The sequence below is a fragment of the Myxococcaceae bacterium JPH2 genome (assembly GCA_016458225.1).
In the GTDB taxonomy this organism is placed as follows: Bacteria; Myxococcota; Myxococcia; order Myxococcales; family Myxococcaceae; genus Citreicoccus.
On record JAEMGR010000038.1, the window covers coordinates 57,224 to 112,767 of the forward strand.

General features: G+C 69.0%; 55 protein-coding genes (2 of these 55 running past the window's edge). 22 read left to right on the top strand and 33 right to left on the bottom strand.

All coding sequences use genetic code 11. The features are described from left to right. The 13 genes from JGU66_32885 to JGU66_32945 form a co-directional block, all read right to left on the bottom strand. On the bottom strand, nt 1-1,785 hold the 5' portion of the coding sequence (locus JGU66_32885; protein ID MBJ6765574.1) for a PQQ-binding-like beta-propeller repeat protein. It extends 1,290 nt beyond the left edge of the window; 1,785 of the gene's 3,075 nt are visible here — the first part of the coding sequence; it begins with the start codon at nt 1,783-1,785; its stop codon lies off the left edge, out of view. 8 nt (nt 1,786-1,793) lie between these two features. Further along, nucleotides 1,794-2,327 (bottom strand): hypothetical protein, encoded by a 534-nt coding sequence (locus tag JGU66_32890; protein ID MBJ6765575.1) that lies wholly within the window; start codon nt 2,325-2,327, stop codon nt 1,794-1,796. Between the two features lie 2 nt (nt 2,328-2,329). After that, nucleotides 2,330-2,656, bottom strand: a complete 327-nt coding sequence (locus tag JGU66_32895; protein MBJ6765576.1) for a PqqD family protein — start codon at nt 2,654-2,656, stop codon at nt 2,330-2,332. Then, complete coding sequence (locus tag JGU66_32900) at nt 2,653-2,988, bottom strand: S24/S26 family peptidase (protein ID MBJ6765577.1); 336 nt, start codon at nt 2,986-2,988, stop codon at nt 2,653-2,655. The genes JGU66_32895 and JGU66_32900 overlap by 4 nt, the downstream gene beginning before the upstream one ends. Before the next feature lie 233 nt (nt 2,989-3,221). After that, a complete protein-coding gene (locus tag JGU66_32905) occupies nt 3,222-4,496 on the bottom strand; it encodes a histidine--tRNA ligase (GenBank protein MBJ6765578.1) in 1,275 nt (424 codons plus the stop codon). Continuing rightward, nucleotides 4,493-5,335: a phosphatidylserine decarboxylase gene (gene psd / locus JGU66_32910; protein MBJ6765579.1), complete on the bottom strand. Its 843-nt coding sequence runs from the start codon at nt 5,333-5,335 to the stop codon at nt 4,493-4,495. Before psd ends, JGU66_32905 begins: the two co-directional genes overlap by 4 nt. A 52-nt stretch (nt 5,336-5,387) precedes the next feature. After that, nucleotides 5,388-6,110, bottom strand: a complete 723-nt coding sequence (locus JGU66_32915; GenBank protein MBJ6765580.1) for a hypothetical protein — start codon at nt 6,108-6,110, stop codon at nt 5,388-5,390. 56 nt (nt 6,111-6,166) lie between these two features. Further along, nucleotides 6,167-6,898: a metallophosphoesterase family protein gene (locus JGU66_32920; GenBank protein MBJ6765581.1), complete on the bottom strand. Its 732-nt coding sequence runs from the start codon at nt 6,896-6,898 to the stop codon at nt 6,167-6,169. Between the two features lie 42 nt (nt 6,899-6,940). After that, complete coding sequence (locus JGU66_32925) at nt 6,941-7,297, bottom strand: TIGR02266 family protein (GenBank protein MBJ6765582.1); 357 nt, start codon at nt 7,295-7,297, stop codon at nt 6,941-6,943. Between the two features lie 156 nt (nt 7,298-7,453). Continuing rightward, on the bottom strand, nt 7,454-8,380 hold the full coding sequence (locus JGU66_32930) for a sugar kinase (GenBank protein MBJ6765583.1): 927 nt from the start codon (nt 8,378-8,380) through the stop codon (nt 7,454-7,456). Between the two features lie 120 nt (nt 8,381-8,500). Then, entirely contained in the window at nt 8,501-10,033 is a 1,533-nt protein-coding gene (locus JGU66_32935; protein ID MBJ6765584.1) for an MCE family protein, read from the bottom strand. A gap of 83 nt (nt 10,034-10,116) precedes the next feature. After that, the gene (locus JGU66_32940) at nt 10,117-10,854 is read right to left on the bottom strand and encodes an ABC transporter ATP-binding protein (GenBank protein MBJ6765585.1); all 738 of its coding nucleotides are present in this window, start codon (nt 10,852-10,854) and stop codon (nt 10,117-10,119) included. A gap of 35 nt (nt 10,855-10,889) precedes the next feature. Further along, nucleotides 10,890-11,705: an ABC transporter permease gene (locus JGU66_32945; GenBank protein MBJ6765586.1), complete on the bottom strand. Its 816-nt coding sequence runs from the start codon at nt 11,703-11,705 to the stop codon at nt 10,890-10,892. A 238-nt stretch (nt 11,706-11,943) separates the two neighbouring features. Here JGU66_32945 and JGU66_32950 point away from each other — a divergent pair, with 238 nt between their 5' ends. From JGU66_32950 to JGU66_32960, 3 genes are read left to right on the top strand one after another with little or no spacing between them, the layout of a single operon-like run. After that, nucleotides 11,944-12,498, top strand: coding sequence for a hypothetical protein (locus tag JGU66_32950; GenBank protein ID MBJ6765587.1), 555 nt, complete (start codon nt 11,944-11,946; stop codon nt 12,496-12,498). Nucleotides 12,499-12,542: 44 nt separating this feature from the next. Further along, nucleotides 12,543-13,883 (top strand): hypothetical protein, encoded by a 1,341-nt coding sequence (locus tag JGU66_32955; protein MBJ6765588.1) that lies wholly within the window; start codon nt 12,543-12,545, stop codon nt 13,881-13,883. Then, nucleotides 13,880-14,665, top strand: coding sequence for a hypothetical protein (locus tag JGU66_32960; protein MBJ6765589.1), 786 nt, complete (start codon nt 13,880-13,882; stop codon nt 14,663-14,665). Before JGU66_32955 ends, JGU66_32960 begins: the two co-directional genes overlap by 4 nt. Nucleotides 14,666-14,672: 7 nt before the next feature. On the opposite strand, the gene JGU66_32965 is transcribed toward JGU66_32960, so the two are convergent. Genes JGU66_32965 through JGU66_32985 form a run of 5 tightly spaced genes read right to left on the bottom strand, consistent with a single transcriptional unit; the run spans nt 14,673 to nt 20,908 of the window. Next, complete coding sequence (locus JGU66_32965) at nt 14,673-15,368, bottom strand: RNA pseudouridine synthase (protein ID MBJ6765590.1); 696 nt, start codon at nt 15,366-15,368, stop codon at nt 14,673-14,675. Beyond that, nucleotides 15,365-16,846 (bottom strand): insulinase family protein, encoded by a 1,482-nt coding sequence (locus JGU66_32970; protein ID MBJ6765591.1) that lies wholly within the window; start codon nt 16,844-16,846, stop codon nt 15,365-15,367. The genes JGU66_32965 and JGU66_32970 overlap by 4 nt, the downstream gene beginning before the upstream one ends. A gap of 29 nt (nt 16,847-16,875) precedes the next feature. After that, nucleotides 16,876-18,192: an insulinase family protein gene (locus JGU66_32975; protein ID MBJ6765592.1), complete on the bottom strand. Its 1,317-nt coding sequence runs from the start codon at nt 18,190-18,192 to the stop codon at nt 16,876-16,878. A 26-nt stretch (nt 18,193-18,218) separates the two neighbouring features. Continuing rightward, nucleotides 18,219-18,878 carry a response regulator transcription factor gene (locus JGU66_32980; GenBank protein ID MBJ6765593.1) on the bottom strand — a complete coding sequence of 220 codons (660 nt, stop codon included), beginning with the start codon at nt 18,876-18,878 and terminating at the stop codon, nt 18,219-18,221. Nucleotides 18,879-18,880: 2 nt separating this feature from the next. Next, entirely contained in the window at nt 18,881-20,908 is a 2,028-nt protein-coding gene (locus JGU66_32985; protein MBJ6765594.1) for a serine/threonine protein kinase, read from the bottom strand. Between the two features lie 389 nt (nt 20,909-21,297). On the opposite strand from JGU66_32985, the gene JGU66_32990 reads away from it, so the two are divergent. Further along, a complete protein-coding gene (locus JGU66_32990; GenBank protein ID MBJ6765595.1) occupies nt 21,298-23,007 on the top strand; it encodes an HAD-IG family 5'-nucleotidase in 1,710 nt (569 codons plus the stop codon). A 10-nt stretch (nt 23,008-23,017) separates the two neighbouring features. Here JGU66_32990 and JGU66_32995 read toward each other — a convergent pair whose 3' ends face one another. The 5 genes from JGU66_32995 to JGU66_33015 form a co-directional block, all read right to left on the bottom strand. Then, nucleotides 23,018-23,884 (bottom strand): class I SAM-dependent methyltransferase, encoded by an 867-nt coding sequence (locus JGU66_32995; GenBank protein MBJ6765596.1) that lies wholly within the window; start codon nt 23,882-23,884, stop codon nt 23,018-23,020. Further along, nucleotides 23,814-25,979 carry a diguanylate cyclase gene (locus JGU66_33000; protein ID MBJ6765597.1) on the bottom strand — a complete coding sequence of 722 codons (2,166 nt, stop codon included), beginning with the start codon at nt 25,977-25,979 and terminating at the stop codon, nt 23,814-23,816. Before JGU66_33000 ends, JGU66_32995 begins: the two co-directional genes overlap by 71 nt. Next, nucleotides 25,976-26,257: a septum formation initiator family protein gene (locus JGU66_33005; protein ID MBJ6765598.1), complete on the bottom strand. Its 282-nt coding sequence runs from the start codon at nt 26,255-26,257 to the stop codon at nt 25,976-25,978. Before JGU66_33005 ends, JGU66_33000 begins: the two co-directional genes overlap by 4 nt. An 83-nt stretch (nt 26,258-26,340) precedes the next feature. Next, nucleotides 26,341-26,859 (bottom strand): TlpA family protein disulfide reductase, encoded by a 519-nt coding sequence (locus tag JGU66_33010; protein ID MBJ6765599.1) that lies wholly within the window; start codon nt 26,857-26,859, stop codon nt 26,341-26,343. Continuing rightward, the gene (locus tag JGU66_33015) at nt 26,856-27,335 is read right to left on the bottom strand and encodes a transcriptional repressor (GenBank protein MBJ6765600.1); all 480 of its coding nucleotides are present in this window, start codon (nt 27,333-27,335) and stop codon (nt 26,856-26,858) included. The genes JGU66_33010 and JGU66_33015 overlap by 4 nt, the downstream gene beginning before the upstream one ends. Nucleotides 27,336-27,717: 382 nt before the next feature. Between JGU66_33015 and JGU66_33020 the strand changes: the two genes are divergently transcribed. The 4 genes from JGU66_33020 (at nt 27,718) to JGU66_33035 (ending at nt 30,344) form a co-directional block, all read left to right on the top strand. Next, nucleotides 27,718-28,929 (top strand): hypothetical protein, encoded by a 1,212-nt coding sequence (locus JGU66_33020; protein ID MBJ6765601.1) that lies wholly within the window; start codon nt 27,718-27,720, stop codon nt 28,927-28,929. Between the two features lie 12 nt (nt 28,930-28,941). Next, nucleotides 28,942-29,283, top strand: coding sequence for a zinc ribbon domain-containing protein (locus JGU66_33025; GenBank protein ID MBJ6765602.1), 342 nt, complete (start codon nt 28,942-28,944; stop codon nt 29,281-29,283). 70 nt (nt 29,284-29,353) lie between these two features. After that, on the top strand, nt 29,354-29,551 hold the full coding sequence (locus JGU66_33030) for a hypothetical protein (GenBank protein MBJ6765603.1): 198 nt from the start codon (nt 29,354-29,356) through the stop codon (nt 29,549-29,551). 46 nt (nt 29,552-29,597) lie between these two features. Then, entirely contained in the window at nt 29,598-30,344 is a 747-nt protein-coding gene (locus tag JGU66_33035; protein ID MBJ6765604.1) for a hypothetical protein, read from the top strand. A 4-nt stretch (nt 30,345-30,348) separates the two neighbouring features. Here JGU66_33035 and JGU66_33040 read toward each other — a convergent pair whose 3' ends face one another. Both JGU66_33040 and JGU66_33045 read right to left on the bottom strand, forming a co-directional pair. Then, complete coding sequence (locus JGU66_33040) at nt 30,349-31,074, bottom strand: PHP domain-containing protein (protein ID MBJ6765605.1); 726 nt, start codon at nt 31,072-31,074, stop codon at nt 30,349-30,351. 66 nt (nt 31,075-31,140) lie between these two features. Further along, complete coding sequence (locus JGU66_33045) at nt 31,141-31,416, bottom strand: hypothetical protein (protein ID MBJ6765606.1); 276 nt, start codon at nt 31,414-31,416, stop codon at nt 31,141-31,143. Nucleotides 31,417-31,646: 230 nt separating this feature from the next. Here JGU66_33045 and JGU66_33050 point away from each other — a divergent pair, with 230 nt between their 5' ends. Beyond that, entirely contained in the window at nt 31,647-31,847 is a 201-nt protein-coding gene (locus JGU66_33050) for a hypothetical protein (protein MBJ6765607.1), read from the top strand. Between the two features lie 37 nt (nt 31,848-31,884). On the opposite strand, the gene JGU66_33055 is transcribed toward JGU66_33050, so the two are convergent. Beyond that, nucleotides 31,885-34,410 (bottom strand): protein kinase, encoded by a 2,526-nt coding sequence (locus JGU66_33055; GenBank protein ID MBJ6765608.1) that lies wholly within the window; start codon nt 34,408-34,410, stop codon nt 31,885-31,887. A gap of 247 nt (nt 34,411-34,657) precedes the next feature. Between JGU66_33055 and JGU66_33060 the strand changes: the two genes are divergently transcribed. After that, nucleotides 34,658-35,101, top strand: a complete 444-nt coding sequence (locus tag JGU66_33060) for a hypothetical protein (protein MBJ6765609.1) — start codon at nt 34,658-34,660, stop codon at nt 35,099-35,101. Here the strand turns inward: JGU66_33060 and JGU66_33065 are convergent. Further along, nucleotides 35,095-36,051: a hypothetical protein gene (locus tag JGU66_33065; protein ID MBJ6765610.1), complete on the bottom strand. Its 957-nt coding sequence runs from the start codon at nt 36,049-36,051 to the stop codon at nt 35,095-35,097. The genes JGU66_33060 and JGU66_33065 overlap by 7 nt on opposite strands. Before the next feature lie 24 nt (nt 36,052-36,075). Next, entirely contained in the window at nt 36,076-36,780 is a 705-nt protein-coding gene (locus JGU66_33070; protein MBJ6765611.1) for a hypothetical protein, read from the bottom strand. 339 nt (nt 36,781-37,119) lie between these two features. Here JGU66_33070 and JGU66_33075 point away from each other — a divergent pair, with 339 nt between their 5' ends. Then, nucleotides 37,120-37,467, top strand: a complete 348-nt coding sequence (locus tag JGU66_33075; protein MBJ6765612.1) for a hypothetical protein — start codon at nt 37,120-37,122, stop codon at nt 37,465-37,467. A 9-nt stretch (nt 37,468-37,476) separates the two neighbouring features. On the opposite strand, the gene JGU66_33080 is transcribed toward JGU66_33075, so the two are convergent. Beyond that, entirely contained in the window at nt 37,477-38,070 is a 594-nt protein-coding gene (locus JGU66_33080) for a sigma-70 family RNA polymerase sigma factor (GenBank protein ID MBJ6765613.1), read from the bottom strand. 214 nt (nt 38,071-38,284) lie between these two features. Between JGU66_33080 and JGU66_33085 the strand changes: the two genes are divergently transcribed. The 10 genes from JGU66_33085 (at nt 38,285) to JGU66_33130 (ending at nt 52,087) form a co-directional block, all read left to right on the top strand. Further along, nucleotides 38,285-40,282, top strand: a complete 1,998-nt coding sequence (locus JGU66_33085; protein MBJ6765614.1) for an alpha-1,4-glucan--maltose-1-phosphate maltosyltransferase — start codon at nt 38,285-38,287, stop codon at nt 40,280-40,282. 16 nt (nt 40,283-40,298) lie between these two features. Beyond that, nucleotides 40,299-41,954, top strand: a complete 1,656-nt coding sequence (treS, locus tag JGU66_33090; GenBank protein ID MBJ6765615.1) for a maltose alpha-D-glucosyltransferase — start codon at nt 40,299-40,301, stop codon at nt 41,952-41,954. Next, entirely contained in the window at nt 41,951-43,279 is a 1,329-nt protein-coding gene (locus tag JGU66_33095; GenBank protein ID MBJ6765616.1) for a phosphotransferase, read from the top strand. The genes treS and JGU66_33095 overlap by 4 nt, the downstream gene beginning before the upstream one ends. Next, nucleotides 43,276-45,483: a 1,4-alpha-glucan branching protein GlgB gene (gene glgB / locus JGU66_33100; protein ID MBJ6765617.1), complete on the top strand. Its 2,208-nt coding sequence runs from the start codon at nt 43,276-43,278 to the stop codon at nt 45,481-45,483. The genes JGU66_33095 and glgB overlap by 4 nt, the downstream gene beginning before the upstream one ends. Nucleotides 45,484-45,721: 238 nt before the next feature. Next, on the top strand, nt 45,722-46,414 hold the full coding sequence (locus tag JGU66_33105) for an STAS domain-containing protein (protein ID MBJ6765618.1): 693 nt from the start codon (nt 45,722-45,724) through the stop codon (nt 46,412-46,414). Between the two features lie 45 nt (nt 46,415-46,459). Further along, a complete protein-coding gene (locus JGU66_33110) occupies nt 46,460-47,056 on the top strand; it encodes a hypothetical protein (protein ID MBJ6765619.1) in 597 nt (198 codons plus the stop codon). Between the two features lie 56 nt (nt 47,057-47,112). After that, nucleotides 47,113-47,676 carry a dienelactone hydrolase family protein gene (locus tag JGU66_33115; GenBank protein MBJ6765620.1) on the top strand — a complete coding sequence of 188 codons (564 nt, stop codon included), beginning with the start codon at nt 47,113-47,115 and terminating at the stop codon, nt 47,674-47,676. 135 nt (nt 47,677-47,811) lie between these two features. Next, nucleotides 47,812-48,816, top strand: coding sequence for a hypothetical protein (locus JGU66_33120; protein ID MBJ6765621.1), 1,005 nt, complete (start codon nt 47,812-47,814; stop codon nt 48,814-48,816). A gap of 5 nt (nt 48,817-48,821) precedes the next feature. Next, entirely contained in the window at nt 48,822-49,856 is a 1,035-nt protein-coding gene (locus tag JGU66_33125; protein ID MBJ6765622.1) for an oxidoreductase, read from the top strand. 53 nt (nt 49,857-49,909) lie between these two features. Further along, nucleotides 49,910-52,087, top strand: a complete 2,178-nt coding sequence (locus tag JGU66_33130; GenBank protein MBJ6765623.1) for an FUSC family protein — start codon at nt 49,910-49,912, stop codon at nt 52,085-52,087. Between the two features lie 3 nt (nt 52,088-52,090). Here the strand turns inward: JGU66_33130 and JGU66_33135 are convergent, their stop codons facing one another. Beyond that, nucleotides 52,091-52,849 (bottom strand): class I SAM-dependent methyltransferase, encoded by a 759-nt coding sequence (locus JGU66_33135; GenBank protein ID MBJ6765624.1) that lies wholly within the window; start codon nt 52,847-52,849, stop codon nt 52,091-52,093. Nucleotides 52,850-53,000: 151 nt separating this feature from the next. On the opposite strand from JGU66_33135, the gene JGU66_33140 reads away from it, so the two are divergent. Next, complete coding sequence (locus JGU66_33140; GenBank protein ID MBJ6765625.1) at nt 53,001-53,297, top strand: hypothetical protein; 297 nt, start codon at nt 53,001-53,003, stop codon at nt 53,295-53,297. Between the two features lie 460 nt (nt 53,298-53,757). Here JGU66_33140 and JGU66_33145 read toward each other — a convergent pair whose 3' ends face one another. The 3 genes in view from JGU66_33145 to JGU66_33155 are tightly spaced (at most 10 nt apart) and all read right to left on the bottom strand, a layout consistent with a single transcriptional unit that may run on beyond the window. Beyond that, nucleotides 53,758-54,279: a gamma-glutamylcyclotransferase gene (locus JGU66_33145; GenBank protein MBJ6765626.1), complete on the bottom strand. Its 522-nt coding sequence runs from the start codon at nt 54,277-54,279 to the stop codon at nt 53,758-53,760. A gap of 10 nt (nt 54,280-54,289) precedes the next feature. Beyond that, on the bottom strand, nt 54,290-54,880 hold the full coding sequence (locus tag JGU66_33150) for a MarR family transcriptional regulator (GenBank protein ID MBJ6765627.1): 591 nt from the start codon (nt 54,878-54,880) through the stop codon (nt 54,290-54,292). Then, nucleotides 54,877-55,544 carry the 3' portion of a polyprenyl synthetase family protein gene (locus JGU66_33155; protein MBJ6765628.1) on the bottom strand. 331 nt of this gene lie beyond the right edge of the window, so only the last 668 of its 999 coding nucleotides appear in the window; its start codon lies off the right edge, out of view — the gene reads right to left on this strand; it ends in the stop codon at nt 54,877-54,879. The genes JGU66_33150 and JGU66_33155 overlap by 4 nt, the downstream gene beginning before the upstream one ends.

Genomic DNA, 55,544 nt, shown 5'->3' on the forward strand with positions numbered 1-55,544 from the left:
GGAGGCCACGCTGAACGCGTCTGAGTAGACGACGCGAGCATTGCCCACCGTGTCGCCCGCCGCGTAGCGCAGGCCCGGCGTCGGCGCGGTGCTGGGCGCGGTCCCTTGGGCGCGCAGGACGACCACGCCACCGTGCACCGGCGGATTGTCCCACGTCAGCGCCACGGAGCCATCTCGCGCGGTGGCCGTCAGTTGCTGCACGTCGGCCGCGGTCGCGGAGGTCAGCAACGTCACGGGCGCCTCGATGCGGATCCGCGGATCATTGTCCCCCTGATTGAGCTGGAGGCGATGGCGGAAGGCCGTGTCCGCCCCCACGGCACCGAAGCTCGAATACGTCACGGAGAAGGACGCCTCGCCACCCGCCGGAATGCCCTGGAAAGAGGCCCACGTGTAGCCCGAGGCGTCCATGTCCGAGAGGTACCAACCCGAGGGCGGCATGCCCAACGACAGGATGCCGAAGTAGTTGGTCGCGGGGCGCAGCAGCTTCACTTCGTAGATGGGCCCCAAGCCGCGGTTCTGCACCGTGTAGACGAGGGGCCGGTTGGTGCTGCTCGCCGACACCGCGTCTGGAGTGATGCGAACGCGCTGCGCGACGATGCGTCCTCGGGCCGCGGCCACCAGGTCCGTCGCCGCCGCCGAGCCATTGAGTGTCCCGTCGGCTTGGGCCTGGAACATGTAGCTCGTGCCCGGAGCGCCAGAGACCTGATAGCGCCAGACGAACTGCGCGGAGGCCCCGGGCGCCAGGCGAGGAATGCTCGCGGGAACAGGCCCCGAGACGAGCGTCGTCGAAGCAGTGCCTGTGCGAACGGGCGCGCGCGGGACCACGTTGAGGTAGGTGTTGGACGCGGAAGCGTTGCTCACGGTGAGCCGCACCTGGACCTCCTCGCCCGTGAAGGCCTGGAGCGTGTCGACGTCGGCCACCGCGCTGAAGTTGCCCACGTCCACCATGGGCGCCTCCGCCACCAGCGAGGAGTCCGCTGGGCTGCTCGGGAAGTCCACGGCGCGCACCTGCGCGACGGCGGTCCCCCCACCGGACGGCTGGACATTCGCCACCAGGATGCCGGCGCCGCGCAGGGGCAGGGTCACCTGGAACGGCGATGGCTGCGTCCCGACGACTTGGAGCGCGACGTTCCCCGAGGTCGTCGGGCCCGTCATGGTGATGTTCGGCTGCACTTGTGTGGTGCGGTTCTCCACGACGACGCGCGTGGCGGCGGTGTCGCTCAGCGCCATCGCGCGGGGGAGCACGGTGACGCCGGCCACCAGGCCCACGCGCGTCCAGCTCGCGTTGGTGGAGGGCGTGACGGCGGTGATGCTCTGGCAGTGGTCTCGCGCGACCGTGGAGCCCGCGGACGTCACGAATCGCTCGTTGGACTGATCCCGATTGGCCGCGGGCGCCACCACGCTCAGGATGAAGCGGGCCTTGCCCAAGCGAGGCAGGCCATAGGTGCTCCCCGAGCAGGAGATGGTCGACTGGAAGGCGATGCGCCGCGTGGTGTTGTCCAGGTCCGTGATGCGCCAATCCGGGTTGGAGGGATCCGGCGCCGCGCCGATGACCATGTAGTCCTTCGGCAGGACGAAGGACACCTCGGAGAGCCGCTGGTTCGCCTGGGCGGGCGTGGTGTTGGTGACCTCGATGAGCAGCTCGGAGACCTCGTCCATCACGACCCGCGGCGAACTCTCGTTCGGCGGAGTGATGGCGGTCGCGGTCCATGACAGCGCGAGCGCCGAGACTGGGAAGAGCACCAGCGCGAGCAACGCAGCGAAGCGAACAGTCAGGGCGTGCATGGCGGGCCTCAAGGCTCCAACGTGAAGGTCGTGGTGGTGAGTGGCGCGCCGTCCAAGAAGAAGCGCACGCCCCACGCGCCGCTCATTCCCGACGACGCGATGGCCGTCCCTGCCACGGGCAGCGTGAAGGAGACCGACACGGGCCCGCCCGCGGCAGCCTCCACCGCGCGAGCGCGCTTCTCATACGGCAGCCCACCGGGTGCGACGAACTCGACCTCCACCCTCCCCGCCCCCTGGAGGTTCAGGATGTCCAGTTGGATCCGGACCTCGTCGAGCGTCTCCATGCCGGGCTCGCCCGTGGGGAGCTGCACCGTCGCACGGCCCTCGACGGGCGCGAGCGAGGGAGGGGCCACCGGGACGACTTGCTCCTCGGGCGCGGGGGGACGCGGCGTCACCTCGGATCCGCCGCCGAGGACATCCGTGGGATCCACCGGCTTGGGCTCCGAGGTCGGAGGCTGGACCGCGGGAGGCTGTGGGGATTTCGCTTCGGTACACGCCGTGAGCCACAAGGCTCCAGACAGGGCCACGATGAGCGCTCGCATCTTCACTCCTCGCGCGCCGGCCCGGAGCCCGCGCGACAATCCTCGATCAACCCCAAGCGCACCAACTCCGAGAGAAACCCCAACGTGTCGCGCAGCACGGTCTCCAGCGAGAGCCCTGGCCCCCTCGGCGCATCGACCTCTTGCACGAGTTGCTCCGCGACTCCGCGCGCGCTGCGAGAGCCATCACACAGATCCCAGATGCGCGCCGCCGTCGCGTTGAGCCCGCGCAAGGTGCGCCCCTCCGCGTCCAGCAACAAGTAGTCGGCGCCGAATGGCTTCCCATCCGTTCCTGCGCGGCGACGGGGAATGCCGTCCTCGGGGAAGCTCATGCGCGCCTCCCCTTCCCCCACCACGCGGCCAGTCGTCGCTTCACGCGCACGCGAAGCCGGCCCAGCCGCTTCGGGCCTACGTCCCAGTGCTCCAGCACCGCACCGGCGCGACGCACGCGCCGGACCTTGCCGAGGATGCGAGACGCAGGCAGCAGTGGATCCACGCTGGCGACGTTGTCGCCCTGGAGCGTGCAGGTGCGCCCGTCAAACCCACACACGCGGTGCAGGACAAGTGCGTGGGGAAACCGCGCCAGCACCACGTCTCCGACGCGCGGCGGGCCGGACAGCGGCTCCACTTCGGCCGCGTCGCCTTCCCGCAACGAGGGCCACATGCTGTCCCCCTCAACAGGGAGCCAGCTCACCCCCGTGGGAGCAGAGAGGCTAGAAGACTCTCGCGGCATCAGAACGCGAGTCTAACCCAATCGCTGTCGCGCCGCGAACGAAGTGCGCGACAATCCTCAAGACTTCTCAGGACTTACGGGCCTGCCCGCATCTGTATGGCTTTGCGACGAAGGCAGGCCTTCCCAGAATAAGCCCCCACGAATGGGGGCCACCTGGGCAGCCGTCAGGAAGCAGGAGGCAGCGAGCGGAGCGCCTGGGCGACGGCGTCGAGCGCCACGGGGATGGGATCGCCCCCCGCCATGGGCTTGAGGTTCGCCTTGCCGCTCGTGCGCTCGGCCTCACCCAGCACAAGGGTGAAGCGGGCACCCGTCTTGTCCGCGCGCTTCATCTGGCTCTTGAGGCTGCCGCCGCGCGTGTCGAACGCGACGCGGAGCCCCTCTCGGCGCAGGCGGCTGGCGAGCGCGAGGCCCGCGTCGTGCGAGCCCTCATCGGCCACGGCGACGAAGAGGTCGACCGGCGCGCCGAACGCCTGCCCGGTCTCCTTGAGCAGGAGCACCAGGCGGTCCATGCCCATGGCGAAGCCCACGGCCGGCACATCCGGGCCGCCGAGCCCCTTCATCATCGTGTCGTAGCGCCCGCCGCCGCCCACCGTGCTGGCCGTGCCCAACGCGGGGTGGGCGGCGATGAACTCGAAGACCGTGCGCGTGTAGTAGTCCAGGCCCCGCACGAGCCGCGAGTTCACCACGAAGGGGATGCCCAGCGCGGTCAGCTTGCGCTGCAGCTCCCCGAAGTGCGCCCGGCACGGCTCACAGAGGAACTCGAGCACGTTGGGGCCCGCCGCGGCGATCGCCTGACACTTCTCGTTCTTGCAGTCGAGCACGCGCAGCGGGTTGCGATCCATGCGCGCCTGGCACTCCGCGCACACCTCGGCGCGGTGCGCCTGGAGGTACTCCACCAGCTTCGCGTGGTAGGCGGGCCGGCACGCCTCGTCCCCCAGCGAGTTGATGTTCAGCGTCACGTCCTTCAGACCGAGGGCGCCGAGGAACTGCACCACCATGTCCATGATCTCGGCGTCCTGCGCCGGCTCCTTCGCACCGTACGCCTCCGCGCCGATCTGGAAGAACTGGCGATAGCGCCCGGTCTTCATGCGCTCGTAGCGGAACATCGGCCCGATGTAGAACCAGCGCGTCACCGGCTCCTGGTTGAGGATGGAGTGCTCGATGTACGCGCGGGCGGAGGGCGCGGTGCCCTCGGGGCGCAGGGACAGGCTGCGGCCTCCCTTGTCCTCGAAGGTGTACATCTCCTTGCCGACGATGTCGGTCTCCTCGCCCACGCTGCGCACGAAGAGCGCGGTGTCCTCCACCATGGGCGTGCGGATCTCGCCGTAGCCAAAGCGGCCGAACATGTCGCGGGCCAGCTTCTCCACGTGCTGCCAGGTCTCGATGTCCCCGGGCAGCAGGTCGTTCATCCCTTTGACGCCGCTGATCTTCTGGCTCACGTCATCACTCCAATGCGCTGCCCGAGCCGCACCACGGCCTCGGGCTGCATCACGACGTCCCACTTCACCCGGCCCGGCTCGAACAGGAGGATGACCGTGGAGCCCATCTCGAACCGCCCCAGCTCCCCGCCCTTCTCGACGGGAATGGCCTGCGCGTACTGGTGCGCCTTGCCCGGCTGGCCCGTGTGAGTGAGCACGTCGTCATAGGCGGCCTTGATGCGCGACACACACGTGGCGCCCACCTTCACGACGGCACAGCGGCCCGCGGGCGTGTCCAGGTACGTCACCAGCCGCTCGTTCACGCAGAACAGCGCCTGCTTGTTCATCACCGACGCGGGGTTCACCGGCCAGAACTCACCGGGGATGTACGAGTAGTCCGTGATGGTGCCGCCGAGCGGCGAGTGGATGCGGTGGTAGTCGCGCGGGGACAGGTAGATGGTCGTCCAGGCGCCGCCGTGGAAGGGCTTGCCGGCCTCGGCGTCACCGAGCAGCTCGTCCACCGAGTACTCGATGCCCTTGGCCTGGAAGCAGCGGCCGCCCTCGGAGTAGCCCACCTGCGAGACGCGTCCGTCCACCGGAGACACGACGGCCTTCGCGTCCGAGTCGATGGGGCGCAGGCCGGGCTTGAGCGCGCGGGTGAAGAACTGCGCGAACGTCGGGTAGTGCTCGAAGGAGTGCTCGGCCTCCTCCATGTCGACGTTGTACGAGCGCGCGAAGGAGCGCATGGCCGCCTGATGCAGGGCGGCCGGTACGGGCAGGCGGGTGGCGAGGCCCACGGCGGAAGACAGGGCCGACTTGGGCAACACGCGCATCAACTTCATGAAGGTCTGGTCGTTCATTCGGCGGCGAGCGGCAGGGGTGACAAGAAAGTGAGTGGGACCGAGCGGGCCTCTAGCGGCCTGCGTCGCCCGGTGCTGGCACCGTGCCGCCATCGGCGAGCTTCTGCACGGTACGCAGGGCACTGCGAGGGAACACCGCGAGCACCTTTCCCTCTTCAACCACGAGCAGCGAGTTCACGTGGCCGGGGTACTCGAGCTGGCAGGACGCTCGGTCCGCCAGCTCCCAGCTCTCGCGATCGCCCCGCCCTTCCACCGTGATGGACGTGCCGCGGTGGAAGCAGCCCCGGTAGCCGGCCACCAGCTCGGACGCTGGAGAGCCCACCTGGGGGCCCGGCCCACCGGCGTCGGGCGGACCCGCCTCTGGGGCGCCCGCGTCCGGGGGCGCGGCCTTCGCGCGGGGGAAGTTCGTCCGGGAAGGGTCCTCGTTCGAGGGCGCGGTCGCGCTGGCCACCGCGCGGTCGCGGTCGGAGGCGGCCTGGCTCATGCGCGCGCGGCCCTCGGTCAGGCGGTTCTGCAGCTCCCGCGCGGAGGGCGCGTCCAGGCTGTCCGTGGGCACGCGCTGCAGGAGCGCTTCAATCTCTCCCACGCTCGGGTCGAGGTAGGCGTCATCCAGCTTCTGCGCGTACAGCTCGCGCCACCTCTGGCTGGCTTCCTCGTACTCCGCGGAGGGCGGGCCAGGAGAGCGGCGGCATGCGACAGGCGCGAGCGCCAGCGCGAGGACGGCGACAAGGCCCGCGAAGGGCCGAAGCGATGAGCGGAGGGCCAGGGAGCGCACGGCCCCGGTATATGACAACTTCCCCGCCGGAGCGCCGCCCTTTTGCGCGCGGCGCGTCAGACGCCGAGGAACAGGCGCTTGCCGAAGTTGAGCGCGAGATCCGCGTCGAAGATGCGCTGCGCCGACGTCTCGATGTCGTACTCGACGCGCAGGTACTCCACCGTGCGCGCGTCGGTGTCGCAGATGACGAAGCAGGCCCGGTTGTCGTAGTCGCGCGGCTGACCCACGCTGCCCACGGAGATGATGTACTTGTAGCCTTTGCGCACGCCGAACTTCTGGGCCACCACGTCGTTGACCTCGCCATTGCCGATGGCGAAGGCGCGGCACAGGTGGCTGTGCCCGATGAACGTCACCTCGGGAAGCTCGGCCACGTACGGCGTCAGCTCGCGCGCCTGCTCCAGCGCGAAGATGTACTCGTAGGCCTTCGGATCAATGGGCGAGCCGTGGCAGAAGCCCACGTCGCCAATCTTGTAGGTGTACGGGAGGCTGCGCAGCCAGGCCATGTTCTCGTCCGTGAGGACGTTGGCGCTCCAGTCGAGCGCGTGCCGAGCGGCGTCGTAGTAGTACGAGTAGTCCATCCGCCCGGCCACCGCGGCGTCGTGGTTGCCCAGCAGCGTCACCTCCGCCACCGAGCGCACCAAATCGCAGCAGGGGTTGGGCGAGGCGCCGTATCCGACGATGTCCCCCAGCGACACGATGCGGTCCACCTTCTGGTGCTCCGCCACGCGCAGCACTTCCGTGAGCGCCTCGATGTTCGAGTGGATGTCGCTGATGACCGCGATACGCATGAGGGCCTCAGGTGCCGCCCGCGGGCCCATCCCCGCGCGGCGTCACAGGGGACTGTGGAAGCTCGGTTGGGACTTCTGCTGCTGAGTGATGACGCGCCGCAAGCTTTCCAGCGCGTCCGGCGCGATCGCCTCGAAGCGCAGCGCCATGCCAGGCAGGCGCCCGGCGGGCTCCTCCACCTCGCGCTGCCAGACAACCGTTGCCACCGCTTGGATCTCGGGCTCCGAACCAGGGGACAAGCGCACCTGCGCTCGCGTCCCGGCAGCCAGGGGCGTGCTCGTCCGGACGAACAGCCCACCCTCGCTCAGGTTGGCGATGCGGGCATAGAGCGTGACGTTCTCGCCCTCGCACCAGCAGCGCAGGTGCGTGGAGATCCGCGCGTGCTTTCGATTGTCTCTCAACCCGTGACCTCCCGGTGTGGCCTGCCCGCCTGCGCCCTTCCCCCGGTGGCCGCGCCGGATTTTTCCGCCTGCTCCGTCGGCTGCCCCAGCCTACGGAGCGGGGGCGCAGCCCGTCAAGTCCAGGTGAGAGGTCGCCCTACCCTGGATTTCGGGTCTTCACGGCTCGATGGCGCCGAGGTCGTCAAAGTGGGTCAGCCGGCGGAACTCGGCGAAGCGCGCGTGGATCTCCGCGCGCTGGACTTCCCGGAGGCGCTCCAGGCTGAACTTCTCCACGGTGAAGGACGCCATCACGCTGCCCATCACCATGGCGCGGCGAAGCAGCGGCTGATCCACCGCGCCCCGGGCCGTGGCCAGCGTGCCCATGAAGCCACCCGCGAACGTGTCCCCGGCGCCGGTCGGATCGAACACCTCGGACAGGGGGAACGCCGGGCACGCGAAGATGTGGTCGTGGTCGAAGAGGAGCGCGCCGTACTCACCGCGCTTGATGACCACGCGCGAGGGGCCCATGCCGAGGATGGCGCGGGCGGCCTTCACCACGTTGTGCTCGCCGGACAGCTGGCGCGCCTCCGCGTCGTTGACGAACAGGAGGTTGACGCGCTCGAGCGTCTTGAGCAGCGCGGCGCGGCTGCCCTTGATCCAGAAGTTCATGGTGTCGGCGGCGACCAGCTTGGGCGCCTTCACCTGATCCAACACCTGGGCCTGGAGCTCAGGGTGGATGTTGCCGAGGAAGACGTAGGGCGTGTCGCGGTACGCCTCGGGGAGCTTGGGCGAGAACGACTGGAAGACGTTGAGCTGGGTGTCCAGCGTCTGCGCCTCGTTCAGCTCCCAGCCGTAGCGGCCGCGCCAGCGGAAGGTCCGGCCGGGCTCACGGGTGAGTCCCTCCAGGTCGATGCCCCGGCCCTTGAGGAACGTCAGGTGCCCCTCGGGGAAGTCCTCGCCCACCACGGCCACGACCTGCACCGGGGTGAAGAACGACGCGGAGGTGGAGAAGTAGGTTGCCGAGCCGCCGAGCACGTCCTCCTTCTGGCCGAAGGGCGTTTCCAGCGAATCCAGCGCGACCGAGCCGACGACGAGGAGGGACATGAGAGCTTCCTGAGAGAACAGCCGTGAGACATCCGGGCACGGCGAATCTCGGGAGAGCCCCGTGCGGAAGCCGGGTACGACACCTGCCCCCGCCCCGTCAAGCCTGGAGGGTGTTCTCGATCAGCGGACCGACGGGACGCCCGTGGCGGTGATGATGGACTTGAGGTCGTCGTCGGTGAAGAACAGTCCGCCACCGAAGAAGAAGTCGCGGCCCGCGATGAGGCGCTGGGTGGCGGAGTCGCGCTGCTGGGCGTTCAGGATGTCGTCCATGCCCGCCACCACGAAGAGGTGATCGAACGCCTGGGCGCGCAGCGTGGCGCGCAGGCGCGGGTAGCGCAGCTCGTCCGCCGCGAAGTTGAACGCGTCCATCTTCAGCGTCAGCGCGTCATCGAAGAGGTGGACGTCCGCGCCCACGCCGCCCGTGGACTCGATGAGGCCGAAGCGCAGGGTGGTGAAGTAGTAGCGCTTGGCGAACTGGAGGCTGACCTTGAAGGTCTCCTTGGTGACCTTCTGCGTCTGGATGACCGGGTCGCCGTCGGACGGCGGGTTCGTCTGCACGACCTGCGTCTCCACCTTGCCGCGCGGGTCGTCGATGATCTCCAGCAGGTAGTACTTGTCCGGCTTGGGGATGATGCGCAGCGAGAGGCTGTTCTTCGAGCGGCCCTGCGACACCAGATAGGTGGACTGGAGGCCCACCTCGGTCTGCAGTTGGGTGAGGCGGGTGGCGAACTCGGACACGTCCGAGACGGCCTCGCTGAACTTCTGCCCCAGCTGCTCATCCGTCAGCAGCATGCCGGCGGTGCCCTCGCCGTTCTTCACCTTGCGGGTGATCTCGTCGAGGTTGGAAAGGGTGCTGTCCAGCTTGTTCAGCGTCTGCTTGAGGCTGGCGACGCTGTCCTTGAACTCCCCTTCCCCGCTGCCGACGATGTTCTTCACCGTGGCCAGCACCTCGCGCACGTCGCGGGTGATGAGCTCCACGTTGTCGACGATGCGGCCCACCTCGGCCTGGTTCGAGCGGGTGATGTTGCGCACGTCGGAGGACACGCCCTCGAAGTTGGCCAGGATGGTGTCCAGCCGGTCCGCGTTGCGGCGCACGGTGGCGTCCATCGAGTCCGACACGCGGACCAGGTTCTCCACGATGCGCTCGAGCGATCCGGTGCCCTTCTCACCACCAAGAACCTGCCGCAGCGCGCCCGTCACCTGCTGGATGTCGGAGGTGATCTGCGTGAGGGACTCGAAGACGGCCTCCACGCCCTGGGTGTCGATGACCCGGCGGATCTGCCCGCCGTTCTCCAACGGCGGTGACTGCTCCGTGCCTGGGTTCAGGTCCAGGAGGAAGTCGCCGAGCAGCGACTCGGAGCGCTTGGTGATGGCGGCGTCCTGGCGCAGGTCCACGCCCTGGCGGATCTTCAGCCACACCTTGGCGCGCGTGCCCTCCAGGCTGATGTCGCTGATCTCTCCCACCGGAATGCCGGCGATCTGCACGCGGCTCTTGGGGCTCAGGCCCGACGCATCCTTGAAGTACGCCCACACCTTCGTGGACTCACGGTCGCTCAGGCCGCCCTTGCGCGCGAAGAGGATGAACGTGACGAGGAATGCTCCCGCGGCGATGACCAGCAGGCCAACACGGAAGGGCGTGACGAGCTTCTTCACCTGGAGACACTCCGACGAGGGCTACCGGCCGCGCGCGACTCTAGCGATTTGCAGGACGAGTGCCATCTTTTCATGGAACCGCCCTAGTTCTTCCCGAACCAGGTCTGGAGGAAGACCTTGACGGCCGGGTGCTCCGAGGCCCGCAGCTGCTCGGGCGGTCCGTGCTCCACGATGACGCCCTTGGACAAGAAGGCGATCTGATCCGCCACGTTGAACGCGGACGCGATGTCGTGGCTGATGACCACGCTCGTCACGCCCAGCTCGCGCTGCGCCGCGAGGATCATCTCGTCCACGTAGTCCGTGGTGATGGGATCCAAGCCGGTGGTGGGCTCGTCATAGAGGACCACCTTGGGATCCAACACGATGGCGCGCGCCAGGCCCACGCGCTTGCGCATGCCGCCGGACAGGTCCGCGGGGAACTTCTGCTCCGCCTCGCGCTTGAGTCCCATCAGGTCGAGCTTCGCCCGGACCTTCTCGCGGATCTGCTCCTCGGGAAGACGGGTGTGCTCGCGGAGCGGAAAGGCGACGTTCTCGTACACCGTCATCGAGTCGAAGAGCGCGGCGGCCTGGAACACCATGCCGAACTTGCGGCGCACGCGCTGCAGCTCTTCCACGCCCACCGGGACGATGTCCTCGCCGTCGATGATGACCTGCCCGCTGTCCGGCTTGAGCAGGCCGATCATGTGCTTCATCAGCACCGTCTTGCCGGAGCCCGAGCCGCCCAGGATGACGCACGTGGAGCCGGCGGGAACGGTGAGGTTGATGCCGGTGAGCACGCGGTGCTCGCCGAAGGTCTTGTGCAGGTCCACGATGTCGATCATCGGCTTCGCGGACGGGCTGGAGTTCGAGTCGGACATCAGTGCATCAGTACGCCGACGATGAAGTCGAGGATGAAGATGGAGAGCGCGCTGGACACCATGGCCTCGGTGGTGGCCTGGCCGACGCCCTTGGCGCCACCCGACGCGTTGTAGCCCTTGTAGCAGCAGATCAGCGCCACGGAGAGGCCGAAGATGGCGCCCTTGATGATGCCCTCCCACACGTCCATCGGGTCCATCCACTGCCGCGTGCGCGAGATGAACGTGCCGGCGGAGATGCCCTTGACGATGACGGACACCACATAGGCTCCGCCCATGCCTGCCGTGTTGAAGAGCATGGTGAGCGCCGGGGTCATGAAGAGGCCGGCCTGGATTCGCGGCACCAGCAGGTACTGCACCGGGTTGACCGCCATGGTCTCCAGGGCGTCCACCTGCTCGGTGACGCGCATGGTGCCCAGCTCGGTGCACATGGCCGAGCCGGCGCGCATGGTGATCATCAGCGCGGAGAACACTGGGGCCAGCTCGCGGGTGAGCGTGAGGGCCACCGTGGGGCCCACCAGGCTCTCGGCGTCGAACAGCTCGAAGGCGGTGGAGGACTGGAACGCGAACACCATGCCCGTGAAGAGGCCGGTGAGCGCGACGATGAAGATGGAGCCCACCCCCACGAAGTCGAGCTGGGCGAAGAGGTTCTGGATGCGCAGGGGGCGGCGCAGGCTCCAGCGGACCACATCGACGAGCAGAGACATCACCCCGCCGATGTTGCTCACGAAGCCGATCAGGCCCTGCCCCACGCCTTCCACGGACTGCACGAGGATGCTGGGGCCGCGCTGGGGCTTGCTGGGGGTATCGATGCTCATGCGGTTCGGTTGCCTACTCTACGTCCCTGGGGCCCTGGCACAAGGGATGTCCACGAAAGGAGATCTCGCCCAGCGGGGCGGGCAGGCGGGCGGGGCGACGTCGCCTTCACAGCAGCTGGAGCAAGTAGCGGTGCGATCTGACTTCCTCCCTGTGGAGTGAAGCGTTTATGTTCCGCGGCCCTTTTCCTTCACTCCCGACTTGCCCTCCTGGGGCGTCGGGCCCGAGCGACACAAACCGATGGCTACTCTAAAGGTCGGCGGCGAGGTGGATGCCCAGTGCACCCGCTGCAAACTCTCCCTCGCGCACACCATCCTTGCGATGGTGGGGACGAAGATCGCACGCGTGCGGTGCAACACGTGCGGCGGAGATCACGCATACCGAGGCGCTCCCGGCGCCACGGACCGCCCGTCCAGCAGCACCACCAGCTCCACCCGGGCGCCGCGCGCGTCCTCCTCCTCGTCCTCCACGCCCAAGTCCGAGAAGATCGTCATCTCCTTCGAGGAGCAGCTGGCGGGCAAGGACATCGCCAACGCGCCCCGCTACAGCCCCAAAGACACCTACAAGGTCGATCAGGTCATCCAGCACCCGACGTTCGGCGTGGGCCTGGTGACGGCCGTGCGCGGTGACAAGGTGGACATCACCTTCAAGGCCGACACGAAGACGCTCGTGCACGGCCGCGGCGGCGCTCCCGCCGAGAAGCCCGCCTTCAGCCCGCCCACGTCTCGTCCCGCGGGGCCGGCGGACAAGCCAGTTCCCGTCGCGAGCGAGGCCTCGGCACCCGCCGAGGATTGACCCGGAGCCGGTGGGGCGGTGAAGTCTCGCGGACGTCCTCTCTCATGCGTCCGTCGCTCCTCGCCCCGCTGCTCGCGCTCCTCGCCTCCGCCGCCGCGGCGGCGCCGCCCACGGTGAGCGCCCGGCCCGCTCGCGTGGTGCTGGGGCAGGAGTCGGAAGTCTGGCTGGACGTCCGCGTCCCCGAGGATGCGGGCCCCGTCCGCGCAGCGGCCTCCTCCGGCACCTTCGAGCAGTCCCGGCTCGAAGGTGGCCCCGTGAGGCGCTTCCGCTGGACGCCCCCGAGCCAACGCCATCCCTCCGAGGCCGTGCTCGTCTTCTGGCGCGAGGACGAGCCTCTTCCCGAGCCGGCGGTCTTCAGGCTCCCGCTGTGGGGCCGTCTCACCCTGGACATCTCCACCGCCTCGGGCGCCGAGGTCATCGTCGAGGTGGGCTCGCAGCGCTTCGGCCCCGTCCGCGCCGACGCCAAGGGCCGCGCTCAAGTGCCCGTCGAAGTGCCCCCTGGAGTCAGCGAGGCGCGAGTTCTCGCCACGCGGGGAACGCTGCGCACCGATCGGCTCACCCCGTTGGACGTGCCTCGCGCGTCCTCGCTGGCCGTGGCGCTCACGCCGGATCCGCTGTCCGCATCCGAGGGCGGCTGGCTCCTCGTGGCCCGGAGCGACGCGCCCGCGAGCCCGGAGGCACTGGTGGTTGGGGCCAAGGGGGCGACACTCGATTCAGGGGAGCGCAGGGGCGAAGTCGTTCGCTATCGCGTGCGCCCGTCCGACTCGGCATCGGAGGTCTCGGTCGGCGTGCGCCGCTCGGGCAAGGGCATGCCCGAGTCCCGTGTTCGCGCGTCCGTGCGCGGCCTCGGCGAGAACTCTGGCCCTCCTGAGGCGTCTCGCGTGCGCACGTGGAAACCCTCCGTCTTCTTGCTCAGCGGCGCCGCGCTGGCTCGGGGTGCCAACGCGGGGCCCATGCTCGCGCTGGGCGCCACGTTGCCCGTCATGCGGGGGCTGGACGCGGAGCTCGAGGTGGGCCTGCGCCACGCCACGCTCGAAGCGGTGGACGAGCGCCGCGAGGATGTCCGCTCCCGCGTGCTGGGCGTCCCCGTCCTGGCGTCCATGCGTGCCACCCTTTTGCAGCGGGAGGCGTTCTCTCTACACGGCCGTGCAGGTGTAGGAGTGATGCCTTTCCGCCACCGACTCACGTCGAGCGCCTTCCAGGCGGACCTCGATGAGAGCAAGCTGGGTGTCATGGCCTTCCTCGGCGCACAGGGGGCATATCGATTCGGGCGCTTCAGCGCGCTGGTGGAATTGCGGGGCGCGTGGGCGCCGGCACGAACCTCGGCCCTGAACGCGCAGCTCGGGGGCGTCGGGCTCGCGGTGGGCATGAGGTTCACGCCATGAGCCGCGCCTGTGTCCTGCTCGCCCTCGTCCTCGCGTGCGCGTGTGGCAGCAACAGCGCGTCGCTGCCCGCGCCGGAGATTCTCTCGCTCGTCCCCAACTCCCAGCGCACCAACGAGAAGGGCGAACTCACCGTGTCGTTCGACGCCGTCTACGCCGTGCGCGTGGACTACGGCCGCGAGCAGGTCAGCTCCGAGCAGGCGGCGAGCGGGCGCGTCTGGGTGGGCGGCGTCGAGGCGCGCGTCGTGCGGTTCGACGCGGCGGGAACGGTCGTCGTCACCGTCCCCGAGGAACTGGGCCCGGGTGAATACGAAGTGAAGCTCGTGCTCGCGGATGGGCGCGAGGCGGTGGCGCAGCAGGTGTTCGCCATCCGGACGCCCGGCGAATCGGATCCTCCCGCGAAGGATCACCCGGATGCGGGCCCCGTCGACGCGGGCTCGGGCTCCGATGCCGGCGCGCAGGAGGACGACCCCGCGCTCCCGTTGATGCGTGGCGATGTGACGGGCTACGTCTTCACCAGCGTGGACAGCGTGCAGTACCGCAACGAGTCCTTCACCATCACCGTGGAGGCGCGGGGCCCGCGAGCCGCGGAGTTCAATGATTGGGTCCTGCTCGTCAGCACGCGAGGCACGGTGACCCCGAGCCTCATCGGCCCCTTCTCAAAGGGCCGCTGCACGCAGCGAGTCTCCGTGGACGTCAACGGGGGCAACGTGAAGCTCATCGCGTTCGACTTCTTCGGCGCGCGCGGGGCCTCCAACGGTTTCCAGGTCCGTCACCGCCACTGAGCCCGCCTCAACCGGCGCGACGCAGCAGCACCAACGCCTGGGCCATGTCGTCCGCGAGCGGGGCCTCCACCGCGCGAGCGGCCACGCCAGGCAGCTCCGGCCACTCCACCCGCGCGGCATGAAGCGGCGTGCGGGCCATGACGACGTCGCCGCCCTCCCCTCCCAGGTCCGCTGCGGTGAGGGGCGCCTCGCGTCCGTATTGGTGATCCACCAACAACGGATACCCTTGCGCAAGCAGGTGCACGCGAATCTGGTGCGTCCTGCCCGTGAGCGGCTCGGCCTCTACGAACGAGGCCCGCGCGAACGTCTCCACCGGCCGGATGCGAGTCCGCGAGGGCTTCCCCTCCGGCTCCTCCGGACGCGCGACGCGCATGCGGCCCTTGCGCCCGGCGATGAGCGGCGCGTCCACCATGCGAGGTGATTCGACGCGGCCCTCCACCAGCGCCACGTAGCGCTTGCGCACCTTGCCGGACTCGAAGGCTTGCGACAGCGCGCGGTGCACGCCCGCGTCCAGCGCGAACACGAGCGCGCCCGAGGTGTCCCGATCCAACCGGTGCACCACGAAGACCTTGCGACCGAGGCGGCCCTCCAGCGACTCGCGCAGGGAGGGACCGCCGTCGCGCCCGGGGATGACGACGACTCCCGCGGGCTTGTCCACCACGAGCACCCCGCCGCCCTCGAAGAGGATGCGGACGTCGGTCACTCGTACTCCGACGCGGACACCACCGTGATGGGGCCGAGTCCTTCGAGGAGCGGCTTGACCTCGGCGGCCTTGCCCAGCACGACGATGAGGGGCGCCTCCGCGAAGCAGTACTTCTTGGCCGCGGCGGCCACCTGCTGCGGTGTCACCGCGCGCAAGCGGTCGCGGAACTTCTCCACCCAGTCGTCTCCCAGCCCGTGCATCCGGATGTCGGAGATGATCGACGCGATGGACTCGTTCGTCTCGGTGCGCAGCGGATACAGGCCCGCCAGGTAGTTCTGGCCGTCCTGCAGCTCTCGGGGCTTCAGGCCCTTCTGCCGAACGCCCCCCACCTCCGCGAGCGCCACGTCGATGATCTCGCGCGTGGAGGCCGTCTTGGTGAAGGTCGTCACCGCGAACGTGCCGCCGGCGTTCATCGGATCGAACCACGAGCTGACGCCGTAGGTGAGGCCGCGATTGACGCGGATCTCGTTCATCAGGCGCGACGTGAAGCCACCGCCCAGCGCGATGTTCATCGCCGTCGCGGGGAAGTAGTCCGGGTGGCCCATCCGGAAGCCCGGGCCGCCCAGGCGCACCTGGGACTGGGTCTGATCCGGCTTGTCCACCAGCAGGACCTGTCCCGCGCGGGCCACGGCCTCCACCGGGGGCACGACCGGCGCGGAGTCCGGTCCTCCGGTCCAGTCCGCGAAGGCCTGCTCCGCCTCGGCGGCCACCGTCTCCGGGACGAGCGCGCCCACCACCACGAGCATCGCGACCTTGGGGCCCAGGTGCTCGCGGTGGAAGCGCACCACGTCGTCCCGGGTGAACGTGCCCACGCTTCGCGCGGATCCGCCCACGTCGTGCCCGTAGGGGTGGTCACCCCAGAGCGCCTGCGAGAACGCGCGGTCGGCGATGACGGACGGGTCATCCAGGTCGTTGGCGAACTGGGCCAGGGCGCGGTCGCGCGCGTCGTCCACCTCCGACTGGGGAAACGAGGGCTCGCGAACAATCTGGCCGAGCACCGCCATCATCGCCGAGAAGTGCTCCGCGGGCGTCGTGACGTAGACGGAGAACGAGTCCTCGCTCACGCCCGTGGAGACGCTGGCGCCGACGAACTCGATGGCCTCGTCGAGTTCATCCGCGCTCATCCGCGCGGTGCCTCGGCGCAGCAGGCGGGCGGTGAAGTCCGCGAGTCCGGCCTTGCCCACTGGATCCACCGCGCTGCCCGCGCGCATCACCAGGCGCATCGACACGAGCGGCAGAGGCCCGCGCTCGGCCGCGATGACCTTCAGGCCGCTGGACGTGATGCTCTCGTGGAGCGCGGGCAGCTTGAGCAAGCCCGTGGTGGCCGGCTGCGTGGCCTTCTTCGGCGCGGACTTCCGAGCCGGGGCCTTCTTCGCGGCGCCGCGGGTCGGACGCGAGGGCACGGCGGCGCTCCGGCGCGCGAACTTCGCGGCCTTCCGGGCGGGCTTCTTCGAGGTGGCGGTCTTTCGGGAGGCCATTCGCGGGGACTTTCCTTGGGTTGGGCGGCTCACGCGTCGTCCTCGGCCTCGGGGACGAGCGTCACCACGGAGCGGCGCTCGGGCGCGAAGTACTTCGCGGCGGCGGCCATCACCTGCTCGTTCGTCACGGACGCGTAGTACGACGGGAGGGCCAGGCCCTCGCGCCAGTCGCCCAGCAGCGCCTCATAGTGTCCGAGCGCGTGCCCGCGACCACTGTTGGTGGCCAGCTCGCGCACGTGATCCGAGCGCAGGTTGTTCTTCGCCTTCTGAAGCTCGCGCTCGGTGACGCCCTCGCGCGCCAGCCGCTCGAGTTCCGCGTAGAGCAGCCCCTCCACCTTGGCGGGATCCGAGTCCGGCTTCAGCTCCAGGTAGAAGAGGATGGTCCCCGGGTCGATGCGCCAGCTCCAGTCGAGCATCACCGAGACGGCTTCCTTCTTCTCGTAGACGAGCGACTTCACGAGCCGGCTGCCCTCGCCCTTGGTGAGGACGTACTGGACCACGTCCAGGACGCGCGTGTCCTCGTCGCGCGCGGACGGGCCATGGAAGCCGATCATCACGGACGGGGACTGCGCGGGGTGGTGCACGACGGCGCGGCGCTCGCCCTTCTGTGCCGGCTCGGCGTTGAGCACGGGCGCCGGCGCGGGGCCGCGGGGGATGTCTCCGTAGTAGCGGCGCACGAGCGCCAGCGTCTTCTTCGGATCGATGTCCCCGACGATGTAGAGCACCGCGTTGTTGGGGGCGTAGTACGTGCGGAAGTACGCCTCGCAGTCCTGCCGGGTGATGGCCTCGATGTCCGCCATCCAGCCGATGACGGGCCAGCGGTACGCGTGCGCCTTGTAGACGAGCGTGCCCAGCTCCTCGTCCATCATCCCGGGGATGTCGTTGTCCACGCGGACGCGGCGCTCCTCCATGACGACCTGGCGCTCGCTGGCGAGCGTGGTGTCGGAGATGCGCAGCGAGCGCATGCGATCCGACTCCAGGTCGAGGACCGTCTCCAGCGCGTCCGCGGAGAAGTCGTCGTAGTACACGGTCATGTCATTGGACGTGTACGCGTTCGAGCGGCCGCCGTTGGACTCCAGCGTCTTGTCGAACATCTTGGGGCCGTACTTCTTGGCCCCGTTGAACATCATGTGCTCGAACAGGTGGCTGATGCCGGTGATGCCGGGGCGCTCATTGCGGCTGCCCACCTGGAAGAAGGTGTAGAGGCTGACCACCGGGGCCTGATGGTTCGCCAGCAGGCGGACCTTGAGGCCGTTGGGAAGCGTTGCCTCATGGACATCGAAGAGGGACTGGAGAGCGGGGTCCACCGCGCGCGCGGCGGAGGACCGCGGGGATGCCTTGGACATAGGCCCCCACCGTATACATGCCGTGTCTAGAGATCCACGGCCCCGATACGCAGGGCCATCACCACGGCCTCCACATGGGAGTTGACGCCCATCTTCCGGTAGATATGCGACAGGTGCGTGCGCACCGTGCGCCGCTCCATCGTCATCACCTGCCCCACCTCGGCGTTGGACAGCCCCTTGGCCACGAAGCGAAGGACCTCGAACTCCTTGGGCGTCAGGCCCCAGGGGTTCTCGGGCTTGGACGCCGTGGGCTTCGCCTGGACGGAGTGGAAGTAGTTCCAGAACTTCCGCGCGATGATGGGCTCCAGCACGGTGCCACCCTCCATCACCTCCTGGATGCCCGAGCGGATCTTCTCCGGCCCCACGCGCTTGACGAGGTAGCCCGAGGCGCCCGCCTGGATGGCCTCGTAGACCTTCTGCTCGTCCTCGAACGACGTGAGGATGAGGATCTCCACCTCGGGCGCGCGGCGCTTCACCTTCTGGGTGACCTGGATGCCGTGCAGGCCGGGCAGCTCCAGGTCCAGCAGCACGAGCTGCGGGCGCTCCCGGACGATGTCCTCCACCGCCTGTTCGCCGTCTTGCGACGTGCCCACGACCTCCAGCTCCGGAAAGGTGCCCAGCACCTTCACCAGGTTCTTCAAGAGCTGCGGTTGATCCTCGACGACGAAGATGCGGGTGCGTTCCATGGTCATCGCCTCGGGGACTGGAAGTGCTCCTCCAACTTCTGGTGCTGCCCGCGCGTGAAGCGCAGATCGAACGATTTGTCCTCGCCCGTTCCGTTGGCCACCACGCGGATGTGTCGCGAGCCCACCTTCACCGGGTAGCGGACCAACGGCGTGCGCCGATTGAGGCGAATGCCGTCGATGTACACCGTGGCGGGCACGTTGGTGTGCAGGGACAGGTAGCCCCGCTGAGCTCGCGTCGCCGCGTCCTCGGCGTCGCCCCCGTCATCCTCGGCGGGCATCGGCACGGCGACGGGCGGGGTCGCGGTGATGGGGCGCAGGGCGCTCGGATTGCGGAACTCACCATCCGGAGGAGGATTGGGCGGCGCAGGCGTGGGCGCGCGGCGAATCATGGGCGGGCGCTCATCCAGCGCGCTTCCACCCGAGGGCGTGCGATTGCTCATGCGCCACGCGCCGATCGCCACGACGCAGGCGCCAATCATGGACGCGGAGAGCACGAACACGCGCAGGCGAGCCCGTCGCTCCGCGGCCCGGGCCATCGCGAACTCCTCGGTGGCCAGGCGCTTTCCCACGATGGGGTTGGAGACGCTGGACGGCGGAGGCAGCGCGATGTCGCTGCGGGCCTTCGCGTCGGCGCCGCGCGGCGGTCCTGCACGAGCGGCGGCGAGGGCCGCGGCGCGCCGGCTGAAGATGGACGGCTCGTCGTCGTCTTCCGGAGGCAACGGCTCGGCGAAGTCCTCGATGACCTTCACGCGCGGATTGCGCTGCGCGGGCTTGGCGGACACGGCGCCGGAGGCACCATGGTGCGGGCGGCGAGACTTCGCGGGCGCCGCACCGGGCGGAGCGTCCCAGGCTTGTGCGATGACCTCTGGGCTCTCGAAGGCGGTCCCCTCCCCCTCTGCCACGGGCGCCGTTCCCGCATGGGTCAACGAGCCGATGGGCGCGTCTTCCTGCGGCTCGAAGTCCTGGGGGCGGTACTCCTCGAACATCGGAGACGCCTCCTGGGTCTCGGCGACGGCCTCCATGTCGGTGAGGGAGCGGCTGTACGGCGCGCGCTGGACGACGGAGGCCTCCAGCTCCTCGGCGTGCAGGGACTCCACCTCGGCGCCGGACACAGGCAGGAGCGTGAAGTCGTCAGCGAAAGGCACGGGCCCCAGCGTGGCCACGCTCACCTCGTTGGGGAACAGCTCGCCGACGAACCGGCGCACGTCCTCCGGGCCCGGCATTCCACCGCTCGCGGACAGGAAGTTGCGGAGCGCGCCAGCGAACTCTCCGCACGAGCGGAACCGACGCTGCGGCGTGGGATCCAACGCGCGCATGATGATGGGATCCATGCGCGCGTTGAGACGGCGATCCAATCGACTGGGCGGCGGCAGTGACTCGCGCCGGGTGCTGACCCCGCTGCCCGGCACCACGGCCTCGCGCAGGGTCAGCAGCTCGTACGCCACGGCCCCCAGCGAGTAGATGTCCGACTGCGCGGTTGGCGCCTCGCCGCGCGACACCTCCAGCGCGCGGTAGGCGCTGCGCCCGCGGTTCGCGAAGCTCTTCTTGAGCTGCGGCACGGCGAGCAAGGCCTTCAGCGCGCCGAAGTCACAGACAGCCGGAAGTCCCTCGCGAGACAGCAGCAGATTGCCCGGGGTGAGCGCGCCGTGGACGACCCCAGCCTCGTGCGCGAGCTGCACCGCATCCAGGAGCTGGATGACGATGTGGAGTGCCACGGGCGTGGGAAGCAGCACCTCCTTCGTGTTGAGGCGCTGGAGCGCGACGCCCAGCGTGGCGCCGTCCACGTCCTGGCGCACCACCGCGAGCCGCTGCTTCACGAAGCCCATGTCCAGCACGTGCAGGATGCCGGGGTGGCGCACCGGCTGGAGCGCGCGCGTCGTGTCCGCGAGGTCTCTCGCGTAGGCGGGATCCGACGTCTTGGGGTGGAACAGCTTCACCGCGACTTCGCCCGCGGGGAGCTGGAGGGCGTCGTAGAGTTCCGCGAGGTCGCCGGACTCGACGCGGCCCACAAGACGATAGGAGGCGCTCATGACTTCTTTCGCGAGGGCTGGCGCCGACGCACGGCGGAGAAGACGAACCCGCACCACACACAGGACTCCCCGCGTCGTCCCCTGGGAAGTTCCAGGGTGCAACCCGGGCAGCGTGGCCTGGCGCGTTCGGCTGCGACAGGCTTCGCGGTCGCGGTGCGCGAGGCGGTGGTCGCGCGCGTGACGGGACGTGGGGCGGAGGCCCGGAGTCGGGCCTCGAGGCGACGCACCCGGTCCTCGAGCGCGGCGATCCGCGCGGACAAGCGCGCATGGACCTCCTCGGCGGGCACCGAGGTCTGGCGTCGGACGGGGGAGCGCATCTTAAGTTCGAGAGCGTGCCATGCTCCCTCCGAGGCCGGCAAGGAGACGTCGCGCGCGTCGGGGCGCGTGTTATGTCTAGCGATCCCGTGTCACCGACCCGCCCTCTCGCGAACCCCATCCCTGGCGGACCCTCCGAGGATCCGCTGCACGGCAGCTTCCGTTCCTCCTTGAGCCGCGATCGCGCTGAGGACGCCGCGCGCCGGGCCCAGGAGCTTCTCACCGATGAGGGGCTCGGCCGCCTGCTGACCACGCCGCGCGAGCGACGCGAAGTGGTGCCGCGCGCGCGGGAGATCTTCGTCAACCGCAACCTGCGCATGTCCAGCATCGAGCTCGTCGGCTTCGACATGGACTACACGCTGGCCATCTACCACATGCGCCGGCTGGAGCAGCTCTCGTATGACATGACGCTGGCGAAGCTGATGACCGAGTACGGCTATCCGCCCGTCATCGGCCACCTGCTCTACGATCATCACTTCGTCATGCGCGGGCTCGCCGTGGACCGCGTCAACGGGAACATCCTGAAGATGGACCGGTTCGGCCACGTGGGTCGGGCCTATCACGGCCTGCGTCCGCTCCAGCCGTCCGTCTGGCGCGAGCTGTACCGCTACAAGCGGGTGCGGCTGCGCAATCCGCAGTTCGCCTGGAACGACACGCTGTTCGCCCTGCCGGAGACGTACCTCTACTCGGGCATCATCGAGCTGCTGGAGTCGCTCGGGCAGCGCGTGGACTACGGCAAGCTCTACGACGACATCCGCGAGGCCATCGACACGGTCCACCGCGACAACTCGCTCAAGCGCGAGGTGCGCAAGGACCTGGGGCGCTACGTCTTCCTGGATCCAGAGCTGGGGCCCGCGCTGCACAAGCTTCGCTCGGGCGGCAAGCGGCTGTTCCTGCTGACGAACTCGGCGTGGGACTACACGGACGCGGTGATGCGCTACCTGCTGGAAGGGCAGCTCCCCGAGTATCCGAGCTGGCGCAACTACTTCGACTTCGTCGTGACGAGCGCGCGCAAGCCCTCGTTCTTCACCGAGAACAAGCCGTTCCTGGAGCTGGACTCGTCCACCGAGGAGGGCCGCCCCCTGCGCGAGGCCACGAGCCTGGAGCGCGGCGCCGTCTACTCGGGCGGAAACCTGGCGCAGTTCGAGGACTTCACCGGGCACCGGGGCGAGAACATCCTCTACGTGGGCGACCACATCTACGGCGACATCCTCAAGTCCAAGAAGTCGTCGCTGTGGCGCACGTGCATGGTCGTCCAGGAGATCGAGGACGAGATCTCCTATACGGACTCGCGACAGGTGGAGATCAACACCCTGTCCGAAGTCGAGGTCACCCGCGCGCGACTCGACGACGAGGTGAGCCACCACAAGTCGCGGTTGAACACCCTGGAGCGGAAGCTGGAGCGCGAGGGCCTGGAGGGCGACGCGCGAGCGAGCGTGGAGGAGGAGCGCCGCGCAACCAAGGCCGAGCTGGAGAAGCTGCGCCGCGCCCTGAAGTCCTCCACCGAGATCGCGGACACCCTGGAGCGCGACGTCGAAGAGGGCTTCAATCCGTACTGGGGCTTGCTCTTCAAGGAGGGCAACGAGAACAGCCGGTTCGGCTATCAGGTGGAGCAGTACGCGTGTCTCTACACGAGCCGCGTGTCGAACTTCCTGCACCACTCGCCCATCCAGTACTACCGCTCGCCGCGAGATCAGATGGCGCACGAGCGGGCCGGCGCGCTGTCCAGCAAGATGTCCCCGCTGGGGAGCGAGGGCCCGCCCAAGGGCTCGGGACGGGAGTAGGCCGGGCGCTTCAGCGCGCGGCCACGCGGCCCCAGATGACGTCCGTGTAGCGGGAGCCGGGCTCGGGCGTGAGGCCCAGCTTCTGTAGGTCATCCGAGTGCTTGGCGCCCTTCACCACCACCCACCGTCGTGCGACGCGCCTCCCCTCCTCCAGGGCTTCGGGCGTCAGCGGCGAGTGGTCCGCGAAACGCCGCAGCACCTCGAACGCGGGCTGGGCCTTCTTCGGCTTCGCGAACATCGGATCGAAGAACACGACGTCGAACGCGCCCGACGGCTGGGTCTTCAGGTACGCGTGGGCGTCCACGTTCAGCACGTCGATGGCGCACGAGTCTTCGCCACGCGGATAGCGCCGAAGCCCTTCGCCCGCGACGACGCACAAGGCCGGACTCTTCTCCAGGCCCACCACCCGCCCCGTGGGCCCCACCGCGAGCGACGCCATCAGCGCGTCCTGCCCGAGCCCCAAGGTGCAGTCCAACACCGCATCGCCGGGGCGAAGCTCGGCCGAGCGCACGAAGGCATCGTCCCGCGCCCCCTCGCGAAAGCGCATCCGCCGCAGGTGCGCCATGCCGGCATGGAAGCCGAAGGTGCCCTCGGGCTCCCACAGCGTCACGCCGTCGCCGCCGACCACGAGGATCGCCGCGGCCTTCGTACCCAGCCAGGGCGCGATGCCCTCCTTGGGCTTGCGCGGCAGGAACGGGAGACCCCAGCGACGAGCCACGGCGCGAGCATCGCGCTCCAGCTCCGCGTCCTTCTTCGCGCTGGTGGTGACCGCCAGGGGAATCACGCGCGAACCGCCACGGTGAAGCTCACGACTCCACGGCCTGCAGCTTCCGGCCACCCTGCATCTGCGCGACGGTGACGGACTGGTTCCGGCCATTGCGCTTCGAGTGGTAGAGGCACTGGTCCGCCAAATCGATGAGCTGCTGCTTCTCCAGGCCGTTGTCGGGGAACGTGGACACGCCCAGCGACATCGTGACCTTGAGCGGCCCCATCTCGGTCTGGAAGACCTCGGCCATGACGGCCTCGCGGATGCGCTCGGCGATGGCCTTGGCGCCCGGCACGTCCGTCTCTGGCATGATGAGGACGAACTCCTCACCGCCGTAGCGCGCCACCACGTCGGTGTCTCGCGCCATCGACTTGATGATGCGCGCCACGCCCTTGAGGACGAGGTCGCCCGTCGGGTGGCCGTAGGTGTCGTTGACGCTCTTGAAGTGGTCCACGTCCGTGAGGACGATGGAGCACTTGCGCTGGTAGCGGCGGGCCTGCGCGAGGATCTCGTCCGCCCGCGACTGGAAGGTGCGGTGGTTGAGCAGACCGGTGAGTCCGTCCGTCGTCGCCATCCGCTCCATCTGCTCGTAGAGCTGGGCGCGCAACACCGCCTGCGCGGCCTGGATGGCGATGACCTCGATCATCCGCAGGACGTCCTGATCGAAGACGGACTTCTTGCGCGAGCCCGCGACCAGCGTGCCCAGGATGCGGTCGCCCGCCACCAGCGGGAAGATCTTCAGGGCGCCGAGTCCGCGGATCTGCGTCTCGTCATCGAAGATGACCTGGCGGTCCATCGCCTTGATGTCGCGGCCCGGCAGCGGCGCGCCGTAGCGCACCACGTTGGCGACGAGCCCGTTGTTGTCCACGAACGTGCGGCCTTCCAGCGCCTTGCCCTGCGCCGTCACGCCCGTCATCCGGGCCACGCGGTGCACCCGTTTGCCGTCCTGCTCGGACACGAGCGTCACCGCGCAGAAATCGAGGCCCGCGAGCTGTCGCGTGCTCTCCAGCACCGCCACGAACACCTGATCCGGGCTGCCCGCGCGGTTCAGCTCCTCGATGGCGCGGAAGAATCGGTCCTTCTCATCGCGCGTCTTGCGGATGTAGCTCATCACCCGCTCGACCTCGATGGACCGCAGCACCTCGCCCGCGATGGTGGAGAGCAGCTTCTCGTCCTGATCGCTGAACGGCTCGTTGCTCAGCTTGTCCGCCACGAGCACGCCGCGCACCAGCCCGCTGCCCTCCAGGATGGGGACCGCGAGCAGCGCCTGCACCGAGGGGCCGCCGCTCTCGTAGTAGGTGACGCCCTTGAGCCCCTGCGGCGAATTCATCCGCACCGGCGCCCGGCGCTTGAGCACGCCGCCGATGACACCCTCGCCCGCGTTGAACTTCTCGCGGTGCACGCGCTCGGAGCCCGAGCGGCAGTCGTAGAGCTTCAGGCTCCGGTCATCGGAGGTGAGGAGGAACGCGGCGCACGTGTGCGTGCGGAGGCTCGTCTCGGCGATCTCCAGGGCGGCCTGCACCGCGCCTTCGATCTCCTTCACCGAGGCGACGAGCCACTTCTCGTCCGAGTTCATCCCGCTGAAGCTGTCCTGCGTGCCGGAGCTGACCAGGCGGAACGTGCGCGCGCGCTCCTCGACTTCGCGGATGCGCTTCTGCACCGCGTCGTTCTCGGCCCGGCGGGACACCGCGATGCGCGCCGCCAGCACCAGGTGGTAGAGGCCCGCGAACAGCGCGAGGAACGTCGCGTGCGTGGCGAAGCCCATGAGGTTGGGCACGGGCCCGGCCAGCGTCACCACCAGCCCGTCGAACACGAGCGCCACGCCCAGGAGCGTGAGCCCCGCGTTGCGCGGCAGGAACGCCACCAGGAACGCCATCAGCAGGTAGACGATGGGGAACAGCTCGGCGCCGCCGATGGCCACGACGATGAAGGCCGCGGAGATGAGGCCACCGCCCAGCTCCAGGTCATCGCGCAGGTCGATGACCGCGCCCACCGCGCCGCGCATCGCCCGCCGCCACGCGGCCATCGCGATTCCCACGAGCAGCACGCCCACCAGCGCGGCCTCGGTCCACCCCAGCGTCTGGAGGCCTCGGAAGCCTCCGCGCGCCAGGTGGACGAAGGTGGCCAGCGCGGCCGCCACCGGAATCGTCCGCACGAGTTGACGCAGCAGCTTTCCAGGCGAGGGCACCGCGGGAAGCGAGGTCATGGCGACTCCAGATGGAAGACGATCTCGCCCGGCTTCACATAGCCAAGCTCCTCGCGCACCGCCCGCTCCAGCGCGACGGGGTCCTTGCGCAGGGCGTTGATCTCCTGCCGGAGGACCTCGTTCTGCGTGGCCAGGGTCCGGTTGCGCTCCCGCAGCGACTCGACGTCCTGACGCAGGGACAGGTAACGACGGAAGCCCTTGGCATCCGCCACCGAGGCGAGGCTCAAGGCCACCGCCACCATCGCCGCCACCGCCAGGAGTTTCCGCCGCGCCGTCATGAACGCTGGCGAAGGTACCAGCGGTCCCCTCACCCGCAAGAAAACCGCTCCAGCCCTGTAGCAACCTGGGAGCGCGCGGACGCTCAGTCCTGGCGCAGCAGCTTCTCGATGGCCTTGGCCACCTCGGCCTGGCCCTCGATGCCCTGCCACGCGGCCACCGCCCTGCCCCACTTGTCGAGCAGCACGGTGCTGGGCAGCGCCCGGATGGGGCCGTACGCCGTCTGCCCGGCGCGCATGTACTCATCCGAGACGAGCACCGGGTAGTTCAGCGCGTAGTGGTCCGCGAACGGCGCCAGGACCTTGGCTTCCTCCAGGTCCATGCCCACCGCCACCACCTGGAAGCCCTGCGGGCCGTACTGCTTCTGCAGCGCCTCCAGCGTGGGCATCTCCGCCAGGCACGGGAAGCACCAGGTCGCGAAGAAGGAGACCAGGACGACCTTGCCGGACAGGTTGCGGTAGTCGTACCGGGTGGGCCCCACCGATGGCAGGGCCAGCGCTTGGATGAAGGCGGGCCCCGCATCCACGGGCTTGGCGCGCAGGTGACACGCCGTGAGCAGCAGCCCGGCCAGTGCACACGCCAGCGCGCGCCGCATGCCCGTCATGCCTCCGTCTTCGGGCCCAGGCCCCCGCTCTGGCAGTTACGACAGAGGCCGTACAGCTCCATCTTGTGCGACGTCACCGAGAAGCCGTGCTTGCGCGCGACTGCGTCCTGCATGGCCTCGATGCGGTCGTTCTCGAACTCGACGATCGTCCCGCAGCGGGTGCAGATGAGGTGATCGTGGTGCTCGCGGCCGGCCGCGGCCTCGTAGCGCGTCTGGCCGTCCCCGAAGTTGCGCGCGTGGGCCAGCCCACACTCGTTGAGCAGCTTCATGGTCCGGTAGACGGTGGCCACCGAGACCTTGGCGTCCTGCTCACGGACCTTGTTCCACAGCTCCTCGACGGACAGGTGCCCCCCCACAGAGAAGAAGGTGTCGATGATGAGGCTGCGCTGGCGCGTGCTCTTGAGGCCATGCTGGGCCATGTAGCGGGCCAGCACCTCGTCCTTGTTCTCGTCGTTCTCGTGTCCGGGGTGAGTCATGGTCATCTGCGAGCCTTCAATCGCCCCACGGGTGCCAGCGTGCATCGAGCCTCCTCGGGGAGCGGCCGGGCGCCCCCCGACCGAGAGTTCCCGTTGTAACGGCATGCCCTGCTCCGCGCGAGGGGGGACCTTTCATGGAAGGATGCCCCAGACGCCGAAGGAAATGGCGACCCGGAGTGTTGTACGCAGGATGTCTTCCCCCGGCCGCCGGGGGGCCACGCGGCCGGCGCGGCCGGTCGCACGAACGTCCGCAAGCCCCCGCCGAGGGCTTGCGCGGTCCGCTGGCTGTTTATGTTGAGGTCGGACTGGCTCATTGACACCTGTCTGGCGGCGAAGATAGAGGCAACCGCCCTCGTAAACGAGCAATTTTCCGCTACTTTCCATGACCAGCCCCTGGCAGAGAAGACGACAGCCCGATGATGTCCCTACCCCCGTGGCGGTCGCCGTGTCGGACTATTGCCGACGGGCGAAGGCCCCCGCTTCCGCGGCCGATGTTCGCGAGGCGCTTGCTCTCCTGGCGAACGAGGATGACTTCCGCGTCCGCGCACTGACCGACGTCGACCCGGAGACGACCCCGCTGGGGCCCTTCGCCGTGGTGGACATCCTCGGAGGCACCGCCGTGGGTGTGGCCGCTCAGCGCCAGTCCTGCGGTTACTACGACGTCGTGCAGGAGCTGGCGCGCGTGCGTGAGGAGAAGACGCCTCCGCCCGCCCCGGCCCCGCAGGCGCCCACCTTCGCGATCCCCGCGCCCCGGCCCGTGCCCGCGGGCGATCCCGACGAGGCGGCGCGCAAGCCGGACGTCTCGGTGGCGGATCGCATCGCGCCGCGCAAGCGCACCGCGCCGGAGCCCGAGGCCCTCCCGGCCATCGAGGACGAGCCGGGCGAGAGCGCCTTCCCCAAGAAGGACCTGCCCCGTCCGCGCGGTCGGTTCACCCGCGTGGAGGCCCCGCGCATCGCGTTCCTCGAGCTGACGCGCATGGAGGGCAAGGCCCTCCTGGAGGAGGCGATCGCCGCGGCGGAGCACCGCTTCTCGCTCCTGAAGACGCTCTCTCACCGGTTCAACGGCTCGCGCGGCGAGCTGACCCAGGTGGACATGGAGAACGTCCTCCGGGACCACGGCCTCATGGCCATCCTGGAAGCCAAGGAGAAGGGCAACCTCATCGAGGCCTACTCCACGCACCGCGGCGCCTCGGGCCGCGTGGCCTGGGCGCTCGGGTTGAGCCCGCATGAGCTTCAGCGGCTGACGGCCGCGCTGCTGTTGACGGAGGAAGTGGAGATGGTGCGCGAGCGCTTCCGGCGCGAGGCCCTGTCGACCTCTTCCCACCTCACCCAGCGGTTGGATCTCCTCGGCCGGGACAAGTACCTGGTGGACCTGGGCATCAAGAAGCGCTTCACCGACACGCTCCGCAAGGAGCTGGAGCGGCTGGTGCGCGACCAGCTGCCCGACGCCGAGGATCTCCACTCGCTCGCCGAGGCCGTGGGCCGCAAGCATGGCGCCCCGGGCGAGCTGGTCACCCGCGCCTTCGAGCGCCTGGGAATGAGTGAGTCGCTGCGCAAGCAACTCATGCCCGGCACTCCCCACTCTTCGCCCTGACGAGGACGCAACATGCCTATCTACGAGTACTCCTGCCAGAGCTGTGGAAAGACCATCGACGTGCTGCAGAAGATCTCGGATCCAACTCCCGAGGCCTGCACCGCGTGCGGCGCCGCCGGCTCGCTGAGCCGTGTGGTCAGCCGCTCCAGCTTCGTGCTCAAGGGTGGCGGCTGGTACGCCGACCTGTACGGCTCCACCAAGAAGGACGGGAGTTCCTCCTCCTCGTCTTCTTCGTCATCCACCTCGTCGTCTTCCACGTCGACGAGCAGCGGCGGTGGTGACTCGGGCAGCAGCGCGTCGTCCTCGGCGGCCCCCGCCGCTCCCGCGGCGACGTCGTCCACTCCCAAGACGTAGGCAGGTGGACCTCCGTGTAGGGCCTGGCGGAAAACTCGCGAGGCCCCGCGGAGGGCCCCAGACTGGAGGCGTGCCCTTTCCTCCCTCCAGTCGCCCCCCTCGCCACTGCGCGCTGTGCGGTCACCCGGAGCTGACGGACGCCCGGGGACTCGGTCGCTTCCTCCTCGTGCCGGACCTGCAGGGCCGAGGCCCCGTCTGCCCGCCGCAGCGAGGTTGCCGAGGCAAGCCGACCACCTCCACGGCGGCACTGACGCACGCGGCGCGGTGAGCTAAAGCAGACCTCTCGCGCTCCCTTGTCCTCGCGCGGAGGTGCCATGCCGACAGCCCGCTCCTTTCGACCTTCTCTCCTCGCCCTCGCGCTGCTCCTGGGAACGGGCTGCGCGTCGTACACGCGGATGTCCCCCGAGGATCGCTCGGCGCTGGAGCACCGCCTCACGGGCGTGGACGCGGAGCAGTACCTGCGCGTCTCCAGCTACGTCACGCCCTTCTTCGGCGATGCGTCCCGGCGCCTGCTGACGCCCTACTCGCCCGAGGACGTGGAGTACCTCAACGACACCCAGGGCAAGCCCATCTCGCCGGGCCCCGTCCAGGCCACGGTGCCCGCTGGGGCGCGCGTGCGAATCAGCAAGGTGGAGTTCCCCACGGCCTGGGTCGTCACGGAGCGCGTCCTGTACTCGCCGCGCACGTGGCCGTGGGTGTACCTGGAGGTGGAGGGGGCCCCCAACGGCCCGCCGCTCGTCCTGGTGCTGCCGCCGCAGCTCGACAAGCCGGAGGACTTCCGCGCCGAGCTGGAGAAGTACCTGTCCCCGCGCCCGCTGAAGCCCGAGCTGGACGCCCTGCCGACGCTGGTGAGGGAGGCCGTGCGCGAGAAGCGCCTGGTGGCGGCCATGCCCGCGGACGCGGTGCGGATGGCCTGGGGCCCGCCTGAGACTGTGCGCCGCTCGATGGAGGGAACCGCTCGCCTCGAGGCGTGGACGTGGCCCTCACGGCGCCGCGTGGCGAGCCTCTCCGACGGCCGATTGGTGAGCGCCGAGGAGGCGGGGAAGTCGCTGCTGCCGTGAGAGCCTAGCGACGGCGCTGCTGGCGGCGCTTGCCGCCTCCGCCACCGGACTTGCGCGCGGCCTGGGCCTCGCCCGGGCGCGTGAGGCGGGGAAGCTCTCCGGCCATCACCGGCCAGTAATCGCCCTTGAGCAGCTCCTGGACGAGTTGCGCCTGCGTCTGGATGTCGCGCTTGAAGAACGTGGCGCCGCGGCCGACTTCGTCCAGCGAGCCGCGCGCGTCGCTGCCGCCCACGCAGGGCAGCTTGAGGGCCTCGGCGGCCTCGACGGCCAGATCGTTGGCCGTCTGCTTCACCTTGGCGTTGTAGCCCTCCACCGCGCTCAGCACGTTGAGCGAGCGGATGAAGTCCATGGCGGGGTTGGGGACGTCGCGGTCATACGGCCGCGCCGCGACGATGGCGGCCCCGAGCGACTTCACCTTGGGCAGACACTCGGCGGCGCTCCAGGGCTTCTCGCGGTTGCTGCCCCACAGCTGCACGGGCTCGGGGACCAGCTCCGGCTTCGGGAAGAAGCACAGGTACTGTCCTCGGTCCGTCACCAACTCCAGCCCGACGAAGATCTTGAGCTTCGACTTGGCCGCCATGTCGAACAGCTCGTCGCACCCGTCCTGGGTGTTCGTCTCGGTGAACGCCACCCCATCCAGTCCGAACAGCGCCGCTCGCTCCAGCACGGCGCGCGGATCCAACTCGCAACCCTTGGACAGATGGGAATGGGCGTGCAGGTCGATGAGCATGGGCGCCGCTCCCTAACAGGCTCCCTGGGAGCTGTCGAGCCTGCCGCGTGCGCGCTGCCCCTCGGTTCAGGCGAAGGCGTAGGCCTGGAAGGAGCCCTGCTTGGCCTGGGTGTTCTTCTCCTCGTAGGTGCGAATGAGGTAGCCCATCAGCATCAGCGAGGAAGTGTTCTCCAGTACCCGGGCCGGGTCCTTGGAGATGAGGTTGGCGCTGTAGTTCAGGAAGAACTGGGCCAGTTCCTCCCCCGCCTCCTTGACGATCAGGGCGTTGAGCGCGCCCGGATCCATCGTCCGGATGGTGTTGATGAAATCCACCGCCAGGTCCTTCTTGGTCTTCACGTCCACGGCCTTCCCCCTTCGCCCCCGCCCCCGCGCGGTGCTTCCGTGCGCCGCGCCGCCCCACCCGAACCGGGTACGACTGGGGAAATCTAGGCACGCTCGGCGCCCTGCACACCCCCGCCCTTCGCCCCCCAAACCGCCACGTTCCAGGAAGCCGGCTTTTTGACACCTGTGAACGGCGTGTGCGATAAGCCTCGGTCAGCCTTTTCTCACCACCGCACAAGGAGTGGCAGGCGATGTTCACGGGCGTGAAGGTGTTCTCTGCCACCAAGGCCAAGGAGCGGGAGGAGCTGGGTGAGAACGTCACCCGCTGGCTCAAGAGCAACGCGGATCTGGAGATCGTGGATCGCGTCGTGTGCCAGTCTTCCGACAACGAGTTCCACTGCTACACGATGGTGCTGTTCTACAAGCACGCGAAGGGTCAGCAGCAGCCGTAGTCCTGGAGCCGGGCGCACGTTCTGGGCCCGGCATGCATCAGAGCCTGCGCCCCGTCATCACCCCGGCCCATGAGAGCTGCGCCTTGACCCACCCGCGCTTCGGGTGGTTCGCGGGCGCGAGGTCCAGGAACCGCTGGTAGTGGCGTATCCCCTCGTCCAGGTTCTTGAGTTGGCAGTACGAGAGGCCGAGCAAGAGCTGGCAGTCCGCGTTGTTCGGGGCCTTCTGCGCGCAGTCCTTCGCCACGGAATTCGCCAGCGAGTACTCCTTCGCGCGGACGAGGTCGTGGCCCTCCTCGAGGAGTTCCTGGATCTCCGTCGGCGCGGGCCCGAATGAGGCGGTGCGCACCGTCCCGTCTCCCCTGCCCCGACTCACGCTCGGCTTGTCCGCCGCGGGGACGACCTTCTCCAGGTGCAGCATCACGCTCCCCCTGTTGTCGGAGGCGTCATCATCGATGACGCCGCAGCGCAGGGCGCTCACGCCCGAGATGTCGCTCGTGCGCCCCTCATGAAGCAGGAGGACGCGGGGCTTCGGTATGGGCTTGGCGTTGGCCTCCTCTGCGCGCGGCGGCGCTTCCACGCAGCCGATCATCTGCGTGGTCCCCTTCCAGCGGCCATGCGTGAAGGCACCGCGTCCCACGGGCTCGAACTTCAGGCGGAACGTCGCGGTGGGAGAGAGTCCCTCGACCGACAAGGCGCGGTGGTACGTCACGTTCATCCAACTGGGCTGCACCCGAAGACGGACCTTGCGTCGAGTCTCGGTGTCCTGGATGTCGACGTTCCGATCCTTGGCGACCTTGACCGGCCCCACCTGCCAGATGGGGGTGTCCTTGGATTTGGTGACGCGGTCGACCTCGGGCGCGAGGGTGAAGACGTACAACATGGAGGCGCCTTTGATGTCGACGGGCTCGAAGGAGAGTTCCCCCACGGCGTCATCCGCGGCCACGTTGGGGCCCTTCAGGAAGTAGATGAGCGGTGACGACTCCGCGGCCCGCAAGGACTCCGACGCGCTTTCCGACAACTCATAGCGCGTCTCCGCATTGAGGACCTTGACGGCGGCCTTCGCCGGGGACACGAGCAGCAAGTGGCGCTGAGCGTCGAGGCGAATGCTGTTCGCGGGCCACGTCAACGTGTCCGTCTCCTCGATCTTCGTGTCCGTGTCCTCGGGCCTCGGGCTAGGGGCGCTGGGGGCCGCGGCATCGACAGGAGTCCCAGCAGCGGCTGCCACAGGCACGGGCGCCACGTTCCCGGGCAGGAGGAGCGCGCGCGGGTCGGGAGCAGGAGGCGGTTCGATGGGCCGAGGCTCATCAGGTCGCGTCTCGGGTGGCGGCGCGGCGGCCTCATGTGCTCCGAAGAAAATTCCCGCCACGCCCAGCAGGACGACCATGACCAGCCCCGCGCCCAGCCAGAGCCACCGCCACTGCGCAGGCTCCAGGGTTCGAGACGCTGCGGCGAGAGATGCCGTGTCGGCGAGCGGCTCCGCGCCGAGGACCTGCGCGACCTCCCGATCCGTGGTGGGACGCGCGGCAAGCGGCGCGGATAGCAGCGGCTTCGGCGGCGCGGTGGAGCGCCAGAGCGACAGCTCCTCTTCGAACGCGGGCGGCACCCGGGTGTCGCGGCCGATCACGGAGAGTTCTTCGCGAAACAGCATGCGCAGCAGATGGGCCAGATGCATGGCCGAGAAGCGCGGCGCGGCCGAGTAGAGGAACCCCGCCAGCGCATCCGCGAACTCATGGCACGACGGGTAGCGCTCCTCCCAGTCCACGGCCAGCGCGCGCATCAGGATGCGCTCCAGCGCCACGGGCAGGTCCGGACGCAGCTCGCGGGGACGCGGGAACTGCCCCGCGACAATGCGAGGCATCACCACGTACTCCGGCCCGGCGAGCGGCAGCCGGCCACACAGCATCTCGTAGAGGACCACGCCCGTGGCCCACACATCGGTGCGCCCATCGACGTCTTCGCCGCGTGCCTGCTCGGGCGAGAAGAACAGGTACTTGCCCTTCACCACGCCGGGCGCGGTGTTCACCGAACTCAGCGAGCGCGCCTTCGCGATGCCGAAGTCGACGATCTTCACCTGCCCCTCGAAGCTGACGAGCACGTTGTCGGGGGAGATGTCGCGGTGGACGATGCCCAGCGGCGCGCCGTTCTCCTCCGTTCGCATGTGCGCGTAGTGCAGGCCTCGGCACATCTCCATCGCGATGAAGGTCGCGATGGGCGCGGGAATGGCGGTCAGCCCCGTGTGGAACGCGCGCTTGAGGATGCGATTGAGCGGCTGGCCATCCACGAACTCCATGGCCAGGAAGTACTCGCCATCCACTTCGCCGAAGTCGAAGACCTGCGCGATGTTGCCGTGCGAGAGCGTCGCGGAGATGCGCGCCTCGCTGATGAACATGGAGGTGAACGCGTCGTCGGTGGCGTACTCCTGAAGCACCTTCTTGATCAGCACCGACTTGGTGACGCCCGCGGCGCCCATCAATCGCGCCTGCCAGGTCTCGGCCATGCCCCCACGGCCAATCCGCGACACCAGCTCGTACCGGCCAAACCGATCCCGCTGCGTGCTTGCCATTCCTCGGGACGATAGCGGCATGTCCGGAGACATCCGAGTCTTTCAGGTAACTAAAGACTTCCATTCCGAACCAGCGAGTCCAGATGCGGGCCATGAGGGTGGTTGGAATGTCTTCCCGTCAACACTGAGCGCGGCGCGGGGCTGCCTGCTCCTCGCGTTCGCCCGGAACGGGGCGGCGCGCCTCCCGGTCGGATTGTCTCCCACCCTCCCCCTCCCATCTTTCGCATGCACCGGAGGAGCAAGCGCCATGAGGTCGTCGGGGTGGACATTGCTGGTCGCCGTGGCCGTGGGAATGACAGGCGCGGCCTGTACGCGACAGGGCTCGGTCGGAGACACCACGGAGGGAGCGAGAGGCACGCGGCATGCGATGGCGCAAACACTCCCCTGGGAAGACCTGCTCGCGCCTGGCCGAAGCGGCGCCGCGGAACTGGAGTTCCTGGGCACGGTCACCGCCACCGGGGGCTCAGGCTTCTCCGCGGAGGACATCGACGGCGTCGAGCGGCCCTTCGTCGTCGGGCCCAGCACGCGCTTCGTTCTCGATGGGCACCCCGTGCAGCTCTCACAGCTGCAGCCAGGTGCCCAGGTCCACACGCTCTACGACGAGGAACAGGGCGAGTGGCTCGCCGATGAAGTGGAGATCTACCCCGGCACTCCCGCGACGGATCATCCCACCGCGGGCGCGAGTCAGTAGACAGCCAGCGCCTGCGGCAGGTGGTAGCTGACGATGGTGAGCACCGGGATGCCGGTGCCCTCCTCGTCATCGCTGGCGGAACCCGCCATCAAGCGCATTCCATCGAAGCGCGCGAGGATGACGTAGTCGCGACGTGGCTCCAGGAACGGATCCGGCGCGGACAGTCGTCCCAGCGCCTCGCGTCCCGTCTCGTCGGAGATGTTGTCGTAGCGCTTCACGCTGGCCGAGTGACTGACCCGCTCACGCGTGGACAACGCACCGCCCACGTGCCCATCACCCGTGAGCTCAGTTCGCCCCGCCACGTCACCCGACGTGGTGCGGTCCGAGTCCACGCGATAGCTGACGCCGAGGTCCTGGTTCGACGGCGCTGACTCCAAGGCGTGCTCGACCAGCCACACGGTGGGGCGCTCACCCGCCGCCCGTTGATCCGCGACCTGCGCGCGCAGCAGCACGTAGCGTCCCTTGTACGTGTCTGGACGCGAGACGGCGGATGCCAATGAGAAGATGGGGACCTTGTGGTCGCTGAGCGTCCGCAGCTCTCCGTCCACCACCCCGCCGCGCTGAGCCACCACGCGCGCGATGAGGTCGGCGCCGTCGGGGCGCACGAGCAGCTCGTCGGACCAGGGACGCCCCAGCAGCACGGAGAGCTGCGTGAAGGGCGTCAGCTCGATGCAGGCCTTGAGCGCGGCCCACGCATCATCACGGGAGGTGGCCTGGAGGCGCCGAGCCGCGGCCTCACACATTCCCGGGGTGGGAAAGCGGGCGACGAACGCCTTGGGGTCGCTGACGGAGGGAGCCGGCTCCGCGGGAGGAACCAACGCGGGCATCCGGCGCGACTCCGCGGGCGGAGCCGCCGACGCGTCGGCGCGGAGCGAATGGGTATGGGACGCGCCACACCCCAGGGTGAGCGCGCCCAGCGCGGCCAAGGCGGTTCTCGGGAAGCGGGACATCGTGCACCTCGAAAGGAAAGTGGCCTAGAGCGAGGCCGAGCCCGCGCGCTCCGCCGCCTTCTGGGGAGCACGTCCCGCCGCTGGAGCGGGCGCCGCGCGAGGAATGGAAGCAGCGGGCGGCAACATCATCGAGCACACGTCATGGCAGCGCGTGTCCAGACACGCGAGCGCCGCGGGCGAAGACTGCTGATGGGACACGTCCGCGTAGCAGCGGTCTCCCGTGCCAGGGCAGCCACTGCGCGCGGCGCACTCGCAACACGGCGAGGCCACGGCCGCCATGAGCTGAACCTCCTGGAGCACGGAGGACAGCGCGCGGTAGCAAGCGCGCGCGCCTGGAGCGAAGCGCCCCTGGGCGTCCACCACGGGCGACACGCCGTCGAGTCCACACTGCCCGACGACGCGCGCGTAGTTGCGCTCGCAGACGGCCGTGAGGGTCGCGTCGGACTGGCCGTCCCGTGCGACACGAATGGCCTCACCACAGAGGGCGCGCGACGCATCCTTGAGCAACTGGATGTTGGCGGCGTCCTGCTGCGCGTTCGGCGCGCCGACCTTGATGTCGGCCTCGAAGACACACTCCTTGCCGGAGCGGAGCGTGTCGATGGTGCAGGACCACGCGGTGGGCGACTCATCCACCAGCGGTGGGGCCGCGAGAGCCTCGGGGGGCAGCGCCGGTGCGGACTCGCGCGGCGCTGCGCCGAGGAGAAGCAGGGACACGAGCATCGCCTTCATGGGCCGAAGAGCGTAGGCCGAGGAGCCCTCGTTCTCCAACCTACCCAGTGAGGACTGTTCCCCGCAGGTCACCCCTCTGTACGGTTCGACGTGAGAGGTCCCCTCCCTTTGTCGAGTCTCCCCCGGTGCATCCCACTGCCGGGCGGGACTCCATCAAAAGGTGAGCCGTCACGGCCCACGACGCAACCGCACGGGGCCATCCCATGAGGGCCGGATGCCTCGGGAACATCCGACGGAGCATGCGGTACCCGCGCCCCAGCCCCTCTCGCGAAAGTCCCGGGCCCGGGGAAGAAACATGCTCTGCTGCGGACCCACGAGCCTGGCGAGGGAGCCGCGACGATGACCGAAGACACCGCCTGGAGGCCCTTCGAGGATGGGAGCACGCTGGGCGGCCCTGGCTCGCAGGGCGGCGACATCACGCGAGACGAAGAGGTACCCGGTCGCTTGCGCCTCACGTACGAGTCGGATGCCTCGCGCGACTTCCATGCGGTGTCGTGTCTGGTGACGGGCTGGCTCCTCCACCATCGCTTCTTCGACAGCGAAGAGAAGGCCCTCGCGGCGTTCGAGGAGATGAAGCCCGCGCTGGTGGAACTCCAGTCCCAATTGCATCCAGGAGGACCTCGCACGTCCGCCGAAGGGCGCGCGGCCGGGCCCCTGCTGGCGCGCTTCCAGGTGCGGTTCTCCTGACGGTGGGCTTCAGCGCGGGGGCTCGCGCAACAGCTCGCTCAACTTCTCCAGGGCGAGCCGCGCGCGCGTCTTCACCGTGCCGAGCGGATCCCCCGTGCGCTCGGAGATCTCTCGCTGGGTCAGACCCTCGAAGTAGGCCAGCTCCACCACGTGGCGCTGCTCCCACGGCAGTTGCCGCAGCGCCGCGAGCACACGGGTGCGCTCCTCGCCCGCCAAGGCGGCCTCGTCCGGACTGATCGGCGTCGCGCTCACTGGCGGCGGACTGTGCGTCACGCCGTCCAGCGTCCTCGCCACCGTGCCCAGGGCGCGCAGGCGATCGATGGCGCGCGTGCGCGCGATGGTCGCGACCCACGTCTCCATGCCACCGCGCGCGGGGTCGAACTCACGCGCGCGCCGCCACACCTCGAGGAAGGTCTCCTGGAGCAGCTCCTCCGCATCGGCTCGCGCGGGCAAGAGGCGCAGACAGAGCGCGAACGCTCGGCCCGCGCAGCGCGCATAGACGTTCCGCATGGCCTGGCTGTCCCCGAGCGCGACCTGCTGAAGCAGGGCCCGGTCATCCGCCGGGTCGCTCGCTCGGGCTGCGGAGGGTTCGGTGGGCGCCATGTGCGTTGCCGGATACCGCATCCTGCCAGGAGGATCCCAGCGTCAAGTACGGGCGGGCAATCCAGCGTGCCCCACGGGCTGGGCGCCCGCGGGCCTCGTTCCTAACGTTGACGAGCCAACGCGACCCGCGCGCGTGGCATCGTGCATCAACGGCCTCGTCAGTATGCCTCGGCGGCGCCATCGCCACGCGGACCTATAAGGGCCTCCTGCCGCCATGACCGACCGAATCGGAAGCGTGTTCATCGAGGGCGTGCAACCGGAGCTGGACGCGGGGCGCCATCCCATCAAGCGCATCGTGGGTGAGCCCCTCGTCGTTCGCGCCGACATCTTCAAGGAAGGACACGACGTCCTCGCCGCCGTCGTCCGCTGGCGGCAGCAAACTCCCACCACGCAGCGCACCGACTGGGCGGAGGTCCCCATGCGCGCGCTCGGCAACGACGCCTGGGAAGCCAGCGTGCCGCTCACGAACAACGGCCGCTACGAGTACACGATTGAAGCGTGGCCGGACCTCTTCCGGACCTGGACCTCCGAGCTGAAGCGCAAGGTGGACGCGGGCCGCGACGTGCGCAGCGAGCTGCTGGAGGGAGCCGCGCTGCTGGAGGGAGCCGCGACACGCGCTCGCGCGAAGTTGGCGGAAGACGACGCGCGCGTGCTCGCGGACGCGGGGGCGCGACTGCGTCAGCCCGCCTCGCCGGACCTGCTCGCCGTGGCGCTCGCGCCGGAGTTGGTGGACCTGGCCTCGCGCCATGCGGACCGGAGCCTCGCGCGGAGGTACGAGCCCGTGCTCGAGGTGTTCGCGGACCGGGAGAAGGCGCGCTTCAGCGCGTGGTACGAGTTCTTCCCGCGTTCAGCGCTGCGCGACGGCGCGACGCACGCGACGCTGCTCGATGCGCGCGAGTGGCTGCCCTACGTCCAGCGCCTGGGCTTCGACGTCGTCTATCTGCCACCCATCCATCCCATCGGCGTCACCGCGCGCAAGGGCAAGAACAACAGCCTCCAGGCGCAGCCCGACGACGTGGGCAGCCCCTGGGCCATTGGCGCGCACGAGGGCGGCCACATGGCGGTGCATCCGCGCCTGGGCACGATGGAGGACTTCCGCTCGCTGGTGGAGGCGGCCGCGCATCACGGCATCGAGGTGGCCTTGGATCTCGCGTTCCAGTGCTCGCCGGATCACCCCTACGTCCGCGAGCACCCCGAGTGGTTCCAGCATCGCCCCGATGGGACCATCAAGACGGCGGAGAACCCGCCCAAGCGCTACGAGGACATCGTCAACTTCGACTGGATGGGGCCGCACCGCGAGGCGCTCTGGCACGAGCTGCGCGCCGTGGTGCTGCACTGGGTGCGGCAGGGCGTGCGCATCTTCCGCGTGGACAATCCGCACACCAAGCCCATCCAGTTCTGGGCGTGGCTCATCCGCGAGGTGCAGGACGCGCACCCGGACGTGCTGTTCCTCTCGGAGGCCTTCACGCGGCCCAAGGTGATGAAGGCGCTCGCGAAGGTGGGCTTCACGCAGTCGTACACGTACTTCACGTGGCGCAACTTCAAGGACGAGCTGACAGCCTACCTGGAGGAGATCACCCGGCCGCCCGTGTCGGACTACTTCCGGGGCAACCTCTGGCCCAACACGCCCGACATCCTGCCGGAGCTGCTCCAGGACGCGGGCCCCGGGGCCTTCCGGCTCCGCGCCGCGCTGGCCGCGACGCTCTCGTCTTCCTGGGGCATCTACTGCGGCTTCGAGCTGTGCGAAGGCCGCCACCTCCCCGGCAAGGAGGAGTACCTCGACTCGGAGAAGTACCAGCTCGTGGCGTGGGACCTGGAGCGGCCCGGCAACATCCAGGATTGGATTGCGCGGTTGAACACCGCGCGCGCCCGTCACGCGGCCCTGCACCAGTATGGCTCGCTCACGTTCTTCACCGCGGACAACGAGCGCGTGCTGTTCTACGGCAAGCGCTCCCCCGACGGCGCCAGCACGGTGCTGGTGGCGGTGAGCCTGGATCCGTATGCGTCCCAGGACGCGGTGCTCCAGGTGCCCTGGGAGTGGCTGGGCGCGCGCCCGGACGAGACCCTTCCGGTGCGCGAGCTGATGTCGGGCTCGCACGCGCTCTGGAATGGCCCCCGGGCACGCGTGCACCTGACGCCGGAGCAGCCCGCCGCCTTGTGGGTCGTGACCCGCTTCCGTCGCACCGAGCACGGCTTCGACTACTACGCGTGAGCGCAGCGAGAGACGCATGGACCTGGATCCCCTCTGGTACAAGAAGGCCCTCATCTACGAGCTGCACATCCGCGCGTTCTATGACTCGAACGGCGACGGACACGGGGACATCCCCGGGCTCATCGAGAAGCTGCCGTACCTGAGGGACCTGGGCGTGGACTGCCTCTGGCTCCTGCCCCACTACCCCTCCCCGCTGCGCGATGACGGCTACGACATCGCGGACTACTACGGCGTCCACCCGGACTACGGCACGCTGGCGGACTTCCAGCGGCTGGTGGACGAGGCGCACAAGCTGGGCCTGCGCATCATCACCGAGCTGGTGGTGAACCACACGAGCGACCAGCACCCCTGGTTCCAAGAAGCCCGGCGCGATCCCAAGAGCGCCAAGCGGGACTGGTACGTCTGGAGCGACACGGACGACCGCTATAAGGGCGCGCGCATCATCTTCGTGGACACGGAGCGCTCGAACTGGACGTGGGACCCCGTGGCCAAGCAGTACTTTTGGCACCGCTTCTTCAGCCACCAGCCGGACCTCAACTACGACAACCCCGCGGTGCAGGAAGCCATGCTGGACGTGATGCGCTTCTGGCTCAACATGGGCGTGGACGGATTCCGCTGCGACGCCGTGCCCTACCTCTTCGAGCGCGAGGGCACCAACTGCGAGAACCTCCCGGAGACGCACGCCTTCCTCAAGCGCCTGCGCAAGACGATCGACTCGGAGTACCAGGGGAAGATGTTGCTGGCCGAGGCCAACCAGTGGCCCGCCGACGTGCGCGTCTACTTCGGGGACGGCGACGAGTTCCACATGGGCTTCCACTTCCCGGTGATGCCGCGCCTCTTCATGGGCATTCGCAAGGAGGACCGCGGCCCCATCGTGGAGATCATGCAGCAGACGCCAGACATCCCGGACAACTCGCAGTGGGCCATCTTCCTGCGCAACCACGATGAGCTGACGCTGGAGATGGTGACGGACGAGGACCGCGACTACATGTATCGCGAGTACGCCACGGATCCGCGCATGCGCATCAACCTGGGCATCCGCCGGCGACTCGCGCCGCTCATGGACAACGGGCGTCGGCGCATCGAGCTGATGCACAGCCTGCTGTTCACCCTGCCCGGCACGCCGGTCCTCTACTACGGCGACGAAATCGGCATGGGCGACAACATCTACCTGGGCGACCGCAACGGCGTACGCACGCCCATGCAGTGGACGAGCGATCGCAACGCGGGCTTCAGCCGGGCGGACACCGCGCGCCTGTATGCGCCCATCATCTCGGATCCCGTCTACGGCTATCAGGCGCTCAACGTGGAGGCGCAGGAGCGCCACAAGTCCAGCCTGCTGCACTGGGTGAAGCGCATGGTGCGCATCCGCCAGAAATACCCCGTCTTCGCGCAGGGGCGCCTGAGGTTCATGCCGGTGGAGAACCGCAAGGTGATGGCCTTCGTGCGCGAGGACGCGGGGCAGACGGTGCTGGTGGTGTGCAACCTGTCGCGCTTCGCCCAGCCCGCGGTGCTGGACCTGCGCGACTTCGAGGGGCTCGTGCCGGTGGAGTTGATTGGAGAGACGCCGTTCCCTCGCATCAGCGAGCTGCCGTACCAGATGTCGATGGGCCCCTACATGTTCCTGTGGTTCCGCCTGGACAAGCCGGAGCCAGGGAGGACTCTCGCGTGACTTCCTTGGACCTGACGAAGCTGCCGGACTTCCTCAAGAGCCAGCGATGGTTCGCGGGCAAGGCGTGGCCCATCAAGAGCGTCAACGTCGTGGACCACGTGCCGCTGGACCTGGGCGCCTGCACCTTCACCCTCGCGGTGGTGGAGGTGGTGTACGAGCTGGGTCATCCAGAGCGCTACCTGCTGCTGGCGAGGCCCGCCGCCGACGGAATTCAAAGCGCGCTGGACATCGACGACTGCGTGCGGGCGCTGTTCCAGGTCCTCCGCGACGGGCGCACCATGCCCGCCGGCACGGGCCGAGTCGTGGGCGAGTGGATCGGCCCGGCGGACGCGGAGTTCCCTTCTCCCGTGCCGGTGCGACGCCTGAACGTCGAGCAGAGCAACACCTCGGTGGTGCTGGCCGAGCAGGTCATCTTGAAGATCATCCGCAAGCTCGAGGCGGGGGTGAACCCCGAGTACGAGGTGGGCCGCTTCCTCGCGACGAAGACCTCGTTTCGCGCCACCCCCCGCATGCTGGGAGCGCTCACGCTGGAGGGCGCCGCGGGCGCCACGCTCGCGCTGGCCCATCGCTTCGTGCCAGACGCGGTGGATGGCTGGCGGTACACGTTGGATCGGCTGCGCCAGGAGCGGGCCCTGAGCGAGCGCTTCCTCGAGGAGATGCGCGAGATGGGCCGATGCGTGGGCGAGCTGCACCAGGCCTTCGCCTCGGCACCTCCCGACGACGCCGCGTTCGCGCCGGAGCCCGTGCTGCAGGAGGATCTCCAACGCTGGAGCGCATCCATCGTGGGCGAGCTGGGGGTGACGCTCGCGGATGCGGGCCGACTGCATCCGGACCTGGAGGGGCGACGCGATCGGCTCATCGAGCACGCGCGTCAGCTCGCGCTCATTCCTCCCTCGGGACAGAAGACGCGCACGCATGGCGATCTCCACTTGGGCCAGGTGCTGCGCTCGCGTGGCGAGTGGCTCCTGTTCGACTTCGAGGGAGAGCCTTCGCGCTCGTTCACCGCCCGGCGCGAGAAATACAATCCGCTGCGCGACGTGGCGGGCATGTTGCGCTCGTTCGACTACGCGGAGGCCACGGTGTCACTGGAGGGAGGCGCGCCGAAGTCTCGCGTAGAGCCCACCCGCGCGGCGTTCCTGGAAGGTTACCGTCGTGCCACCGCAGGCGCGGCCTTCCTGCCCACGTCGGAGACGTCCTTCCACGTGATGCTGAGCGCGTTCGAGCTGGAGAAGCTCCTGTACGAAGTGCGCTATGAACTCCAGAACCGCCCGGACTGGGTGCGCATCCCCGTCCAGGCCCTCTTGCGCATGGAGAACACCCAGTGAAGAACCCGGCCGAGGCGGCGCAGGTCGACACGGAGCTGAACCGCGTGGTGGAGCTGCGCCACCCCGAGCCCCACGCCGTGCTGGGCCTCCACGCGGATGGCTCGGGTGCGATCATCCGCGCCTTCCGTCCCGAGGCCGTCGCGGTCCAGGTCATCCTTCCCGAGTCCGGCGAGCGCATCGCGATGACCCATCGTCGAGGGGGCATCTTCGAAGCGCGCCTCGCCTCGCGCACCGAGCCCGTCAACTACCTCCTGGAGGTGGAGTACCCGGGCAAGAAGGTCTTCACGCTGCGCGACCCGTACAGCTTCCTGCCCACGCTCGGGGAGATGGACCTCTACTTCGCGGGCGAAGGACGCCACGAGCGGCTCTGGGAGCGGATGGGGGCGCATCCGCTGCACCACCATGGCGTGAGCGGCGTGTCCTTCGCGGTGTGGGCACCCACCGCGGCTGGCGTCTCCGTGGTGGGTGACTTCAACGGTTGGGACGGGCGACTGCACGCCATGCGTCGCATGGGGGCCTCCGGCATCTGGGAGCTGTTCGTCCCCGAAGTCGGCGAGGGCGCGCGCTACAAGTTCGAGGTCCGCCCAGGGCACGGAGGACCTCGCCTGTTGAAGGCGGATCCGTTCGCCTTCCGCACCGAGAATCCGCCAGCCACGGCCTCCGTGGTCCACGACCTCGCGCGCTACCGCTGGTCCGACACAAGCTGGATGGACGCGCGCGCCCAACGCACGGACGTCCATCACCAACCGTGGAGCATCTACGAGGTGCACCTGGAGAGCTGGCGCCGGGTGGTGGAGGACGGCGACCGCCCCATGACGTACCGGGAGCTGGCCCCCGCGCTCTCCGAGTACACCCGGGCCATGGGCTTCACCCACGTGGAGCTGCTGCCCGTGGCCGAGCATCCCTACGGCGGCTCCTGGGGCTATCAAGTGGGCGGCTACTACTCGCCCACCGCGCGCTTCGGCCACCCCGATGACTTCCGCTTCCTGGTGGATCATCTGCATCAGGCTGGCGTCGGCGTCATCGTGGACTGGGTGCCCGGCCACTTCCCTCGCGATGCCCATGCGCTCGGCGAGTTCGACGGCACGGCGCTCTATGAGCACGCGGATCCGCGCAAGGGCGCGCAGCCGGACTGGGGCACGCTCGTCTTCAACTTCGGGCGAAACGAGGTCCGCAACTTCCTCATCGCCAACGCGCTCTTCTGGCTGGAGGAGTACCACGTCGATGGGCTGCGCGTGGATGCGGTCGCCTCCATGCTGTACCTCGACTACAGCCGCAAGCAGGGCGAGTGGATCCCCAACCGCTGGGGTGGCCGCGAGAACGAAGAGGCCATCCAGTTCATGCGCGAACTCAACGACACCGTGCGCCGCAAGCACCCGGGCGCGGTGATGATCGCCGAGGAGTCCACCGCGTGGCCTCGCGTGAGCCAGCCCACCAGCGAGGGCGGCCTGGGCTTCCACTTCAAATGGAACATGGGGTGGATGCACGACACGCTGTCGTACTTCTCCAAGGACGCCATCTACCGGCAGTACCACCACAACCAGCTCACCTTCGGCCTGCTCTATGCCTTCAGCGAGCACTTCATGCTCCCGCTGAGCCATGACGAAGTCGTGCATGGCAAGGGCAGCCTCTACGGGCGCATGTCCGGCGACGCGTGGCAGAAGCGCGCCAACCTGCGCGCGCTGTTCGCGTGGATGTGGGCCCACCCGGGCAAGAAGCTCCTGTTCATGGGCGGTGAGTTCGGACAGCCCGCCGAGTGGAACCACGACCGCAGCCTGGACTGGCACCTGCTCGAGGACGCGGGACACCGCGGCATCCACGCGCTCGTGCGAGACCTCAACCGCATGTACCGCGACCTGCCCGCGCTCTACGACGCGGACAGCGAGCCCGTGGGCTTCCAGTGGCTGCAGCCCGATTCGTCCGCGGCGAACGTGTTCGCGTTCGTGCGGCGCGCTCGCCAGCCCGGCCGTCATGTCGTCTGCGTCGCCAACCTGTCCCCTGTCCCCCGCGAGGGCTACCGGGTGGGCTTCCCACTGCACGGCCGCTACGTGGAGCTGCTCAACACCGACGCGAGCGACTACGGCGGCTCGGGACTCGGCAACCAGGGACTCGTGAGCACCGAGCCCACGGGCTGGGATGGTCAGCCCGCGTCCGCGCTCCTCACCCTGCCCCCGCTCAGCGTGCTGTGGTTCACCCCAGGCTGAGCGCGACTCAACCCACACGCACGCACGCGTCCGCGAAGACCCCGCCGCATAGTGAAACACGCGGCGAGCGCACGCGCGCGGTGTCTGTCTTTCGCCCAGCTGCGCGCCCGATTCCCAGACAACCAACCCGGCACACCACGGGTCGGGGTTCACCCCTTGAGGCAGGGCAGTGTTTTCGGCATAACGTTTGGAGTCGACCCGGACTCACGCCCCCCGCGATCCGGGTCTGCCATCCCCCATGCCCAATCAGCCTTCGTCCCAAATCCTCGAAGTCGACGTGGACCGCCTCGAGCGCATTCGCGATGTGCTCGCGATGATCTCGCTCGGTGAGTTCGACCCGGCGCATCACCTCATCGCGGTGGAGAAGCACGACGCGTTCTCCTCCTTCGAGGAGACCATCAACCTGTTCGCCCGGCAGCTCCACGCCTCGGTGCGCGAGAACGAGGCCTCCATCCAGAAGCTCGACGCGGCGCGCCGGGACCTGGAGGAGAAGCTCTCCACCATCGAGCGGCAGCGGATGGCGATTCGCGACCTGTCCACGCCCATCATCGAGCTATGGGAGGACATCCTCACGCTGCCCATCGTGGGCGTGGTGGACACGCAGCGCTCGCTGGAGATGACCGAGCGGCTGCTGCACCGCATCTCGCAGGGCAAGGCCCGCTGCGCCATCATCGACATCACCGGCGTCGAGGTGGTGGACACGGCGACGGCCAACCACTTCGTGAAGATGGTGACGGCGGCGCGCCTCCTGGGCACGTACTGCGTCGTCACCGGTATCAGCCCCGTCATCGCGCAGACGCTCAGCCAGATTGGCGTGGACCTGCGCGACGTGAAGACGCTCGGCAGCCTGCGAGATGGCTTGCGCGAGTGCTTCCTGTACCTGCGCAGCCAGGCCGCGCACCGCGCCTTCGAGTCCAGCCGCCAGGGCTAGGCCCCTCCCCCTTTCGCGAACGCACGACTTCCTCCGAGACTCCTCATGCAACACGCCACCCATGCGCCCGGCATCACCGTCACGGGCTCCAGCGTCTATTCCATCGTCGAGGCCGTCCGCTCGTTCTCCGTGCTCGTCGCCACCCTGCTGGAGGTGATGAAGGTCCAGACGCGTGACGCCTCGGGCGCGCTCGCCATCGATCCGAACGCCTGGTACCCCATCGAGGACTACCTCCAGGCGTACCGGAAGATCGACAGCCTCCTGGGCGGTCGCGGCCTGGAGAAGGTGGGCACGATGGTGCCCAAGAACGCGGTGCTCCCGCCTGACATCAACAGCATCCAGAAGGCGCTGCACTCGCTGGACATCGCCTTCCACATGAACCACCGCCGCGACGGCAAGGACATGTTCGATCCGGCCACGGGCACCATGCTCGAGGGCATTGGCCACTACGCGTGCCATCCGGTGGCGGGGAAGAACGAGATCCACATCGTCTGCGAGAACCCCTACCCGTGCCGCTTCGACCTCGGGCTCGTCCGGGGCATGTCGCAGCGCTTCGAGCCGAACGCCTCGGTCGAGCACCACGCCACGAATGGCTGCCGCAACAAGGGCGGCACGGCGTGCACCTACGTCGTCACGTGGTGAACCCAGCTCGCTGAATGGGCCGCAAGGCCGCGCGAGGATTCGCATAGCCTGCGCGCATGCGAATCCTCGTGTTGCACTCCGCCTATGGACTCCGCCCGGCGATACAGGAGGCGGTCCAGAGGCTGGAGGCGGCGGGCCACTCCGCGACCGCACCGGACCTCTACGCGGGCGCGACCGCCAACACGCTCGACCACGCGCTCGCGCTCCGCGACGCCATCGGACGCCAGGAGCTTCTCTCCCGCGCGATGGCGGCCACCGAGGCCTTCCAGCCGGACGCCATCCTGGGCTTCAGCCTGGGGGCCTCGATGGCCCAACGCATCGCGGTGCGGCGCGGCTCCCCGCTCCGCCTCGTCCTCTTCCATGGCGCGGCGGAGAACGCCGAGCGCTTGCATCCCGGCCTGCGCATGACGCTGCACGCGGCCCAGGGCGATGCGTTCGTCCCTGACGACGAGCTGGCCGTGTGGAAGGACTCCTTCGTGCGCGCGGGCGCCCAGGTGGCGGTGCATCGCTACGAGGACGGCGGCCATCTGTTCACGGATCCGGGCCTCCCCGACTTCCACCCCGCCACCGCCGCGCGCGCCTGGGACAACACCCTCCGGTGGCTCGCGAAGGAGGGCTGAGAACTTGTCTCACCTATCTGTTTTCGCCGTGGTTGCTTGAGTTTCACGCATCGTGGTGGCAGACGGCGATCCACACCGGGCGGGGGCTCACGGCAGAAACGGGGGCCGCTGCCCACTCGACACGAGGTGGGGACGATGCGTCGCAACGGGAAGAAGGCAGCAGTGCTGTGGATGCTCTCGGTGGGGTGGCTGAGCGCGTGTGGAGGCGCACCCGAGGCAGCAGCGCCCGAAGCGGTGGCGGTGAGCAGCCAGGCCCTGGTGTCACCACCGGCCACGCCCGTGAGCGGCAACATCGGCGACAGCTTCCCGTACGCCCCGGCGCTGACGGTGGGCGGCGCCACGCAGGCGCAGTGTGGCTCCACTCCGGGCTACGCCGGATACACGCTCCAGGCTCAGGCCGGCAGTCAGCTCAAGCTGGAGCTCACCCACCTGGGCAGCTCCATGGGGCTCGACACCGGGCTGTATGTCTATGGGCCCAAGGATGCCTCGGGCAAATATGGCTCCGTGGTGCAGTACCAGGATGACGACTCGGGCTACGGCGACCTCAGCAAGATTGGCTTCGCCACGTTCACGCAAGGCGGCGAGTACCTGGTGGTGGTGGGCTGGGGCAACGCCGCGGGCAAGCAGTACCGGCTCCAGGTGGACTGCGTGGGAGGCTCGTGCCTGAGCGCTCCGCCTGCCGCGCCCTCCGGCTACACGTTGACGCTGGCGGAGCAGCCCGTCACCGCGACGCTCCAGTCCATGCTCGCGGCGGAGAACACGGTGCGCGAGGACCAGTTCTCGTACCTGCGGCGGCTCGACTTCCTGTGGCCGTACGCCGGTGAGGCGGCGCTCGATCGCGCGGCGGAGTCCGTCATTGCCCAGTCGCTGTACACGGGCTACCGGAACTATCAGTCCACCGTGCCGCCCGTGGTGCTGACGTATCCGGCGCTGCTGACCACGATGTACACCGCGTACCAGCCGCTGCACGCGGCCATCCTGGCCGCCTACTGGAACGGCACCGAGTCCGTCCAGGTGAAGTCATACTTCCGCGCGTTCTCCACGGGGCCCAACGGCGACTCCTGGGGACAGCTCAACTTCATCCTCTTCCCGCAGTCGAAGAAGATCATCGTCTTCGAGCAGACGGGCCACGAGATCTAACCGGCATGACCGTCGACGCGCCCACCCCTTCGGAGATTCGCACCGGGCTCATCGGCTTCGGGCTCTCGGGCTCGACGTTCCATGCCCCGCTGCTCGCCGCGAATCCGTTGTTCCGATTGACGGCCATCGCCACGCGCAAGGCGGACGTGGCGATGCCAGGGGTGCGCGCGATGACCGTGGAGGCGCTGCTCGCGGACCCCACCGTGTCGCTGGTGATCATCACCACGCCCAACGCCACGCATGCCTCGCTGGTGGGGGCGGCGTTGAACGCGGGCAAGCACGTGGTGGTGGAGAAGCCCTTCGCGCTGGAGACACGCGATGCGGAGCGCCTCACCGCACTCGCTCGGGAGCGCGGGCGGTGCCTGACGGTGTTCCACAACCGTCGCTGGGATGGCGACTTCCTCACCGTGCGCCAGCTCCTCACGAACGGCGCACTGGGGCGGCTCTACAGCTTCGAGAGCCACTTCGATCGCCTGCGTCCCCAGGTCAAGGCGCGCTGGAAGGAAGAGGACATCCCGGGCGCGGGCACGCTGTGGGATCTCGGTTCGCACCTCATCGATCAAGCCGTGCAGCTCTTCGGACTCCCGGACACTGTCCTCGCGGATCTGGGGCACCAGCGGCCCGGCGCGAAGGCGGTGGACTGGGTCCACCTGGTGCTGCGCTACGGTGAGCTGCGCGTCTTGCTGCACTCCGGTTCGGTGGTCCACGAGCCGTGGCCTCGCTTCGTCCTGCGCGGCGATCGCGAGGCCTACGTGAAGACCGGGCTCGATCCTCAGGAGGCCCAGCTCCACGCGGGCCTGCGGCCCGGACACGAGGGCTGGGGCAGCGAGCCCGCCGAGCGCCACGGTCGCCTGCTCGCCAGCGCACAGTCGGTGCCCACCCTCTCCGGGACCTACGAGGAGTTCTACCGTCAGCTCGCGAGCGCCATCCTCCACGGGGCTCCGGTGCCGGTGTCCCCAGACAGCGCGCAGGATGTCATCCGCGTGGTGGAGGCCGCGCTGCGCAGTGACGCGGAGGGACGGCGCGTCGCCCTGCGCTGACTCCGGGCGATTTCAATGGATTCACCCGAGAGGGCTTCCTATTCAGACCGGGCATGCTGCGCTCGCGCCTGGTGGAACACTCGAAGGAGGTCGCTCGGTTCGCACCGGTGAAGCCCGCGGTGAAGGCGGGCCTCCGCGCGGCGCTGGCCACGGTGCTGCCGGTCCTGCTCTCCACCAGCCTGAACCTCCCCGGTGGCCTGTGGATGAGCGTGGGCGGCTTCAACACCTCGTTCTCGGACAAGGGGGGCTCCTACGGCACGCGCGCGCGGAGCATGGCCATCGCGGCCGTGGCGGGAGCCATGTCGGTGCTCGTGGGGAGCCTCGCGGGTCACCATCCCGCCGTCGCCATCCCCGTCACGCTGCTCTGGGTGTCTTTGTGCAGCTTCGCGGGCGTCCATGGCGCGGCGGCGAACCTCGCGGGCAACACGGCGGCCAGCACCTTCGTCATCTCGCTGGCGCTGCCCGCGGCGAGCGTGGGCGCCGCGTTCGAGGAGAGCCTCTTCCTGCTCGCGGGCGCGCTGTGGGCGATGGTGCTCTCGCTCGTCTTGTGGCCCATCCGTCCGTACCGTCCCGCGCGGCTCGCAATCGCGCGGTGCTTCCGGCTGGTGGCGGACTACGCGGCGGAGCTGGAGCGACTCGCTCCCGGCACGGATGAGTCCGCGTGGCAGGCACTCATCCAGGCCCAGCACGGCCGCATCCGCGAGGCCCTCGAGGACGCGCGCATCACCCTGGTCGCCACCCGTCGCGGACGGGGCGAGCGGGGACGCGGTGAGAAGCTGCTCGTCCTGCTCCAGTCCGCGGACATGATGTTCATGTCCCTCATCGCCCTGGGAGACGACCTGGAGAGCCTGCGGATCCGCCGAGCGGGCCCTCCGGAAACCTCCTTCGCGGCGTCGTTGAGCGCGCTGTCGCGCACGCTCCAGGAGATCGCCTACCTCGTGGAGACGGAGGGGCGCGTGCGACAGCTCCCCACGCTCGACTGGCCGACACCTCACCTCGCGCCCGACGTCACTTCATCGCAGGACACCGTGCGGCGCGCGCTGAGCGAGCACCTGGTGGGGGTCCTGGCCCAGCTCCGCGAGTACGCGGGGACCGCCATCGACACGGCGGCGAGCCTCCCGGACAGCCGTCCCCTGCCCCGCGAACGCGCCCTGTCCGCCAGCCCGCTCGTAGAACCGGAGCTGTCGCTGTGGGCGCCAGTGAAGGAGAACCTCACGCTCGACTCGGTGGTGCTGCGGCACGCGCTGCGGGTTGGGCTGACGACGGCGGTGGCCGTGGGCATCACCACGCTGCTGCGCCCGAGCCACGGCTACTGGGTCACCATCACCGTGCTCACCATCCTGCTGCCCTACACCGGGCCCACGTTCCTCAAGGCACTCCAGCGCGTCCTGGGCACCGTGGTGGGCGGCATCCTCGCCATCGGCATCGCCTCGTGGCTGCATGATCCACTCGCGCTCATGGCCCTGGTGTTCGTCACGGCCACGGTCTGCGTCAGCGTCATCTCGCTCAACTACGGGCTCTACACCGTCTTCGTCACGCTCACCTTCGTCCTGCTCGCCGAGGTGGGAACGGGGGACTGGGGCCTCGCCGAGGTGCGCATCGACAACACGCTCATCGGCGGTGCCCTGGCGCTCGCGGGGAGCTGGTTGCTGTGGGAGCGCTCCGAGCGCGAGCACTTCCCCAGGCAGATCGCCGCGGCCCTGCGCGCGAACGCGGCGCTGCTCCATCAGGTCCTGCCTGGACACCTGGGGGAGATCCGCGCGCCCAGTCCCGTCGCGGGCGAAGCCCGTCGAGCGCTCGGACTGGCGGCCCTCAACGCGGAGGCCTCGTTCCAGCGACTCCTCTCCGAGCCGCGTCGGCGCATGGAGTCACTCGAGCCGCTGATGACCCTCCTCGCGTTCACGCGCCGGTTCGCCGCGGCGGTCATCACCCTGGCCTCCACCCGGCACCCACGCCCCAGCGAGCCGGCGCTCCGAGCCGTGGAGCGCTTCACGCGCGCCGCTGAGCAGTCATTGGAAGATCTCGCGGAGGCGCTGTCGCAGCGGCGCGCACCGGTCCCCCTCCCGCCCTTCGCGGAGCTGCTCGGCTGGAACGTGCCACACGCTTCGCCCGACGCGAGGACCCTGGCGCAGGAGTCCCCGCTGCTTCAGGCCCAGCTCGAGCGCATCTCGCGACAGCTCACCATCCTCCACGGCGCGGCCCTGCGGCGACAGGACGCGACGCGAGGCTGAGCGTCACTTCAAGCAGACCAGGGGCACAGCGGGAGGGTTCTCCAGCAGCGAGCGCCAGTGCTCATGACCGAAGAGCGCCTCGCCTTCGGGGGAGACCGACATCGGAGGCCAGGCAATCTCCCGGAAGCCCGCGGCGCGCAGTTCCTGTTCGAGCGTGGCGCGGCGCCAGCGACACGGCCTCACGTCAATGGGCTTGCCCTGGATATGAGACACGAGCCGAAGCGGCGCACCGTCAGGAAGCTCGGTGAGCGCGGCATGTTCGGAGTGCGCTGGCAGGATTTGCATGCCGTGCGCCGCGAAGAAGTCCTTGCGTGAGAACTCACCGACAGGATTCACGGTGACCGCCACCAGCCGACCGCCTGGCCGCACGGCCTCCGCCATTCCGCGACACATGGCCCGGAGGGCCTCGCGCGTCTCGGCATACGGGAGCACGTAGACCGCCGTGACGATATCGAAGCGGCCCAGGCGCCCCGCGTTGGCCGCATCCTCGAGGAAATACTCGATGCCCAGAGGCACCTCGGCCTCTCGCATCCGCGCGTACGCGAGCATGTTGGCCGCGATGTCGAACCCGACGACGCGCGACGCGCCCCGCTCGCGCAAGCGTCGGGTGTAGAGCCCCGCGCCACATCCTGCGTCCAGGACCGATGCGCCTCGCACATCTCCCAGCGCGTTGAAGAAGGACCAGGCCTCGAAATAGCGCCGATAGTGAAAGTTATCGTCGTCCTCATAGGCACGGACGAATGCGTTGAATGCAGGCTCCATCGGCACCTTCCTTGAACCGCTCATGATAACAGACAAGCACCCAGGCCCTGGATCGCCGCCTCTGTCCACGAGCAAGCCTGCGTCAACGCGGTGCGTCCTGAAGCGTTCCCCTTTCGCCGCGGCGAGCGCGCCACCACCGTGACAAGCGACCATGTCTACGAACGCGCCGACCGCCCTTTCCGACCGCTCGAAGTGGCTCCTCCTGGCGGGGCTCGTGGCCCTTCCGCTCTACGTTCTGCCCGTTGGGTTCCGAGGACTGCGCGCCATGCGGCCTCTGCTCCTGCGGGATGCGCTCGCGGGAGCCATCGCGGTGGGCGCGTTGTCCCTGTCTCAGATGGCGCTCTGCCGAGCCCTGAGTGCGAAGAGTGCGAAGAAACCTCGGGCCATGCCGCGCTTCCAGCCGTTCTGCTCGGAAGAGTTCGCCGCGTCCGCTGCGTCTGGGTACTGAGTTCGCCCGCGGCGCGCGACACTCGTCTGTCTTTGTCAATCACAATCACAGACATCAATATTTGATATGCATTTAAGCGACGACTCTCGTGACTCAGGGCCGTTCGAGGCCAGCGCTTCCGCGTGACTGCCTAAAAGAACGTTCAGGTAGGCACGACATCGAGATCAGTCCCTGGAAATGCCTGATGATGCGTTCAGGTGGGCACTGCACAGCCGCCTCGCCGAGGTACTGCTGTCTTGTTCATGTAGGCATGGTCGTCCGATGGCGCCAGGGACTGCCTGATGATTCGTTCATGTAGGCATGGCGCCTGAATCAGACTGACCGAGACGGCCTGCTGATTCGTTCGGGGAGGCAGGCGGAAACGAAAACGGCCCCCACGAGGTGTGCTCGTGGAGGCCGTTGATTCTTCCTCACGTCAGTCCAGCAGGAACCCCACCCTCGAGGCGGGCTCCACCGGAGGTCACTCTCCGCGAGACAGCCGCGCGATGTACTCCTCGGGCAACCCCGCGCTGCGGGCCCCTCGGACCAACGCCTCGATGAACCGAGGGCTCACCTGTCCATCCTGGGCCGCGCGCCGCGGATTGGTGACGAAGGCCGTGGCCTCCACCTCGCGGCCGTTGACCCGAACGCGCACCGAGCGCTCGATGCACATGCCGGTGACGAAGCCCTCCTTGTGCTGAACGATGGGCCAGTCCTTCCCGGCGATCTCGAACAGGCGCCCGTACACCCGCTGCCCCGGGGCGTCCTGCAGGCCCGCCACGCGACCGCCCCACCACCGGGAGGGGAAGTCGTAGACGAGGTCGACATCCACCGCCTCGGCCACTTCCCCCGCCGGGAGGTCGAAGAAGCCGTAGCTGTGTTGATCCCGCCACTCCTCGAAGGCCGCCCGGTCGAGGATGGTCGAGTACGCGAAGTACAGCCGAGGCGCCGCGCTCTCTGCTGCCCCGCGCGCCTTCATCACCTGATCGTAATGCGAGTCCATGAACCCTCTCCTACCTGCCCTTGCGCGCGCCGGTGTCGTCGCGGAAGGCACCGAGCACTCCCGCCACGTCCAACCGGGACGTCTTGATGAACAGTCGTAATGCGCGCTCGACGTGGTCGCCCAGGGTGGCCATGCGCTCCAGCCGCTGCAACCGCTCGTGGGGAACGTCGCCGGCCTGCTCCGCCAGACGCCGGGCCTCCGCCAGGTCCGCGCGGATGCGCGCCACGAAGCCCGCCTCGCGCTCCTCGATGACGTGCGTCACCATGCGCACCAGGTCCGTCTCGGCGCGATAGCGCCACACGGTGTCCTGCGGCACGCGGACCCGCTGGACGACGCCCCAGCGCTCCAGGTCGCGGAGCAGCATGGAGACCCCGCCTTTGGAGAGGTCCAGCTCGCGCTCGATCTCGCCGGCCGTCAGCGGCTCGCCGCGCAGGTAGAGCAGCCCCCAGACGCGGCCCTGGTTGCGCTTGAAGCCCCAGAACTCGATGACATTGCCCACCGCGTCCACCGCGATGGCTTCCCACGGCGCCAGCCGGGCATTCTCAGTTGGCGCCTCGGGGCGCTGGCTACCGGGCCCCCCCGTCCACAGGTAGCCTTTCATGCAGCGCGTCCTTTCACTTGCTCCGCGATGCCTTCCGACAGGCGGCGCGCCCAGCTCACCAGCTCCGCGCCCGCGGGCACGTTGGCGTAGCGGCCCAGCTTGTCGAGCGACGCCTCGATCTCCAGGTTCATGTGCGCCATGGAGGACTCCACCGCGCCCGTCGCCTCGATGGCGGCGCCAATCTCCCGCGTGCGCTCCGGCGTAATCACGGAGAAGGCCCACGCGTCCTTCAGCTTGCGGCGCAGGGACTCATCCTTCGCCACGGCCAGGAGGATGGGCATGGAGGGCGTGCGCGAGTGCACGTCCGCGTAGCGCGGCTTGCCCACGTCGGTGCCGAGGATGTCGCGGATGTCGTCGGCGATCTGGAACGCCACGCCCAGGTGGCGACCAAAGCCGTCGAAGCGGGCCACCGCGTCAGGCGTCATGCCCAGCGTGGCGGCGGCGTTGCCACACCAGCCGAACAGCGAGCCCGTCTTGCCCTCGGCGATGAACCGCAGGCGGGCCATCGGCAGGTCCAGGTCGCCGCGGGCCTCCACCTCGGCGATGGCGGCGCGGGTCATCTCCGCGACCACGGCCAGCGCGCTCTGCGTCAGCCGCGAATCCAACTCGGACAGGCGCTGCAGACCGGTGGAGAGGATGAGGTCGCCGCTCATCACCGCGACGA

Bases quoted from the DNA above. Each gene is read 5' to 3' on its own strand.
- JGU66_33080 (MBJ6765613.1), bottom strand. From the start codon at position 38,070: ATGGCGCCCACCGAACCCTCCGCAGCCCGAGCGAGCGACCCGGCGGAT.
- JGU66_32895 (MBJ6765576.1), bottom strand. From the start codon at position 2,656: ATGAGCTTCCCCGAGGACGGCATTCCCCGTCGCCGCGCAGGAACGGAT.
- JGU66_33065 (MBJ6765610.1), bottom strand. From the start codon at position 36,051: ATGTCCCGCTTCCCGAGAACCGCCTTGGCCGCGCTGGGCGCGCTCACC.
- JGU66_32920 (MBJ6765581.1), bottom strand. From the start codon at position 6,898: ATGCGTATCGCGGTCATCAGCGACATCCACTCGAACATCGAGGCGCTC.
- JGU66_33015 (MBJ6765600.1), bottom strand. From the start codon at position 27,335: ATGACTCACCCCGGACACGAGAACGACGAGAACAAGGACGAGGTGCTG.
- JGU66_33130 (MBJ6765623.1), top strand. From the start codon at position 49,910: ATGCTGCGCTCGCGCCTGGTGGAACACTCGAAGGAGGTCGCTCGGTTC.
- JGU66_33035 (MBJ6765604.1), top strand. From the start codon at position 29,598: ATGCCGACAGCCCGCTCCTTTCGACCTTCTCTCCTCGCCCTCGCGCTG.
- JGU66_32980 (MBJ6765593.1), bottom strand. From the start codon at position 18,878: ATGGAACGCACCCGCATCTTCGTCGTCGAGGATCAACCGCAGCTCTTG.
- JGU66_33120 (MBJ6765621.1), top strand. From the start codon at position 47,812: ATGCGTCGCAACGGGAAGAAGGCAGCAGTGCTGTGGATGCTCTCGGTG.
- JGU66_32940 (MBJ6765585.1), bottom strand. From the start codon at position 10,854: ATGATCGACATCGTGGACCTGCACAAGACCTTCGGCGAGCACCGCGTG.
- psd (MBJ6765579.1), bottom strand. From the start codon at position 5,335: ATGAACGACCAGACCTTCATGAAGTTGATGCGCGTGTTGCCCAAGTCG.
- JGU66_32900 (MBJ6765577.1), bottom strand. From the start codon at position 2,988: ATGTGGCCCTCGTTGCGGGAAGGCGACGCGGCCGAAGTGGAGCCGCTG.
- JGU66_33110 (MBJ6765619.1), top strand. From the start codon at position 46,460: ATGCAACACGCCACCCATGCGCCCGGCATCACCGTCACGGGCTCCAGC.
- JGU66_33145 (MBJ6765626.1), bottom strand. From the start codon at position 54,279: ATGGACTCGCATTACGATCAGGTGATGAAGGCGCGCGGGGCAGCAGAG.
- JGU66_32955 (MBJ6765588.1), top strand. From the start codon at position 12,543: ATGCGTCCGTCGCTCCTCGCCCCGCTGCTCGCGCTCCTCGCCTCCGCC.
- JGU66_33150 (MBJ6765627.1), bottom strand. From the start codon at position 54,880: ATGAAAGGCTACCTGTGGACGGGGGGGCCCGGTAGCCAGCGCCCCGAG.
- JGU66_32960 (MBJ6765589.1), top strand. From the start codon at position 13,880: ATGAGCCGCGCCTGTGTCCTGCTCGCCCTCGTCCTCGCGTGCGCGTGT.
- JGU66_33135 (MBJ6765624.1), bottom strand. From the start codon at position 52,849: ATGGAGCCTGCATTCAACGCATTCGTCCGTGCCTATGAGGACGACGAT.
- JGU66_33040 (MBJ6765605.1), bottom strand. From the start codon at position 31,074: ATGCTCATCGACCTGCACGCCCATTCCCATCTGTCCAAGGGTTGCGAG.
- JGU66_32985 (MBJ6765594.1), bottom strand. From the start codon at position 20,908: ATGAGCGCCTCCTATCGTCTTGTGGGCCGCGTCGAGTCCGGCGACCTC.
- JGU66_33060 (MBJ6765609.1), top strand. From the start codon at position 34,658: ATGAGGTCGTCGGGGTGGACATTGCTGGTCGCCGTGGCCGTGGGAATG.
- JGU66_32950 (MBJ6765587.1), top strand. From the start codon at position 11,944: ATGGCTACTCTAAAGGTCGGCGGCGAGGTGGATGCCCAGTGCACCCGC.
- JGU66_33005 (MBJ6765598.1), bottom strand. From the start codon at position 26,257: ATGACGGCGCGGCGGAAACTCCTGGCGGTGGCGGCGATGGTGGCGGTG.
- JGU66_32890 (MBJ6765575.1), bottom strand. From the start codon at position 2,327: ATGCGAGCGCTCATCGTGGCCCTGTCTGGAGCCTTGTGGCTCACGGCG.
- JGU66_33085 (MBJ6765614.1), top strand. From the start codon at position 38,285: ATGACCGACCGAATCGGAAGCGTGTTCATCGAGGGCGTGCAACCGGAG.
- JGU66_33070 (MBJ6765611.1), bottom strand. From the start codon at position 36,780: ATGAAGGCGATGCTCGTGTCCCTGCTTCTCCTCGGCGCAGCGCCGCGC.
- JGU66_33055 (MBJ6765608.1), bottom strand. From the start codon at position 34,410: ATGGCAAGCACGCAGCGGGATCGGTTTGGCCGGTACGAGCTGGTGTCG.
- JGU66_32930 (MBJ6765583.1), bottom strand. From the start codon at position 8,380: ATGTCCCTCCTCGTCGTCGGCTCGGTCGCGCTGGATTCGCTGGAAACG.
- JGU66_32970 (MBJ6765591.1), bottom strand. From the start codon at position 16,846: ATGGCCTCCCGAAAGACCGCCACCTCGAAGAAGCCCGCCCGGAAGGCC.
- JGU66_32995 (MBJ6765596.1), bottom strand. From the start codon at position 23,884: ATGGCCGGAACCAGTCCGTCACCGTCGCGCAGATGCAGGGTGGCCGGA.
- JGU66_33075 (MBJ6765612.1), top strand. From the start codon at position 37,120: ATGACCGAAGACACCGCCTGGAGGCCCTTCGAGGATGGGAGCACGCTG.
- JGU66_33125 (MBJ6765622.1), top strand. From the start codon at position 48,822: ATGACCGTCGACGCGCCCACCCCTTCGGAGATTCGCACCGGGCTCATC.
- JGU66_33020 (MBJ6765601.1), top strand. From the start codon at position 27,718: ATGACCAGCCCCTGGCAGAGAAGACGACAGCCCGATGATGTCCCTACC.
- JGU66_32975 (MBJ6765592.1), bottom strand. From the start codon at position 18,192: ATGTCCAAGGCATCCCCGCGGTCCTCCGCCGCGCGCGCGGTGGACCCC.
- JGU66_33105 (MBJ6765618.1), top strand. From the start codon at position 45,722: ATGCCCAATCAGCCTTCGTCCCAAATCCTCGAAGTCGACGTGGACCGC.
- JGU66_33050 (MBJ6765607.1), top strand. From the start codon at position 31,647: ATGTTCACGGGCGTGAAGGTGTTCTCTGCCACCAAGGCCAAGGAGCGG.
- JGU66_32990 (MBJ6765595.1), top strand. From the start codon at position 21,298: ATGTCTAGCGATCCCGTGTCACCGACCCGCCCTCTCGCGAACCCCATC.
- treS (MBJ6765615.1), top strand. From the start codon at position 40,299: ATGGACCTGGATCCCCTCTGGTACAAGAAGGCCCTCATCTACGAGCTG.
- JGU66_33000 (MBJ6765597.1), bottom strand. From the start codon at position 25,979: ATGACCTCGCTTCCCGCGGTGCCCTCGCCTGGAAAGCTGCTGCGTCAA.
- JGU66_33010 (MBJ6765599.1), bottom strand. From the start codon at position 26,859: ATGACGGGCATGCGGCGCGCGCTGGCGTGTGCACTGGCCGGGCTGCTG.
- JGU66_33140 (MBJ6765625.1), top strand. From the start codon at position 53,001: ATGTCTACGAACGCGCCGACCGCCCTTTCCGACCGCTCGAAGTGGCTC.
- JGU66_33025 (MBJ6765602.1), top strand. From the start codon at position 28,942: ATGCCTATCTACGAGTACTCCTGCCAGAGCTGTGGAAAGACCATCGAC.
- JGU66_32945 (MBJ6765586.1), bottom strand. From the start codon at position 11,705: ATGAGCATCGATACCCCCAGCAAGCCCCAGCGCGGCCCCAGCATCCTC.
- JGU66_33115 (MBJ6765620.1), top strand. From the start codon at position 47,113: ATGCGAATCCTCGTGTTGCACTCCGCCTATGGACTCCGCCCGGCGATA.